At 58.4% G+C, this 57,671-nt stretch carries 50 protein-coding genes, 3 tRNA genes and 3 rRNA genes (1 of these 56 running past the window's edge); 39 read left to right on the top strand and 17 right to left on the bottom strand.

The genetic code is table 11. The annotated features are described in order from the left end of the window. The 5 genes from AB731_RS00280 to AB731_RS00260 form a co-directional block, all read left to right on the top strand. Positions 1-19: the 3' end of a COQ9 family protein gene (locus tag AB731_RS00280; RefSeq protein WP_047092905.1), read on the top strand. 656 nt of this gene lie to the left of the window's left edge; 19 of the gene's 675 nt are visible here — the last part of the coding sequence; its start codon lies beyond the left edge, outside the window; its stop codon occupies positions 17-19. A gap of 74 nt (positions 20-93) precedes the next feature. Next, positions 94-360 (top strand): FeoA family protein, encoded by a 267-nt coding sequence (locus AB731_RS00275; RefSeq protein ID WP_047092906.1) that lies wholly within the window; start codon positions 94-96, stop codon positions 358-360. Then, a complete protein-coding gene (feoB, locus tag AB731_RS00270; RefSeq protein WP_047092907.1) occupies positions 357-2,204 on the top strand; it encodes a ferrous iron transporter B in 1,848 nt (615 codons plus the stop codon). Before AB731_RS00275 ends, feoB begins: the two co-directional genes overlap by 4 nt. A gap of 116 nt (positions 2,205-2,320) precedes the next feature. Then, positions 2,321-2,866: a single-stranded DNA-binding protein gene (ssb, locus tag AB731_RS00265; RefSeq protein WP_047092908.1), complete on the top strand. Its 546-nt coding sequence runs from the start codon at positions 2,321-2,323 to the stop codon at positions 2,864-2,866. 444 nt (positions 2,867-3,310) lie between these two features. After that, a complete protein-coding gene (locus AB731_RS00260; protein ID WP_047092909.1) occupies positions 3,311-3,715 on the top strand; it encodes a response regulator in 405 nt (134 codons plus the stop codon). Here AB731_RS00260 and AB731_RS00255 read toward each other — a convergent pair. From AB731_RS00255 to AB731_RS00245, 3 genes are all read right to left on the bottom strand, one after another. Then, positions 3,712-4,773: a sensor histidine kinase gene (locus AB731_RS00255; RefSeq protein WP_052768920.1), complete on the bottom strand. Its 1,062-nt coding sequence runs from the start codon at positions 4,771-4,773 to the stop codon at positions 3,712-3,714. The genes AB731_RS00260 and AB731_RS00255 overlap by 4 nt on opposite strands. 163 nt (positions 4,774-4,936) lie before the next feature. After that, complete coding sequence (locus AB731_RS00250; RefSeq protein WP_047092910.1) at positions 4,937-5,467, bottom strand: YceD family protein; 531 nt, start codon at positions 5,465-5,467, stop codon at positions 4,937-4,939. Further along, positions 5,464-5,976, bottom strand: a complete 513-nt coding sequence (locus AB731_RS00245; protein WP_047092911.1) for a ubiquinol-cytochrome C chaperone family protein — start codon at positions 5,974-5,976, stop codon at positions 5,464-5,466. The genes AB731_RS00250 and AB731_RS00245 overlap by 4 nt, the downstream gene beginning before the upstream one ends. A 161-nt stretch (positions 5,977-6,137) precedes the next feature. On the opposite strand from AB731_RS00245, the gene AB731_RS00240 reads away from it, so the two are divergent. From AB731_RS00240 to AB731_RS00225, 4 genes are all read left to right on the top strand, one after another. Further along, on the top strand, positions 6,138-6,599 hold the full coding sequence (locus AB731_RS00240; RefSeq protein ID WP_047092912.1) for an outer membrane protein assembly factor BamE: 462 nt from the start codon (positions 6,138-6,140) through the stop codon (positions 6,597-6,599). Between the two features lie 100 nt (positions 6,600-6,699). Beyond that, positions 6,700-7,260, top strand: coding sequence for an ATP-dependent protease subunit HslV (hslV, locus tag AB731_RS00235; RefSeq protein ID WP_047092913.1), 561 nt, complete (start codon positions 6,700-6,702; stop codon positions 7,258-7,260). A 5-nt stretch (positions 7,261-7,265) separates the two neighbouring features. Beyond that, positions 7,266-8,576, top strand: a complete 1,311-nt coding sequence (hslU, locus tag AB731_RS00230) for an ATP-dependent protease ATPase subunit HslU (RefSeq protein WP_047092914.1) — start codon at positions 7,266-7,268, stop codon at positions 8,574-8,576. Between the two features lie 50 nt (positions 8,577-8,626). Continuing rightward, entirely contained in the window at positions 8,627-8,899 is a 273-nt protein-coding gene (locus AB731_RS00225) for a DUF1294 domain-containing protein (protein WP_047092915.1), read from the top strand. Positions 8,900-9,133: 234 nt separating this feature from the next. Here the strand turns inward: AB731_RS00225 and AB731_RS00220 are convergent, their stop codons facing one another. From AB731_RS00220 to AB731_RS00190, 7 genes are all read right to left on the bottom strand, one after another. Then, positions 9,134-9,988 (bottom strand): YHYH protein, encoded by an 855-nt coding sequence (locus tag AB731_RS00220; protein ID WP_064971802.1) that lies wholly within the window; start codon positions 9,986-9,988, stop codon positions 9,134-9,136. Positions 9,989-10,085: 97 nt separating this feature from the next. Then, positions 10,086-11,591 carry a SulP family inorganic anion transporter gene (locus tag AB731_RS00215; protein WP_047092916.1) on the bottom strand — a complete coding sequence of 502 codons (1,506 nt, stop codon included), beginning with the start codon at positions 11,589-11,591 and terminating at the stop codon, positions 10,086-10,088. Between the two features lie 102 nt (positions 11,592-11,693). Continuing rightward, complete coding sequence (locus tag AB731_RS00210; protein WP_047092917.1) at positions 11,694-13,457, bottom strand: ABCB family ABC transporter ATP-binding protein/permease; 1,764 nt, start codon at positions 13,455-13,457, stop codon at positions 11,694-11,696. 111 nt (positions 13,458-13,568) lie between these two features. Then, positions 13,569-14,600 carry a retroviral-like aspartic protease family protein gene (locus tag AB731_RS00205; RefSeq protein ID WP_052768921.1) on the bottom strand — a complete coding sequence of 344 codons (1,032 nt, stop codon included), beginning with the start codon at positions 14,598-14,600 and terminating at the stop codon, positions 13,569-13,571. 100 nt (positions 14,601-14,700) lie between these two features. Continuing rightward, positions 14,701-16,200 carry an oligosaccharide flippase family protein gene (locus AB731_RS00200; RefSeq protein WP_052768922.1) on the bottom strand — a complete coding sequence of 500 codons (1,500 nt, stop codon included), beginning with the start codon at positions 16,198-16,200 and terminating at the stop codon, positions 14,701-14,703. A 3-nt stretch (positions 16,201-16,203) separates the two neighbouring features. Further along, a complete protein-coding gene (locus AB731_RS00195) occupies positions 16,204-17,232 on the bottom strand; it encodes a glycosyltransferase family A protein (protein WP_047092918.1) in 1,029 nt (342 codons plus the stop codon). Positions 17,233-17,329: 97 nt separating this feature from the next. Then, complete coding sequence (locus tag AB731_RS00190) at positions 17,330-18,250, bottom strand: glycosyltransferase family 2 protein (protein WP_047092919.1); 921 nt, start codon at positions 18,248-18,250, stop codon at positions 17,330-17,332. A 696-nt stretch (positions 18,251-18,946) separates the two neighbouring features. On the opposite strand from AB731_RS00190, the gene AB731_RS00185 reads away from it, so the two are divergent. From AB731_RS00185 to AB731_RS00160, 6 genes are all read left to right on the top strand, one after another. After that, positions 18,947-20,433: ribosomal RNA gene (locus AB731_RS00185) — 16S ribosomal RNA — on the top strand. Positions 20,434-20,632: 199 nt separating this feature from the next. Beyond that, a tRNA-Ile gene (locus tag AB731_RS00180) sits at positions 20,633-20,709 on the top strand. 22 nt (positions 20,710-20,731) lie between these two features. Beyond that, a tRNA-Ala gene (locus AB731_RS00175) sits at positions 20,732-20,807 on the top strand. A 276-nt stretch (positions 20,808-21,083) separates the two neighbouring features. Then, a 23S ribosomal RNA gene (locus tag AB731_RS00170) occupies positions 21,084-23,873 on the top strand. Between the two features lie 155 nt (positions 23,874-24,028). After that, positions 24,029-24,143 (top strand): 5S ribosomal RNA (gene rrf, locus AB731_RS00165). The 16S, 23S and 5S rRNA genes sit together here with 3 tRNA genes alongside, the layout of an rRNA operon. A 118-nt stretch (positions 24,144-24,261) precedes the next feature. Then, a tRNA-Met gene (locus AB731_RS00160) sits at positions 24,262-24,338 on the top strand. Between the two features lie 125 nt (positions 24,339-24,463). On the opposite strand, the gene AB731_RS00155 is transcribed toward AB731_RS00160, so the two are convergent. Next, complete coding sequence (locus tag AB731_RS00155; protein ID WP_047092920.1) at positions 24,464-25,228, bottom strand: sulfite exporter TauE/SafE family protein; 765 nt, start codon at positions 25,226-25,228, stop codon at positions 24,464-24,466. A 291-nt stretch (positions 25,229-25,519) separates the two neighbouring features. Here AB731_RS00155 and AB731_RS00150 point away from each other — a divergent pair, with 291 nt between their 5' ends. After that, a complete protein-coding gene (locus AB731_RS00150) occupies positions 25,520-26,506 on the top strand; it encodes a ribose-phosphate diphosphokinase (protein ID WP_047092921.1) in 987 nt (328 codons plus the stop codon). Here AB731_RS00150 and AB731_RS00145 read toward each other — a convergent pair. Next, on the bottom strand, positions 26,467-27,630 hold the full coding sequence (locus tag AB731_RS00145) for a hypothetical protein (protein ID WP_052768923.1): 1,164 nt from the start codon (positions 27,628-27,630) through the stop codon (positions 26,467-26,469). The genes AB731_RS00150 and AB731_RS00145 overlap by 40 nt on opposite strands. Beyond that, positions 27,624-28,115 carry a PAS domain-containing protein gene (locus tag AB731_RS00140; RefSeq protein ID WP_047092922.1) on the bottom strand — a complete coding sequence of 164 codons (492 nt, stop codon included), beginning with the start codon at positions 28,113-28,115 and terminating at the stop codon, positions 27,624-27,626. The genes AB731_RS00145 and AB731_RS00140 overlap by 7 nt, the downstream gene beginning before the upstream one ends. A gap of 201 nt (positions 28,116-28,316) precedes the next feature. On the opposite strand from AB731_RS00140, the gene acsA reads away from it, so the two are divergent. The 9 genes from acsA (at position 28,317) to AB731_RS00095 (ending at position 36,838) form a co-directional block, all read left to right on the top strand. Further along, positions 28,317-30,080, top strand: a complete 1,764-nt coding sequence (gene acsA / locus AB731_RS00135) for an acetate--CoA ligase (RefSeq protein WP_047092923.1) — start codon at positions 28,317-28,319, stop codon at positions 30,078-30,080. Beyond that, positions 30,077-31,069, top strand: a complete 993-nt coding sequence (gene pdhA / locus AB731_RS00130; protein ID WP_047092924.1) for a pyruvate dehydrogenase (acetyl-transferring) E1 component subunit alpha — start codon at positions 30,077-30,079, stop codon at positions 31,067-31,069. Before acsA ends, pdhA begins: the two co-directional genes overlap by 4 nt. Continuing rightward, complete coding sequence (locus AB731_RS00125; RefSeq protein WP_047092925.1) at positions 31,066-32,046, top strand: alpha-ketoacid dehydrogenase subunit beta; 981 nt, start codon at positions 31,066-31,068, stop codon at positions 32,044-32,046. The genes pdhA and AB731_RS00125 overlap by 4 nt, the downstream gene beginning before the upstream one ends. Next, entirely contained in the window at positions 32,043-33,227 is a 1,185-nt protein-coding gene (locus tag AB731_RS00120) for a dihydrolipoamide acetyltransferase family protein (protein WP_047092926.1), read from the top strand. The genes AB731_RS00125 and AB731_RS00120 overlap by 4 nt, the downstream gene beginning before the upstream one ends. Then, positions 33,224-33,475, top strand: a complete 252-nt coding sequence (locus tag AB731_RS00115; protein WP_047092927.1) for an acyl carrier protein — start codon at positions 33,224-33,226, stop codon at positions 33,473-33,475. Before AB731_RS00120 ends, AB731_RS00115 begins: the two co-directional genes overlap by 4 nt. 27 nt (positions 33,476-33,502) lie before the next feature. After that, positions 33,503-34,171 carry a phosphoribosyltransferase gene (locus tag AB731_RS00110; RefSeq protein WP_047092928.1) on the top strand — a complete coding sequence of 223 codons (669 nt, stop codon included), beginning with the start codon at positions 33,503-33,505 and terminating at the stop codon, positions 34,169-34,171. A gap of 127 nt (positions 34,172-34,298) precedes the next feature. Further along, positions 34,299-34,874, top strand: a complete 576-nt coding sequence (locus AB731_RS00105; RefSeq protein ID WP_197076206.1) for an NAD(P)H-dependent oxidoreductase — start codon at positions 34,299-34,301, stop codon at positions 34,872-34,874. A gap of 9 nt (positions 34,875-34,883) precedes the next feature. Further along, entirely contained in the window at positions 34,884-35,885 is a 1,002-nt protein-coding gene (locus tag AB731_RS00100) for a zinc-dependent alcohol dehydrogenase family protein (RefSeq protein WP_407921631.1), read from the top strand. Between the two features lie 191 nt (positions 35,886-36,076). After that, positions 36,077-36,838, top strand: a complete 762-nt coding sequence (locus tag AB731_RS00095; RefSeq protein WP_047092931.1) for an SDR family oxidoreductase — start codon at positions 36,077-36,079, stop codon at positions 36,836-36,838. Here the strand turns inward: AB731_RS00095 and AB731_RS00090 are convergent, their stop codons facing one another. From AB731_RS00090 to AB731_RS00080, 3 genes are all read right to left on the bottom strand, one after another. Further along, on the bottom strand, positions 36,839-37,609 hold the full coding sequence (locus AB731_RS00090; RefSeq protein ID WP_064971803.1) for a DUF6629 family protein: 771 nt from the start codon (positions 37,607-37,609) through the stop codon (positions 36,839-36,841). 5 nt (positions 37,610-37,614) lie between these two features. Then, on the bottom strand, positions 37,615-37,782 hold the full coding sequence (locus tag AB731_RS00085) for a hypothetical protein (RefSeq protein ID WP_156167316.1): 168 nt from the start codon (positions 37,780-37,782) through the stop codon (positions 37,615-37,617). Positions 37,783-38,270: 488 nt separating this feature from the next. Further along, a complete protein-coding gene (locus AB731_RS00080) occupies positions 38,271-42,302 on the bottom strand; it encodes a chemotaxis protein CheB (RefSeq protein ID WP_047092933.1) in 4,032 nt (1,343 codons plus the stop codon). 193 nt (positions 42,303-42,495) lie between these two features. Between AB731_RS00080 and AB731_RS00075 the strand changes: the two genes are divergently transcribed. From AB731_RS00075 to ccoS, 10 genes are all read left to right on the top strand, one after another. After that, positions 42,496-43,716, top strand: coding sequence for a saccharopine dehydrogenase family protein (locus AB731_RS00075; RefSeq protein ID WP_047092934.1), 1,221 nt, complete (start codon positions 42,496-42,498; stop codon positions 43,714-43,716). Positions 43,717-43,838: 122 nt separating this feature from the next. After that, a complete protein-coding gene (locus tag AB731_RS13520) occupies positions 43,839-44,555 on the top strand; it encodes a helix-turn-helix domain-containing protein (protein WP_052768924.1) in 717 nt (238 codons plus the stop codon). A 113-nt stretch (positions 44,556-44,668) separates the two neighbouring features. Then, positions 44,669-46,324, top strand: a complete 1,656-nt coding sequence (gene ccoN, locus AB731_RS00065; RefSeq protein WP_047092935.1) for a cytochrome-c oxidase, cbb3-type subunit I — start codon at positions 44,669-44,671, stop codon at positions 46,322-46,324. Positions 46,325-46,335: 11 nt separating this feature from the next. Further along, positions 46,336-47,082, top strand: coding sequence for a cytochrome-c oxidase, cbb3-type subunit II (gene ccoO / locus AB731_RS00060; protein ID WP_047092936.1), 747 nt, complete (start codon positions 46,336-46,338; stop codon positions 47,080-47,082). Beyond that, positions 47,079-47,243: a CcoQ/FixQ family Cbb3-type cytochrome c oxidase assembly chaperone gene (locus tag AB731_RS00055; protein ID WP_047092937.1), complete on the top strand. Its 165-nt coding sequence runs from the start codon at positions 47,079-47,081 to the stop codon at positions 47,241-47,243. The genes ccoO and AB731_RS00055 overlap by 4 nt, the downstream gene beginning before the upstream one ends. Then, positions 47,233-48,159 (top strand): cytochrome-c oxidase, cbb3-type subunit III, encoded by a 927-nt coding sequence (gene ccoP / locus AB731_RS00050; protein WP_082126291.1) that lies wholly within the window; start codon positions 47,233-47,235, stop codon positions 48,157-48,159. The genes AB731_RS00055 and ccoP overlap by 11 nt, the downstream gene beginning before the upstream one ends. After that, positions 48,146-49,612: a cytochrome c oxidase accessory protein CcoG gene (gene ccoG / locus AB731_RS00045; protein WP_047092939.1), complete on the top strand. Its 1,467-nt coding sequence runs from the start codon at positions 48,146-48,148 to the stop codon at positions 49,610-49,612. Before ccoP ends, ccoG begins: the two co-directional genes overlap by 14 nt. Beyond that, positions 49,609-50,052 carry a FixH family protein gene (locus tag AB731_RS00040; protein WP_047092940.1) on the top strand — a complete coding sequence of 148 codons (444 nt, stop codon included), beginning with the start codon at positions 49,609-49,611 and terminating at the stop codon, positions 50,050-50,052. The genes ccoG and AB731_RS00040 overlap by 4 nt, the downstream gene beginning before the upstream one ends. After that, the gene (locus tag AB731_RS00035) at positions 50,052-52,178 is read left to right on the top strand and encodes a heavy metal translocating P-type ATPase (protein WP_047092941.1); all 2,127 of its coding nucleotides are present in this window, start codon (positions 50,052-50,054) and stop codon (positions 52,176-52,178) included. The genes AB731_RS00040 and AB731_RS00035 overlap by 1 nt, the downstream gene beginning before the upstream one ends. Then, positions 52,175-52,324: a cbb3-type cytochrome oxidase assembly protein CcoS gene (ccoS, locus tag AB731_RS00030; RefSeq protein WP_047092942.1), complete on the top strand. Its 150-nt coding sequence runs from the start codon at positions 52,175-52,177 to the stop codon at positions 52,322-52,324. Before AB731_RS00035 ends, ccoS begins: the two co-directional genes overlap by 4 nt. Before the next feature lie 45 nt (positions 52,325-52,369). On the opposite strand, the gene AB731_RS00025 is transcribed toward ccoS, so the two are convergent. Further along, a complete protein-coding gene (locus AB731_RS00025; RefSeq protein ID WP_047092943.1) occupies positions 52,370-54,055 on the bottom strand; it encodes a glycosyl hydrolase family 28-related protein in 1,686 nt (561 codons plus the stop codon). A gap of 194 nt (positions 54,056-54,249) precedes the next feature. Here AB731_RS00025 and AB731_RS00020 point away from each other — a divergent pair, with 194 nt between their 5' ends. The 4 genes from AB731_RS00020 (at position 54,250) to kduD (ending at position 57,671) form a co-directional block, all read left to right on the top strand. Continuing rightward, on the top strand, positions 54,250-55,020 hold the full coding sequence (locus tag AB731_RS00020; protein ID WP_047092944.1) for a 2-keto-4-pentenoate hydratase: 771 nt from the start codon (positions 54,250-54,252) through the stop codon (positions 55,018-55,020). A 45-nt stretch (positions 55,021-55,065) separates the two neighbouring features. Further along, positions 55,066-56,088 (top strand): LacI family DNA-binding transcriptional regulator, encoded by a 1,023-nt coding sequence (locus AB731_RS00015; protein WP_047092945.1) that lies wholly within the window; start codon positions 55,066-55,068, stop codon positions 56,086-56,088. Between the two features lie 142 nt (positions 56,089-56,230). Continuing rightward, positions 56,231-56,863, top strand: coding sequence for an RpiB/LacA/LacB family sugar-phosphate isomerase (locus AB731_RS00010; protein ID WP_047092946.1), 633 nt, complete (start codon positions 56,231-56,233; stop codon positions 56,861-56,863). A gap of 34 nt (positions 56,864-56,897) precedes the next feature. Continuing rightward, complete coding sequence (kduD, locus tag AB731_RS00005; RefSeq protein ID WP_047094627.1) at positions 56,898-57,671, top strand: 2-dehydro-3-deoxy-D-gluconate 5-dehydrogenase KduD; 774 nt, start codon at positions 56,898-56,900, stop codon at positions 57,669-57,671.

Raw genomic sequence — 57,671 nt, 5'->3', positions numbered from 1 at the left:
GCGTTACCCACAAGGCTGACGTCCGCGTAAATATCGCTTCCCACTATTGCGAAGCAGTTGCAAAAAGCAATCGCCTCTGGCACGGGCCGCTGTGTGGAACAGCATCCAGACCATTCACGCACGACTCTCGACAGTCTTGCCCCGTTGACACGGGCGGAGATTCTGTCCGTCGATTGGGACAGCCTGGCCCCCGACGAAGGCAAGCGGCTGCGTGCACTCGGGCTTGATGAAGGCGCGCGGGTGGCGATTGCCCATCGCGGTGTATTCTTCGGTAGGGACCCGATTGCCATTCTCATCGGCCGCACCACGATTGCCCTGCGGCGAACCCATGCGCGCGCGATGACGGTGCGCACGATATGACGCGCCTTCGTACCGCCGCGCTGGTCGGCAATCCGAATGCCGGGAAAAGCGCATTGTTCAACGCGCTGACCGGCGCGCGGCAGAAGATTGCCAATTATCCAGGCGTCACGGTAGAGCGCGTCAGCGGGCGCATGACATTGCCCAGCGGCGAACCCGTTGAACTGATCGATTTGCCCGGCTCCTATTCGCTGGATGCGGCCAGCCCGGATGAGGAAGTGACGCGGCAAGTCGTGCTGGGTGAATTCCCCGGTGAAGCGCAGCCCGAAACGCTGGTGGTCGTCGTCGATGCTGCCAATCTCGAACAGCATCTGGTGTTCGCGCAGGAAATGATCGCGCTTGGCCGGCCCACCGTGGTTGCGCTCAACATGGTCGATTTGGCCGAGCGCGACGGTTTGGCGATTGATCCGGATGCTCTGTCCGATGCTCTCGGCGTGCCCGTGGTGCCGACCGTGGCAGTGCGCAAGCGCGGGCTTGATGCTTTGGCCGATGCAATGGACGCAGCGCCGGGGCAGGACATTTCCACCCGCCACGATGTCGGCCATTTGACTTTGCCGGAGCGGCGGCTTGCGGCGCGTAACATGGTCAAGGGCGCGATCCTTTCCGAAAGCGGGGAGCGCCGCCTGCATACGCACCTCGACAAAATACTGCTGCATCCGTGGCTTGGGCCGATCACCTTGTTTGCACTGCTGTTCGTCATGTTTCAGGCAGTGTTTGCCTGGGCTGATCCGCTGATCGGCGCGATTGAAGGCGTGGCAGAGTTGGCCAGCGGATTTGTCACCGCCGCCATGCCGGAAAGCTTTCTGCGTGATCTGATCACCGAAGGGGTAATTGCAGGCGTCGGGTCGGTGGTGGTGTTCCTGCCGCAGATTATCATCCTGTTCGCCTTCATTCTGGTGATGGAGCAATCGGGTTATATGGCCCGCGCGGCATTCATCATGGACCGGCTGATGGCCTATGTTGGCCTGTCGGGCCGCAGCTTTATTCCGCTCCTTTCCAGCTTTGCCTGCGCCATTCCCGGGATCATGGCGACCCGCTCCATCGCTGATCCCAAGGACCGGCTGACCACCATCCTGATCGCTCCGTTGATGACCTGTTCGGCGCGTTTGCCGGTCTACACCGTCATCATCGGTGCGGTCATTCCGGCGACCAGTGTGGGGCCGGGTATCGGCCTGCAGGGCCTCGTGCTGTTCGGCCTGTATCTTGCCGGTATCGTTGGAGCGATGGCGGTTGCGCTGGTGCTTCGGCGGACAGCAACAAAGGGGGCGGCCAGCGGCTTCATCATGGAACTGCCCAAGTACCAGCTGCCGCCCTTGCGCGATCTGGCGATCGGCCTGTGGCAACGGGCGTGGGTATTCCTGCGCCGCGCCGGTACGATCATCTTTGCCGCCACCGTGATCCTGTGGCTGCTGCTGACCTTTCCAAAGGCCGATCCGGGTGAGAGCCAGCTCGATGCATCTGCCGCCGGACACATCGCGAGCTTCATGCAGCCGGCGTTTGAACCCATCGGATTCCAGCGCGAAATGACGCTGGCGCTGGTCCCGGCAATGGCAGCGCGTGAAGTGGCGGTTGCCTCTCTGGCGACAACCTATGCCGTGGAGGCCGAGGGCGAGGCAGAAACCGAGCAGGCCCTGCGCGGCCAGATCGCCGCCCGGTGGAGCCTGCCGACCGCGCTGGCCTTCCTTGCATGGTTCATCTTTGCGCCGCAGTGCCTGTCCACCATTGCCGTGGCGCGGCGGGAGACGAACGGGTGGAAGTGGCCTGCGGTCATGGTGATTTACCTGTTCGCGCTTGCGTATATCTTTGCCGGGCTAACCTATTGGAGCGCGGTGGCGCTGGGCTTGTAGCGAGAGGCTGACCGCCTGCAACCCGCTCCGCTGTGGACATTCCCCTGTCTCGGGGGTGGGCAAGCCGGTGGCCCTTCGATAAGCCATCTGCCGAACCAATAGAGGAAACGAATCGAATGGCCGGCAGCCTCAACAAAGTCATGCTTATCGGTAATCTGGGCGCTGACCCGGAAGTGCGCACTTTCCAGAACGGCGGCAAGGTCTGCAATCTGCGCGTCGCTACCAGCGAAAGCTGGAAGGACAAGAATACCGGAGAGCGTCAGGAAAAGACCGAATGGCATACCGTGGCCATTTTCAACGAAGGCCTGGCCGGAGTTGCCGAACGCTATTTGAAGAAGGGCAGCAAGGTCTATCTTGAAGGCCAGTTGCAAACGCGCAAATGGCAGGACCAGCAGGGCAATGACCGGTATTCGACCGAAGTTGTACTGCGCGGCCCGAATTCGGTGATGACCATGCTTGATGGCGCACCCGGTGGTGGCGGCGGCGGTGGTGGAGGCCAGCGCGGTGGTTACGGCGGAGGCAGCCAGTCTTCCAGTGGCCAGTCTTCCGGCGGCTGGGATCAGGGCGGCGGCAGCGGCGGCTCGGGCGGCAGCTCAGGCGGCGGCGCTCCATCCGGCGGCGGCTCCAACTACGATGATCTGGATGACGATATTCCGTTTTGATCGGGCAGCTTCGGCAACAATTCAAAGAACTACAAGAACCGCGCACCGTTTTCGGGCGCGGTTTTTGTTTGTGCCGAGGTCCGATGGGCGGGTGACAAAGGTTACACCCTGTCACCCTGCGATTTTAGGCGAAGGTCCGCAGATTTCTGCCGTTTTACACGTGCGCGGCGAAGGTGACACTTTGCTTTTGCGCAAAAAGCCTCGCGGAGGGGAACGCCGATGGGAAAGAACGCCGATGGGGGTGTATCATTTCGATCTTGTAGGACAGGACGCCCTTCGAAGGCAGGCATTGTTGCGGTTGCTGCAGCGCTTCCCGAACGCCCCCGACCGCTTCAAATTATGCCCAAGCTTCTGGATTTGAAAAGATCATCACACACAGCGGAACCGTTTCCGGCTCTCCTCATTTTGCAATGACTACCCAAACCGGAACTCGCGGAAAACACAATGCCCAGCACCATCCTGATTATCGAAGATGAAATCTTTATCGCGGCAGATATGGAGGACGTGATTCTTGAACTGGGCCATAAATCGGCCGGGATCGCGGATGATATGAAATCTGCGTTGGCGATCGCTTCGGAAGACGTCGATATCGCGCTGGTAGATGTCAATCTGTCTGACGGTGCAACCGGACCGATTATCGCCGAGAAGCTGGCTTCCGACTTTGGCATCGAAATAGTCTTCGTGACTGCCAACCCGAATCAGATCAATGTTGCGAGAACAGAAGCGGTCGGAGCTTTGGAGAAGCCGGTCGACGTATCTAGCTTGAAAGAGGTTCTGGATTACGTGATCGCGCTAAGACAAGGCGAGAAGCCGGAGCCGCCTCCGCGCTTGCGCCTGTTCGAGAACTAGTTTCCCGACACTCTCTTGCGGCTTACCTCCATGCGGAGCTCCATTCCGTCTTCCAGCCAAGTTCGTTCGTATGATCCGCTCAGCTGCTGCTTGATAGAAAGATCGATCAGCCGCGTACCGAAGCCTTCTTTCCGGATCGCACCATTATCTGGTGCTGATCCATGCTCCGTCCAGCAAAGCTCCAGATTGTCTCCGGCCTCGACAATGTTCAGGGCGATCGTACCGCCTTCCTGTGACAGCGATCCATATTTCATCGCATTCGTGGCAAGCTCATGAAAAACGAGCGCCAGCGGGGTAGCCGCTCCGCTCGTTACTTCTATTTCGGGTCCGTTTATCGTGATCCTGCCGGCTGAGTATGCCGGATAAGATTTCAAAATCATTTCCAAAAGCGATGTGAGCGTCACATCGCCGATTTCCGGCCGCGACTTTTCGCTATGGGGCCGTACGAATTCATGCGCTTTGCCCAGCGCTCTTATCCGGCCAAGGAGGTCTTTTGCTGATTCGGCAAATGCTTCGTTTGCCCGCGCCGTCAAACTGATCAGGCCAGTGACGATGGCGAAGATATTCTTGATCCGGTGGCTGAGCTCCTGGCTCAGGATTTCGTTCTGCAATGCGCTTTGCTTCTGCTCTTCCACATCGGTGCAGGTGCCGATCCAGCGCAGTATGGAGCCATCTTGGTCCACGATGGGCAGCGCCCTTCCGATCATCCAGCGATATTCTCCGGAATGATGACGTAGCCTGTATTCGACCTCGTAAGGGTCACCGGTGGCAAGGCTGCGGCGCCATTGTTCCCACGCGGCCGGCTGATCATCTTCGTGGAACATCCCTGCCCAGCCTTCGCCATCGGTCGACCCTTCCGGGGCTCCGGTAAATTCGTACCAGCGCGAGTTGTAGAAGTCGTGCAAGCCGTCCGGCAGGGTCGACCAGACCAATTGCGGCATCGTGTCAGCCAGCGCGTGGAAGGCAGGTCCTGCAGATTGCAACGCGTGTGGTTGCGCAAGATGGAGCACATCCGCGTTCTGATTCGCCGCAGAGCCAAGCCGGTATTTTGAAATCATATGTGCATCCAAACCATTTCATCAGGGCGGAATGTTTATTTCACCGGCAACGCTTGGATTTGAAAAAAGTCCCTGAATTTTAAAAGCAACATGGATAAAAGTCTGTGCGCCCACATGACCAGCCGTTGGAGCCAAAGGCTGGTTCTGCGTTAGCGACCCAGGATCACTCCATATCCTTTTTCAAACCGGCCAAGGCCTGTGCCAGGGCGCCTTTCGGGCCGCCGTCCGCCAGCCCGTGCCTCTCGCGCGCCGCATCAGCTTCGGGGCCGGTTGCGAAGGGGTCGATTGCCAGAGCAAGGCTTTGCGCGGCCGCTTCGCCAAGGTCGATGCCGGTGCCGTCATAACCGATTTCGTCCAGTTCATCGGCGTCCAGTTCAACCTCGGTTTCCGGCTGGCCGACTTCCAGGGTTTCTCCGGGCACGAAGCGCAGATCGATTGCCTCGTGAATGGCAGCGGGCAGGTCTTCACCGGATACCGCGCAGCTTTGCAGGATGTCGGCATCCAATGTGCCCTTTGCGCTGATTACTGCACCATCGGCTTCCAGCAGGAATTCCGCCTCCAGCCGGTCGACCGAAACGATATCGAAACGCTTGGCGAGCGCGCGGCGCTCTTCCGCGTTTGCGCTCAGTTTCACAGGTTCCGCAGTGATGCCGCGAATATCGAATGGGCGGGAAAATTCCGGCGTGTCGTTCATGGACGCAGCTGCCCTGCCAGCAGCGCCTCGTCCGGCATGGCGGCCAGATCATGGTGCAAGGTGCGTGTGCGCGCTGCGAGGGCGAGCGGCAGGTCCTCCGTAGTAAGGCGCATATTCCGCTGCAGCACCACCGCCAGCGCTTCATCATCGCCATTGGCAAGAGCTTCACGCAAGGTGCCGATCCTGCCGCCGAGTGCTTCCATAAGCAGGCCCATGGTCTTGCCGACTTTCAGATCACCGACACCCGAATCGCGCAATTGCCGGTCCATGTCGGCCACGAACAGTTCGGTCAGCAGGCCGGTTTTGGGGCCAAGCTGTTTGCTCGCCTCCATTCGCAGCAGCACCAGCGCCATCACCAGGGCGATCATATCGAAGCGGCCATCAACAGTGTCAGCCGCGTGGCCTTCCGAATACCATTCAGCCTCCCTGCTGGTGCCGACGGTGGCGTGCCACAGGGGCCGCATTATATCGCGGTCGTTATTGCCAAGCAGGCGCTTTAGAAATGACATCGCGGGATCTCTCGTTAAGGACAAGTTCAATGGATCACCTACAGCAGTGCGTTGCACCGGCGCGCAGGCTACCCTAAGGCTTGCCGCTGATATAGGGTAACCCCGCACCGAGACAATCGTGGCCTTAGTGCAGGGGTGGCCCCTGACAGGAAATTCGAAGGATGACATTTATGGGTTCGATCGTGCGGATGGCAGCGCTGGCGGGACTGGGTCTTGCGGCGGCGGGATGCTCCTCGATCACCAATCACCGGGGTTATATCTCCGATGAAACGCTGATCCAGGCTGTGCAGCCGGGGCTGGACAACCAGCAATCCGTGCGCGGCACTTTGGGTCAGCCCACCATGGTCAGCCAATTTGGCGAGCCGGTTTGGTACTACATTTCCAGCCGTACGGAACAGGCGCCTTTCAGCCAGCCGCGGATCGACACGCATAGCGTGCTCGCAGTCCGGTTCGATGCAGCAGGCAATGTTGTCTCGACAGAGCGCAGCGGGATGGATCAGGTTGCCCGCATCAGTCCGGAAAGCGACTCTACGCCAACACTGGGCCGGGAACGGGGCTTCTTGCAGGACCTGTTCGGCAATATCGGCACAGTCGGCAGCGGCGCTCCTGCTCAGGGCCGCTAAACACACCGCTCAAACACACCGCCTAAACATACAGCTTAAACGTGCTGGGCACTGCCGCCACTGGCTTGAAGCGGGCAGGCAGCACGCCCATATGGCTGGGATGAGCGAAGATAAGGCAAGCCACGGCCTCACCCAGTGGCACGGGACCACCATCATCGGCGTCAAGCGCGACGGTAAAACCGTTGTTGCGGGCGATGGCCAGGTCTCGATGGGCAACACCGTCATGAAACCCAATGCGCGAAAAGTTCGCCGCATCGGGGAAGAAGGCAAGGTTGTGGCAGGCTTTGCCGGCGCAACCGCCGATGCCTTCACCCTGTTCGAACGGCTTGAACGCAAGCTGGAACAATACAGCGGACAATTGCTGCGCGCTGCGGTGGAGCTGGCGAAGGATTGGCGCACGGACAAATATCTGCGCAACCTTGAAGCCCTGATGATCGTGGCGGATGAAGAAGTGCTGCTGGTGCTGACCGGGAACGGCGATGTGCTGGAACCCGAAGGCGGCATCGCGGCCATCGGCTCTGGCGGGAATTATGCGCTGGCTGCGGCCAAGGCGCTGGCCCATTATGAAGATGATGCCGAAGTGATCGCGACCAAGGCGATGGAAGTCGCGGCGGAAATCTGCGTCTTCACCAACGGCAATGTTACCCTGGAAACGGTGTAAGAGAGATCATGGACAATTTGACACCGAAGGCGATTGTCGCCGCGCTCGACGAGCATATCGTCGGCCAAAAAGACGCCAAGCGCGCCGTGGCGGTGGCCCTGCGCAACCGCTGGCGCCGCCAACGCCTGTCACCTGAATTGCGCGATGAGGTCACGCCCAAGAACATCCTGATGATCGGCCCGACCGGCTGCGGCAAAACTGAAATCAGCCGCCGCCTTGCGAAGCTGGCCGAAGCGCCGTTCGTGAAGGTGGAGGCGACCAAATTCACCGAAGTCGGCTATGTCGGGCGCGATGTGGAGCAGATCGCCCGCGATCTGGTCGAGGACGCAATCCGGCTGGAAAAAGACAGCCGCCGCGAGGCTGTGCGCGAAGCTGCCAGCGAAGCGGCGATGGACCGTCTGCTCGATGCGCTAGTGGGCACAAGTGCCAGCGAAGCCACCCGTCAGAGTTTTCGCCAGCGCATTACCGAAAATTCCATGAACGACACAGAGGTCGAAATTGAGGTCGCCGAAGCTGGCGGAATGCAGATGGACCTTGGTGGTATGGGCCCGGGCATGGGCGGCGCGACCATGATCAATCTGTCGGAAATGATGGGCAAGGCCTTTGGCGGCCCGCCCAAGAAAAAGCAGAAGCTGAAAGTGCCTGTGGCGTGGGACCGGCTGGTCGATGAAGAAGCTGAAAAGCGCATGGATCAGGACGATGTTGCACGCGTGGCGCTTGCCAATGCAGAGACCAACGGCATCGTGTTTCTTGACGAAATCGACAAGATCGCCGTCAGCGATGTGCGCGGCGGATCAGTCTCCCGCGAAGGCGTGCAGCGCGATCTGTTGCCGCTGATCGAAGGCACGACGGTGGCCACCAAATACGGCCCGATGAAAACGGACCATGTGCTGTTCATTGCATCGGGAGCGTTCCACGTCGCCAAGCCATCGGACATGCTGCCCGAATTGCAGGGCCGCCTGCCGATCCGCGTCGAACTGCGCAGCCTGACGGAAGAGGACTTCGTCCGCATCCTGTCCGAAACGCGGGCCAATCTGGTCAGTCAGTACAAGGCGCTGCTCGGCACCGAAGAATTGACCGTCGAGATGGACGATGATGCGGTGAAGGAAGTCGCCAAGATCGCCGCGCAGGTGAACGAAAGCGTCGAAAACATCGGCGCGCGGCGCCTGCAGACGGTGATGGAAAAGCTGTTCGAAGAACTCAGCTTCGAAGCCGAAGACCGCAAGGGGACAAGCGTAACCGTGGATGCGGCTTACGTTCGTGACCGGTTGGGCGCGCTGGCGGGTGACAGCGATCTTTCGAAATATATTCTGTAGCCTGATCGCCCCGCCAGTCAGGCGCTAGCAAAATTGGTTATGCCAAGGTCATGATTGATCATATCCTGGTCTTCGCGGTGCTGATCAACATTCTGGCTTTCGCAAGCCTCTGGTACGACAAAGCGCAAGCCGTCGCTGGCGGCCGGCGTATTCCCGAAGTGCATCTGCTTGGCATGGCCTTGTTCGGCGGCACGCCAGGTGCGTTTTTGGGCAGACACTTGTTTCGCCACAAGACCCGCAAGCAACCGTTTTCGATTATTCTGCAGGTCATTCTGGTGCTGCAAATCGGCGTGATCATCGGCCTGTTCCTTGTGCCGATGTAGCCTTTTGACGGGCGCCTTTGCACATTTCGCTGCGTTACGCGCCTTCGCGGTGCGGAACAAATACCTGATTTGCCGGTTATTTCCGCAGCCGAGCGCGAGGTGCGGTCGACATCTAAAGCAGGAAACAGCACATGCGTGGAATTATCGGAACAATCATCACGGTCGTCGTCATCGTCATAGTCCTGCGCGTGCTGGGCGTCCTTTAAGGATCATTTGCGGGGGAGCGGGCGGCGTTCATTCCCGCCTGCTCCCCTGACCACCTTCTCGCTCGCCGCGCCGCCGACCTTCGCCGCGCTGCCTGCGTTCGCTGCCGCGCGCGTCATGTTCGCCGCCTGCGAAATCGGCACTGATATTGCCCCACAGGCAGCGCCCGACAAAGGGATAGCTGTCGGTAACGAAATAGGCATATCGCCCGTCCAGCATACCGCCGTTGCATTCATCGAGAGTGCCTTCGCCGCCGACAAATTCGTAATCTTCATTATAGGTGCCGTCGTATGCTCCGCCGGGTCCGGGATCGGACGGGCGCGTACCGGTTTTCAGCCGGTAGCCTGACTGCGCAGCCTCGCCGATATAATGCATTTCGAACCCGTCCCCGGCATATCCGATCAGGGAGCTGCCGGAGGTCTGCGTCAGACTGTCTGCAATGCCGTGGTAATGATACAATCCGCCGCGGCCGACATGTGCGTTGTTGAAATCGAGACCCAGCCGTCCGGGCGCGCCGTTGATGTCGAGGCTCCAGTTGCGGTCGCCATCGCGGCTGTGCCCGCGGCGCCCGTTCGGGTCGTAAAATCCGGCGGTGGTCGGGCGGAACTGTACGCCGTTGACACCAATGCCCAATGCGCCGCGTACGGCAGTCGGCGCGGCGTTTCGCACGGGGTTCATGGGCACGCACATCTGCACATTTTGCGGCGTGATAGCGTTGGGGTTGCCGCGATTTGGGAAGGTGCCTGTCGCATGATCGGGCAGGCCGTCACCAGCGAAGCAGCGCTGTTCCTCGCTGGCGGTCATTTCAACCTGCTGGGCGGGGAGCACGGCTGACGCACCCGCAAGTGCGGATACGCCGAGGCCAGCTGCGATTACTGATTTCATGGCATTTCTCCGTATCATTTGTTGAACGAAGAATAGCGCCCTTTGAGCGATACAGAGGTCTTAAATTGTCCTGGTTTGTATCAAGCTCCCGGCCCGATCAAGGATGCGGCGCCAGCCCGATTTCCACGCCTGTCTTGTCCGTCAGCGCGAACTTGTCGACCAGATCAGCGCTTGCCTCGTTCAGGCCGACGACCTGCACGCTGCGGCCATTCATGCGCATGCGTTCCACCACCTTGTCGAGCACGCCGACGCCGGAAATGTCCCAGAAATGCGCGCGTGTCACGTCGATCACAACATGGTCTGCCGGGTCAGGGCGCTCGCTCTCGCGGCCAAAGGCCTTGGACAGGCGGTCCACACTGGCAAAGAAGATCTGACCGGTGATGGTGTAGGTCGCGACGTTGTCGTCCCGCATACGCGTTACGCCGAACATGGAACGGACCTTGCCGGTAAAGAAGATGCCGGACAGGAGCACACCTATGAGCACACCGAGCGCCAGATTGTGCGTCGCCACCACAACAACCACGGTCGCCAGCATCACGACGCTCGACTGCCACGGATGATATTTCAGATTGGGGATGGAGTTCCAGCTGAACGTGCCGATGCTGACCATGATCATAACGGCAACCAGCGCGGCCATCGGGATCTGGCCAACGATCGGGCCGAGCAGCCACAACAGCACCAGCAAGGTCACGCCAGCGGTAAAGGTGGACAAACGCCCGCGGCCGCCACTGGTCACGTTGATCACCGACTGGCCGATCATCGCGCAGCCGCCCATGCCGCCAAAGAACGCCGCGACGACATTGGCAATGCCCTGGCCGCCGCTTTCGCGCTGCTTGTTGGAATCGGTGTGCGTCATGTCGTCAACGATCTGCGCCGTCAGCAGGCTTTCCAGCAGGCCGACCGCCGCCATCGTTGCGGCATAGGGGGCGATAATCGCCAGCGTTTCCCATGTGAGCGGCACATTGGGCACCACGAAATAGGGCAGGCCTTCGGGCAATTCGCCCATATCGCTGACGGTGTTCACATCCCAGTTCAGCCCGATGGACAGCGCGCCGAGCACGATAATCGCGACCAGCGGGGACGGCACGGCTGTGGTGAGGCGCGGCAGCAGGTAAATGATCGCAAGCCCGCCTGCCACCATCGCATAGGTTACCCAGCTGACGCCTTCATTGGTCCAGTCGAGCTGCGGCACCTGCGCCATGAAGATCAGGATCGCCAGCGCGTTGACGAAGCCGGTGATGACACTGCGGCTGACGAATTGCATCAGCAGGTCGAGCCGCAAGGCAGCGGCGATCAGCTGGAAAATGCCCATGAGTATGGTCGCGGCGAACAGGTATTCTACCCCGTGATCGCGCACCAGCGGGATGACCACAACGGCCACCGCAGCGGTAGCGGCAGAGATCATGCCGGGGCGACCGCCGGTAAACGCAATCACCATGGCGATACATATAGAAGCGTACAGGCCCACGCGCGGGTCGACGCCGGCGATGATCGAAAAGCCGATGGCTTCGGGGATGAGGGCGAGGGCAACAACGATACCGGCGAGGATTTCCGCGCGCGGATTGGTGAGCCAGTCGCGCTTAATCGCGGCTGTGTCGATCATGGAACTGTCCGTTGGTCTGGGGCGCGCAAGGCTTCGCCGCGCACCGATCTGAAATTCGCATCAAGCCTTCGCATGTTGCACTGCACAAGGCAAGGGTAGCGGCTATTCGGCTGCCTCGCGCGGTTCTTCGTCTTCGTTCTGCTGCCTGTTCCACATCTCTGCATAGAGGCCGTCTCGTTTGAGGAGCTTGGCATGACTGCCCGTCTCCACGATCCGGCCTGCGTCCATCACATGGATGATGTCGGCATCCGAGATGGTGGACAGGCGGTGCGCGATGGCGATCGTGGTGCGGTCGGCGCTTACGCGCTTTAATGTAGCAAGAATGTCCTGTTCCGTCCGGCTGTCGAGCGCGCTTGTCGCTTCATCCAGAAGCAGGATCGGCGGGTCTTTCAGCAAGGTGCGGGCGATGGCAACACGCTGTTTTTCACCGCCGGAAAGTTTCAGGCCGCGCTCTCCCACTTCTGTATCGAAACCGTCGGGCAGGCTTTCGATGAAGGGCAGGATCGCGGCATCTGCTGCGGCTCGCCTGATTTCATTTTCCGATGGATCATCGCGGCCATAGGCGATGTTGTAACCGATGGTGTCGTTGAACAGTACAGTGTCCTGCGGGACAATTCCGATGGCGGCGCGCAGGCTGGACTGCGTGACCTTCGAAATATCCTGCCCGTCCACACAGATGCGGCCTTCCCACGGATCGTAAAAGCGGAACAGCAATCGCCCGATGGTCGATTTGCCTGCGCCCGATGATCCGACCAGCGCCACAGTGCTGCCTGCTGGAGCCTCGAAGCTGAGGCGGTGCAGGATCTGGCGATCCCGGTTGTAGCCAAAGCTGACATCTTCAAATGTCACAGTCGGGCGGCGGATCAACAGCGCAGGCGCGCCGGGTGCATCTTCGACCTCTGTCTGCGTATCGAGCAGGCGGAACATATCGGCCATGTCGATCAGCCCCTGACGGATCGAGCGGTATACCCAGCCCAGCATATCCAGCGGGCGGAAAAGTTGCAGCAGGTAGCTGTTCACCAGCACCAGATCGCCGGGCGAAAGGCGGCCCTGCGACCAGCCCCAGACCGTCCAGGCCATCGCGCCGCCCATCATCACATTCATGATGACCGCCTGCACGATATTCAGCAGGCCAAGCGAATTTTCGGTTTTGATCGTAGCTTCGGTATAGGCGTGGGCGGATTGGGTATAGCGCTTTTGCTCTCGCTCCTCCGCTCCGAAATATTTGACCGTTTCGTAATTCAGCAGGCTGTCCACCGCGCGCGCCATGGCTTGCCCGTCAAGGTCGTTCATTTCCTTGCGCAGTTTGACGCGCCAATCGGTGATCGCCTGCGTCACCCAGATAAAGCTGACGACGGTGACGGCAGTGGCGGCAACCAGTTCCCACCCGAAGACGGTCCAGAAAATAACCGACACGACCACCAGCTCAATCGCGGTCGGCGCGATGTTGAACAGCAGGAAATACAGCATGGAGCTGATGGATTTGGTGCCGCGTTCCACCACCCGGGTAATTTCGCCCGTGCGGCGGGCAAGGTGAAACCGCATGGACAGGCGATGGAGCCGCGCAAACACGTCCTGCGTCAGGCCAAGGACAGCATCCTGCCCCACGCGGTTGAAGGCGATGTTGCGCAATTGATCGAACAGTACGCCGCCAAAGCGCCCGCCGGCATAGGCAATCACCAGTGACAGCGCGAGCCAGACGGCCGGGTCACCATCCGCAGCCATCGTATCGACTGCGCGGGCATAGGCGAAAGGCAGGCTGAGAACGATGCCTTTGGACAGCAACACCAGAAATCCAGCAATCTGAATGCGGCGTTTCAGCTCCGGGCGGCCCTTGGGCCAAAGGTACGGCAGGAACCGGCGCATGGTTGCCCAGTCGGCGCTTTCGCCAGTCCCCGTCCTGTCCCCGAAATCTCTCACAGCGCCTCAATTGGGGATGCGCCTGTATTAAGCAAGGCTAGCGGAGCCAAGAAACCCCTACCGCAAGCGGGTCGCGCGCTCGTTGAAATTCCAGCTCTGGTCCCGTGATAGCTCCTCCGGCATATCGAACAGGATGCGGCGCGAGTGGAAATCAATCGCCACACGGCTGAACATGCGCAGTTCGTTCATGCCAAGGATCATCGCCGGTCGATCTGCCAGGCCAAGCTGTGCAAATGTCGGGGCTTCGGCAAACGCCACCGCAAAATTGGACAGCCGCACTTCGCCCAAGTCCATGGTGCGGACAATCCTTGTCTCGCCGGTAATCTGGATGCCGTTCACATCAGTCATGATTGTATCGGCCATTTCGTTGCGGCGGCGCATTCTGTCCCGCAGCGCGATATTGCCGATGGAGCTTTGTGCCCCTGTATCGATGATGACCGCAGTGCTGATGCCATCAATGCGGGCGCGGTGAACGATCAACTGGCCCAGCCGCTCCCGCGCGCGGACGACAATATCATATCCGCGCACGCCGCCAGCCGACAAACTGTCGGCAATGCGCAGCTCGTCATTGTCGAAATCCAGCAGGACGCGTTGATCCTGAAGGCTGTCGAGCCCGAGTATGCCGTCTGCAGAGCCAATATTGCTGCCCGCAACAATTGGCGCTGTGCGGATCGTCAAAGTCCGCCCGCCCAAGGCGAATTCGGGCACTATGGTTGTTTCAACAGAGCGGCTGCTGGCCATGCCGACCAGCAGCGCGCTGTCGCGCTCGTTCAGCTGCAATCGTTCTGCCAGTTCGCTGGAAAGCACTGTCGCCTGCGCGCCGGTGTCGACCATAAAGCGGAACGGACCCTGGCCCATGATCGTAACGGGCACTGTCATGCGGCGGTTGCGTTCGGCCTGCATCGCAATGATGTCGACCAGCGGATCATGCGCAACGGCGGAACCGGCGGGGCCAAGGGTTTCCTGGTCGCCCGTCTGTGCTGCGGGCGGCGTTGCAGTAACGGCGTCGCCAGGGCCGTGTTCCTCGCCAAGGCCAAGAACGCCGCTGCCGCCTAATGCAAGGGCGCCAATGAGGGCTAGCCAGTTCATATGTTCGTCTCTCCGGCCCGTGGACGCGTCCCATCAGCCACGAGCATGGGGACAATTGTATCACGCGCAGCGGCGAGTCCCAAATTGCCGGGAAAATCGACTAGAGCGGGGAAGGCATATGCCTGCACCAGCCGAGCCGATCCAGCGCTGAACAGGCATAGCCGTGGATTTCGATATAGGCGCGGTGGCGCGTCTGGCGCAGGCAAATGATCCACAGCGCGATGCCCGTGAGCGCGCCGGCCAGAACCTGGCCAAAACCCGCCTCTGCCGCTGGTGCCCAATACAGGTAACTGAGCCACATCGGCAGCACCGCTACGCCAGTCGCCAAAGCGGACAGCAGCCAGATGCGCCCCATCGCGCGCCAGTTGAAGCCGATGGTGCGGGCAAGGAAAGGCGCAAAAATCGCAATGAAGACGAGGCCATGCGCCACGCGGCTGGCCGCCGCCGCCTCAAGTGAAAACCACGCCCCGACCATCAACAACATGACTGATGCGATCATGTCCCATCCGCTTCGCCACAGCAGGCCCCGCTTGTTGTGCAGCAGTATCGGCAAATCGGTATGAAGGGGCAGGGCGATGAACAGGATTTGCGAAATCGCGATCCATTCCAGTGGCACCGCTGCACCCATCCACCGCTCTCCGTACAGCATGGAGATGATCGGCGTGGCGCAGGCGGCCAGCCCGGCCATAGCTGGCCATGTGATCGCGCAATAACTGGCCGTGACCCGCTCATAATGCGGGCCCAGCGCCTCTCCCTCGTCACGCAATTGCCGGAAGGCGGGGTAGAAAACCGTGCCAAGCGCGCCTGATACAAGCAGCCGCAATTGCGCGGCCAATCCGAAAGCGCGGGCGAACAGGCCCAATGCGGCTGTATCCAGCAGCCGCCCGATCAGCAGCTCGGGCAAGCGCGCACTCGCTTGATACAGCGCAGAAAGGATCGTCGCGAACCCGCCGAAATGCAGGATGGGCAGCGCGCCTTCCAGTCGCGGGGGGAAGGGCAGGATAAAGCCGACGCGCCATTGCGAAATCACCATGCGTGCCACTTGCTGTGCAAACGCGCCCCAGGCCAGTGCGAGCGCGCCATAGCCTTTCCAGGCCAGGACCAGCGCCACAACTGCATTGGCCAGCACAACACCGTTTTCGGTCATGGTGTTGGAAACAAAGTCCAGTTTGCGATGCGCCAGCGCCATCGGGACAATGGCCAGCGGGACAAAGAAATAACTCGCCGCGATCACCAGCATCAGTGGTAGCAAATCGGGCAATTCATAAAAGGCAGAGACCGGCCAGGCGAGCGCCACGCAGCCGATTGCCACACCCCAGCTGATTAACAGCGATACTGTGAAAGCTGTCCGGATACAGTCGTCGTCCAGATCCTTCTCGCCAGTGATGAAGCGCGTGATGCCGAATTCCTGCAGCACCGCCAGCAGCGCGATGAAGGAAAAGGCGATGGTGAACAGGCCCAGTTCTTCAGGGTCGATAAAGTACCGCGCAAGGATAACGCTTGCGGTGAACTGGATCGTAAAGGCGCAAACCTGACTGGCCATCGCCAGCAAAGCCGCACCGCGCACGGTCATCTTCGTGGTGTTGTTGCTGTGTCCCACGGCTCAGACTGTCGCTTTCGCGGCACCGCGCGCATTCGCTTCGCGGCGGCGGCGCAGCATCGGGGCGGCCAGAGCGGGCATGAATCGCCAGACGAACAAGGCAAGGTCCCAGCTTCTTCCCTGATCAGCTCCGCGTGTTGCACGCAGATCGGTAATGGCGCGCTTGTCGCCATCTATGACGCGGTCAATCGCCTGTTCGAACCGCAACTGCCGGGCATTCCTGGTGATCATGGCCTTTGCGACCTTTGTTTCCGATGCGTCGGAAGGCAGCGCTGCCAAGGCCTTTTCGAAGGTGCGGATATTGCCTTTCAGCATGTTGAGGGACGATGCCGACGCAGAATTTCCGCGCACCCGGTAATCACACAGCACCTTGTCTATATAAAGCGCGTATCCACCCTGCAGGACCAGGCGCACCCAGAAATCGAAATCCTCGGCATGGGTCATGGTCGTATCGAACCCGCCAGCTGCATCGAAATCCGCGCGGCGAAAGGTTGATCCGATATAGACGCTGAAACTGCGGTCGATGACATCTTCCAGAATGCCGCGCCGTCCGTCACCCTTGCCCTGCTTTCTGGCGAAGCAATTGCGTTCATGGGGCACCGCGCCGAAAATACGGGCGTTGCAGGTAACAAGCCGGGCATCAGGCTCGGCTTCAAGCGCGGCTGTCATCGTGGCAAGGTAATCGGGCCGCAGCATGTCGTCTCCATCAAGCAGAGTGACAAGGGGCGCGCTTGTATGTGCGATGGCGCGGTTACGCGCAGCGGACACACCGCCATTTTCGGTTTCGATGAAGGTAATGCGGGAATCGGCCAGGAATGGCGCGACAGCTCCGGCTACATCGTCAGGGGCGCCATCATCCACGACCACGCATTCCCAATCGTCCATCGTTTGCGCCTGAACCGATGCCAGCGCTTCCCCCACCAGATGCGCCACTCCGTAAGCAGGTACGATCACTGCCACGCGCGGCGCGGCGTGCCTGCTTCCCCCGGCCTTTTCTCCCACGGGCACAACGATGTGCTGGTCATGAATCATGCGATAGACCCGGAACGTAATTGTTCAATCCACGCCATACTTAGCCGCGCGCCCGTAAAGATTGCCTCAAGAGAGGCCAAAACAATATGACCCATGGTTAAGCTGCCCGCTGGCCGAGAAGGCCCCGCGCCCTGACGCCAAGGCTGGTGCGCAGCCAGCGCAGGATAGTGCGCCACTGGCCGGCGACCATGGCCGGGGAATCGATACATGCCGCGAACAGCAAGTGCGGCCGAAAAGTATAGGGATTGCGCGTTACCAGCCTGATGCGGGCCCGAGCGCGTTGGCGCGAACGTGGCAGACTGCTCACAACCCCCGCAAGCCGCTCATGTAACAAGGCGTGAATCCGGCGCGCGCGCGTATCGGTCAGGCTGCCGTCGTGGCGTCTGTATAGATAAGGCGCGCTCGCGAGCCGGCGGAAGGAGAAGCCATGATCTCTGGCGCGCAGCCAGAAATCATAATCTTCAACACCAAACAGGCCTTCATCATATCCGCCCAGCGCGGTATCGACCTCGCGGCGGTACAGGAAACAGCAGCCGATAGTATTGTCGATGACCAGATCATGATCAGGGCCGGTTGTGACGCGGGCACGTTCGTCGCCATTTTCGTCGATCACGCGGTAATCGGCATGGATGATATCGGCCTGCGGGTTGCCACTGGCTGCGTCCAGCAGCTGCGCGAGCATTTCGGGCAGCAACAGATTGTCATCCGAGGTCCAGGTCAGCCATTGCCCGCGGGCTTGCGCAAAACCTGTGTTCAAACTGGCTGGCAATTTGCAATTGGCAGGATTGGTGATGACCCGCATGCGCGGATCACGCGCGGCATACTCTGCCAATATGGATGGCGTGGCATCGGTAGAACAATCATCCACCGCGATCAGTTCAAAATCACCGAAGGTCTGCGCGAAGACAGAATCCAGCGCGGGCCGCAGGAAGCGCGCGCCATTATATACAGGCAGCACAATAGATATGGTGGGCAGGACCCCCGCCTGGGCCGAATCTACCGGCGACACGCCAGTCATGCTGTTCACTCCTGTTGGGGCCTCGTTTCACCTGGTCCGTAGCGGGAATGGGTAACGAAAAGACGAATCGTAAGCGGGGCCGGCTGTGTGGCTGACGGCGACTCATCATGGTTCAGTGGAGGATATGACGCAGAATCATCGAAATTTGGCGCGTTTCTGCCGTTGCGAAGGGGTGCCCTCTTGTATTCAAAAGGGGCGGGACCATCTTGGTTTGCAGGCGAGGGCAATGGGAAACCCCAGAATTCAGCCGTTTTTGCAGCTAATTTTCAGATTTTGAAATAAAATTGCGAAAAGGGTGTTGACCGAATCTGAGGTCCCCCATATATGCCCTCTCACCGACGAGGCGCTGACGGTTTCAACCGCCCTCGCATCGCTCGGTCGCCAACATAAGTGGATAGCCGGTCCCCCGGTGTAAATCGGGGAAGCCTTCGCTGTCCGCCTTTTAATGTTGGTTGGCTCTTTGACATTGTTGATTTTAGATGAAGGGACATGTGGGCGACGGCGCCAGGTCCGGGGGTTTTAAGGCTCCGGATACCTGTTAAATTAAGCCGAAACCACATCCTGATCGAACACCACGTTCGGTCTGTGATGATGCATGTCCTTCGTATCCATTACGTTTGACAGTGCAGGTATCGGCTCCTTGAAGCTTATGCCTTGCTGGTTTGCAGTTTACTGTGCCAGCTTGGTGTATGACACAAACTTGAGAGTTTGATCCTGGCTCAGAACGAACGCTGGCGGCATGCCTAACACATGCAAGTCGAACGAACCCTTCGGGGTTAGTGGCGCACGGGTGCGTAACGCGTGGGAACCTGCCCTTAGGTTTGGAATAACAGCGAGAAATTGCTGCTAATACCAGATAATGTCTCCGGACCAAAGATTTATCGCCAAAGGATGGGCCCGCGTTGGATTAGCTAGTTGGTGAGGTAAAGGCTCACCAAGGCGACGATCCATAGCTGGTCTTAGAGGATGATCAGCCACACTGGGACTGAGACACGGCCCAGACTCCTACGGGAGGCAGCAGTGGGGAATATTGGACAATGGGCGAAAGCCTGATCCAGCAATGCCGCGTGAGTGATGAAGGCCTTAGGGTTGTAAAGCTCTTTTACCAGGGATGATAATGACAGTACCTGGAGAATAAGCTCCGGCTAACTCCGTGCCAGCAGCCGCGGTAATACGGAGGGAGCTAGCGTTGTTCGGAAATACTGGGCGTAAAGCGAACGTAGGCGGTCTATTAAGTCAGGGGTGAAATCCCGGAGCTCAACTCCGGAACTGCCCTTGAAACTGCTAGACTAGAATCCTGGAGAGGTCAGTGGAATTCCGAGTGTAGAGGTGAAATTCGTAGATATTCGGAAGAACACCAGTGGCGAAGGCGACTGACTGGACAGGTATTGACGCTGAGGTTCGAAAGCGTGGGGAGCAAACAGGATTAGATACCCTGGTAGTCCACGCCGTAAACGATGATAACTAGCTGTTCGGGTTCACAGAACTTGAGTGGCGCAGCTAACGCATTAAGTTATCCGCCTGGGGAGTACGGTCGCAAGATTAAAACTCAAAGGAATTGACGGGGGCCTGCACAAGCGGTGGAGCATGTGGTTTAATTCGAAGCAACGCGCAGAACCTTACCAGCCTTTGACATCCTTCGACGGTTTCGAGAGATCGATTCCTTCCTTCGGGACGAAGTGACAGGTGCTGCATGGCTGTCGTCAGCTCGTGTCGTGAGATGTTGGGTTAAGTCCCGCAACGAGCGCAACCCTCATCCTTAGTTGCCATCATTCAGTTGGGCACTTTAAGGAAACTGCCGGTGATAAGCCGGAGGAAGGTGGGGATGACGTCAAGTCCTCATGGCCCTTACAGGCTGGGCTACACACGTGCTACAATGGCATCTACAGTGAGCAGCGATCCCGCGAGGGTTAGCTAATCTCCAAAAGATGTCTCAGTTCGGATTGTTCTCTGCAACTCGAGAGCATGAAGGCGGAATCGCTAGTAATCGCGGATCAGCATGCCGCGGTGAATACGTTCCCAGGCCTTGTACACACCGCCCGTCACGCCATGGGAGTTGGTTTCACCCGAAGGTGGTGCGCTAACCGGTTTACCGGAGGCAGCCAACCACGGTGGGATCAGCGACTGGGGTGAAGTCGTAACAAGGTAGCCGTAGGGGAACCTGCGGCTGGATCACCTCCTTTCTAAGGATTTTGGCGGAAAGCGCCGGGACTTGTTCTCGGAATGCTTCCTCCTCTTCCAAAGAACATTGCCGTCGTCCTCATGTCCCTTCATCACTGGAGAAACACCCAAGCGAGAGCTTGCGTGTTTACGCCTGAGCTGGCTCACGCCCCTCGCGGCCGCCTTCCTTTTTAGGAATGTTGTGCCAGCGAATGGTGGTGTGGGCCTGTAGCTCAGTTGGTTAGAGCGCACCCCTGATAAGGGTGAGGTCGGTGGTTCGAATCCACCCAGGCCCACCACTAACTGGTTAATACATGGTGCGGGGCCTTAGCTCAGCTGGGAGAGCACCTGCTTTGCAAGCAGGGGGTCATCGGTTCGATCCCGATAGGCTCCACCAGCCTTTAACCAGGCAAACTTCTCCAGAGATGAAGAGAAAACTGATCCGGCATTGGCCGGTAGGCGGTTTCGACCGCTGTCTTTGACATTGTGAATGGGTTTTTAAATCGATGCCGTGGCGGTATCGTCGCAAAGGTTCTGACCTTCGGGTTAGAGATCTGCGTGGGCGATATCATCACAAATCAATCAATTTTGATTATCTGGCTGAGATAATTCCTCCATACTATCATTAGACGATCAAGCGTTATGCAGGCTTGACGTTGATGGTGTGGATTCTCAAGCGTGAGGTAAGAGCATTTGGTGGATGCCTTGGCATGTACAGGCGATGAAGGACGTGGCACGCTGCGATAAGCGTCGGGGAGTTGTGAGCAAACTTTGATCCGGCGATTTCCGAATGGGGAAACCCACCTTCACCATTTCTTCTCTAGATCCTTCGGGGTTTGGTGGAGAGGTGGATTAGGTATCACCGAGCTGAATATATAGGCTTGGTGAAGCAAACCCGGGGAACTGAAACATCTCAGTACCCGGAGGAAAAGACATCAACCGAGATTCCGTTAGTAGTGGCGAGCGAACGCGGACCAGGCCAGTGCCTTCATTTCAACTAGCAAAACACTTTGGAAAGAGTGGCCATAGTGGGTGACAGCCCCGTATGCGAAAGTGATAATGAAGGACTTGAGTAGGGCGGGACACGTGAAATCCTGTCTGAACATGGGGGGACCACCCTCCAAGCCTAAATACTCGTACATGACCGATAGCGAACTAGTACCGTGAGGGAAAGGTGAAAAGCACCCCGATTAGGGGAGTGAAATAGTACCTGAAACCGAATGCTTACAATCAGTTGGAGCCCCTTTGGGGGGTGACAGCGTACCTCTTGCATAATGGGTCAGTGACTTAATCTACCATGCAAGCTTAAGCCGTTAGGTGTAGGCGCAGCGAAAGCGAGTCTGAATAGGGCGACTGAGTATGATGGATTAGACCCGAACCCCGGCGATCTAGGCATGACCAGGCTGAAGGTGCGGTAAAACGCATTGGAGGGCCGAACCGTTTAATGTTGAAAAATTATCGGATGAGTTGTGTTTAGGGGTGAAAGGCCAATCAAGCCGGGAAATAGCTGGTTCTCCGCGAAATCTATTGAGGTAGAGCGTCAGATGTATGCCATTGGGGGTAGAGCACTGGATGGGCTAGGGCCGCGCGAGCGGTACCAAACCTAACCAAACTCCGAATACCAATGAGTCTTGTCTGGCAGACAGACGGCGGGTGCTAAGGTCCGTCGTCAAAAGGGAAACAGCCCTAACCTACAGCTAAGGTCCCCAAGTCATATCTAAGTGGGAAAGCATGTGGGAATCCCAAAACAACCAGGAGGTTGGCTTAGAAGCAGCCATCCTTTAAAGAAAGCGTAACAGCTCACTGGTCTAAATAAGGGTTCCTGCGGCGAAGATGTAACGGGGCTAAAGATATGCACCGAAGCTTAGGGTTCATAGTTTACTATGAGCGGTAGCGGAGCGTTCCGTAAGTTGATGAAGCCGAAGGGTAACCGACGGTGGAGATATCGGAAGTGCGAATGCTGACATGAGTAGCGATAAAGAGGGTGAGATGCCCTCTCGCCGAAAGACCAAGGGTTCCTGCTCAACGCTAATCGGAGCAGGGTAAGCCGGCCCCTAAGACGAGCCCGAAGGGGGTAGTCGATGGGAACCACGTTAATATTCGTGGGCCTGAAGATGTGTGACGGATGGCGGAAGTAGTGTGGCCTTATTGGATTGGTCATGCTGCCAAGTTGTCCCGGGAAATAGCCTCTTCATATAGACCGTACCCGAAACCGACACAGGTGGTCAGGTAGAGTATACCAAGGCGCTTGAGTGAAGTATCCTGAAGGAACTCGGCAAATTGCCTCCGTACCTTCGGAAGAAGGAGGCCCCATCTTAACGCAAGTTTTGGTGGGGGGCACAGGCCAGGGGGTAGCGACTGTTTATCAAAAACACAGGACTCTGCTAAGTCGGCTTCAAGACGACGTATAGGGTCTGACGCCTGCCCGGTGCTGGAAGGTTAAGAGGAGGAGTGCAAGCTCCGAATTGAAGCCCCAGTAAACGGCGGCCGTAACTATAACGGTCCTAAGGTAGCGAAATTCCTTGTCGGGTAAGTTCCGACCTGCACGAATGGCGTAACGACTTCCCCACTGTCTCCAGGATATGCTCAGCGAAATTGAAGTTCCCGTGAAGATGCGGGATACCCGCGGTTAGACGGAAAGACCCCGTGCACCTTTACTGCAGTTTCAGAGTGGCATTAGGAAAGAGCTGTGTAGCATAGGTGGGAGGCTTTGAAGCTTGGGCGCCAGTCCAAGTGGAGCCATAGGTGAAATACCACCCTGCTGTTTTCTGATGTCTAACCTCGTACCGTTATCCGGTACAGGGACCCTCTGTGACGGGTAGTTTGACTGGGGCGGTCGCCTCCTAAAGAGTAACGGAGGCGCGCGATGGTAGGCTCAGGCCGGTTGGAAACCGGCTGCGAGAGTGCAATGGCATAAGCCTGCCTGACTGCGAGACTGACGAGTCGAGCAGAGACGAAAGTCGGTCATAGTGATCCGGTGGTCCCTCGTGGAAGGGCCATCGCTCAACGGATAAAAGGTACGCCGGGGATAACAGGCTGATACTGCCCAAGAGCTCATATCGACGGCAGTGTTTGGCACCTCGATGTCGGCTCATCACATCCTGGGGCTGGAGCAGGTCCCAAGGGTTTGGCTGTTCGCCAATTAAAGTGGTACGTGAGCTGGGTTCAGAACGTCGCGAGACAGTTTGGTCCCTATCTGCCGTGGGCGTCGATTGTTGAGAGGAGTTGCCCCTAGTACGAGAGGACCGGGGTGAACATACCTCTGGTGTACCAGTCATTCCGCCAGGAGTGCAGCTGGGTAGCTATGTATGGAAGGGATAACCGCTGAAAGCATCTAAGCGGGAAGCCTCCCTCAAGATAAACAATCATCGAACCGTGATAGACCATCACGTTGATAGGCTGGGTGTGGAAGTGCAGTAATGCATGGAGCTAACCAGTCCTAATAGTTCTGTTCGCGCTTGTTGGATCCCACCATCAACGTCAGGCCTGAGTGTAAGCTCAAGATCTGGTGTTGAGGAGGAATTCTCCAGTCGGATAACGCCTAAGAACACAAATGCCAATTTGGCACCCTGATTGGTGCATCGATTTAAAAACCTTGCTTGCCCGCCTGCTTCATTGCTTGGTGGTCATAGCGTCTGTGACCCACCCGATCCCATCTCGAACTCGGCCGTGAAACCAGGTAGCGCCGATGGTACTAACGCTTAAGCGTTGGAAGAGTAGGACGCCGCCAGGCATTGTAGCAGGCGGGCAGTGCAAGGTTAAAAAACCCATTCACAAGTCAGAGGGCTTACCCATTCAGGGTCGGCCCTTTTGGCGTCTTTGGCTTCGGCCAGAACGCCCAAAACCGGTGACGCGGGGTGGAGCAGTCCGGTAGCTCGTCAGGCTCATAACCTGAAGGTCGTTGGTTCAAATCCAACCCCCGCAACCATCGCCTCATTGAAAACCCAGAACATTCAACCTCGCTGTAACCAGCGGGGTTTTTCGTGTGTCTGCTGAAATGGATTTTGAAAATTCGAAAGCCGTGTTCGGCCAAATGCAAGCGTCTGGGGTTTTTTAAGCGCTGGGAAAGAGCCAGTACAGCATCGTTAGTGTCAGTATCGAACCGACAAGGACCATAATTACAGGCGCAGGCAGCAGCCTTGTAACAAGCGCACCGAAAGGGGCAGCTGCGACGCCTCCTATAAGCAAACCAAGGGTAGGACCTGCCAGGTGTGCCAACCCGAAATGGCTGATGAACGCACTGGAAGTTGCAATTGCGACAAAGAACTCCGCGCTGTTTACAGATCCGATGACTTTGCGCGGCTCCGCGCCCTGAAGCATCAGACCGGAGCTGACAACTGGACCCCATCCTCCACCGCCAACCGCATCAAGGAGGCCGCCAGCAAATGCCAGCGGCTCGGCTGTCCTCGGCACCCGGCGTTTGGTGTTGCCCCGAATTCCCTTGAGAACGAGTATGATTCCAAGAAGGCCAAGGTATGCAAAAACATACGGTTTGATCGCGTCGCCATCAATCCAGACGAGCCCATAGGCACCCATTGCTCCGCCGATCACCCCGGGCAAGATCAATTTTACCAGCAATCGTTTTTCAATATTTCCATTTAGGGCATGGCTCACGCCGGATGCCGCTGACGTGAAGCATTTGATGATGTGAACGCGGTACGATGCCTGGGCCGGGGATACGTCCAGAACTCCGATCAACAAGCTGGTTGCGACTGCCCCGAAAGCCATACCGATCGCGCCGTCTACGAGCTGCGCAGCGAATCCTATGGCGATGAACGGCAGTATCTCGGCCAAACCGTTATGGAACATATCGATCATGGCGATCCCCCAAGGCGCGAGGGGTTTATGCAATTCGTCTGTATCCGGCGACATACGTGATTATCACGAACATCTTGCCTGTTCATGATGCGCCCGCTCTAAAGTATTTTCCAGGGCACTTGGTCCCGGCAATCCGGACATTAAGGGCTATCCCGCATATGGCGGGCAATTGACGGCGCTTAGGCTCCGACATGTAAAGTGACCGGGGCTCATGAGGATGAAGGGCCAGTCTGCGAATGAGGCCCGGAGATTTTGCAAGGCGTCCTTGTCAGCTACCCGGGAAAACTTGCGATGCAGTACGACCCTGTGCTTTTTGCTCTCAATCGAAGCAGACCGTTTGGCGAGCGCGTAGCTTTCGGGCTTGGATGCCGGTTATCGGCGCTTGAAGAACGCGAATTCGAAAGCGGAGAACATAAGATCCGCCCTCTCGAAGAAGTTGGTGGCCGCAATGTATACGTCGTGCACGCATTAAATGGCGAACGCGGAGCGTCAGCGAATGACAAGCTGGTAAGGTTGTTGTTCTTCATCGGCGCATTGAAGGATGCCGGGGCCGAAAAAGTGACCGCCGTGTGTCCTTATCTCGCCTACAGCCGCAAAGACCGTCGCACAAAATCACGTGATCCGGTCAGCACAAGATATATCGCGGCGTTGTTCGAAGCTTTGGGCACAGACCGTCTGATCACGCTTGAAGCGCATAATATCGCGGCCTTCGAAAACGCATTCAGATCCTGTCGGCCTGAAAACCTTCCCGTCGCTCGGCTTCTCGCGGATCACATCGCCGGTTCGCTTGGTGATGTGGAGGTCGCGGTCGTGTCTCCCGATACAGGCGGTGACAAACGGGCCGAGCTGTTCCGGCGTGAGCTGGCGCGTCAGCTTGGTCGCCCGGTAGGTAAAGCGATTTTGGACAAGTTCCGCAGTGAAGGCGTGGTCTCTGGTTCGTTATTTGCGGGTAATGTAGCGGGGTGCACGGCAATCATTGTCGATGACATGATCGCCAGTGGCGGAACCATGATGCGCGCGGTCGAAGCGTGCCGGAATGCGGGGGCAAGACATGTAATCGCCGCAGCAGCCCATGGCCTGTTCGACAGTCGATCTGCATTATTTATGGCAGGCAGGCCTGACAGGATAATCGTTACCGACACAATCCAATTGCCTGCCGATTTGCCCGGGGTGGCCCGTGACATGATTGAACTGGTGGAAGCCGCGCCGCTGGTCGCTGAAGTCATAAACCGGTTGCATCACGGCGAACCGGTGAGCGAACTGTTACCCTTCGCGTGATCGGGCACTGCACCAAACCTTGTACCAGGTCCCGCATCCATCCCTGACAACGCTTCCCCCGCGAGCCGCAGGTAAGCCCGGGTCTGGCGCGGCCAGCGTGCCGGCGTTCGCGGCGCTTCGTCGCGCAAATGCTCTATCGAAAGGCGGGCGCGCAGGCATGCACGGTAACACCAGTAAAATCGTAGCAGTTCTTGTGCAGGCTGCTCATCCAGCAGGCGGGCCATTTCACTTTGCAGCAGCTGCGCGATCCACGGCGCGCCCAGTATTGCGCATTCCACCCCCAGGAAAGTTATCTCGTCGAACGGATCGCACCACCGCAGTTTCTCATCAAACTCCAGCCGGTCAATCAGCAGTATCGGCGGACCGAGGTAAATATGTTCAGGTTTGAGATCGCCATGTCCATCAAGAAGTCGCCCATTTTCAACGCGCTCGGCAAGCAGATCGCCGTGTTTCGCCAGAAAGCGCAGCAGTGCCTCCAGTGGAGGATCGACCAGGCCTGATGGCAAGGCAAAAAGCGGATCGGTCAAGGCGGATTCGATCTGCTTTACGCCATCTTCCCACCGGCGCAGCACAGCTTCGGGCGCGACATCTATTGCTGGCTGGCTTTGATAAAACCCTGCCAATACCTTGCAGAGAATTTCAATATCGGCCGGTTCCACTTCATTGCGTGCGATCTTGCAATCAAGGGCCTGCGCACAATCCAGCCGGCGCATGCAGACGAGCCAGTCGACCGTCTCGCCAGTTCCGTCCAGCGTGAGCCTTCCTCCAGCATCGCGCACAATCGGCAAAATCTGTAAGTATACGCCCGGCGCGAGCTGCTGGTTGATTGCGAACTCCTGCTCGCAACTGGTCCTGCGTGCATCGAGTGTGGTGAAGTCGACGAAATCCAGTTTGATCGGCCGTTTCAATTTATACACCCGGTCTTCCGTCATGAAGAGAAGCGACATGTGCGATTCAATAATTTGGACGTTCTCTGGATGATCCGGATAGCTATCGGGCTGTGACAAGAACCTGACGACTTCGGCGTGATCGAAGCCGCCTTCCTGACCCACCAGATTGGCGCGATCAAGAATGCCATGCAGCACCGCGCCTTTCCCATCGCGACCTTGAAAATTGCCTAGCAACGCGTGGGCCGCCTTTGCTCGCGGCGAAATGTGCAGATGAGCGCTGACGCACCATTGCGGGTTGTTACCGGCGCGGCCAGCGCCTCGTAACTCTTGCCGCGATCAAGGAACCGAACGTCGACTGCTTCGCCGCGCTTTGTCGCCAAATGAAACAAGTGGCGCAATCGCGCAGCAAGGCGTGGCTCTGCAATCCTGGACAGCCTTCCGTCCTCGCAACCCAGAATTGCCCTGACATGCGAACCGGCAGTGCGGAGCATGAAATCATCCGCGCCGTTCGGCAGTGCCTCGGCGATGAAACTGTGGTCGCGCAGTTCCCGGCTAAGACTGGCGAGGACATCATGTTCGTCTGGAGCCAGCAGATTGCCCCGCTGCTTTCGCCAATGTTGCAGGCTGTGACTGACGATTTCGTCCTCAGGTATCGGCGCAAAATCGATTGTCCTGAACAGGCGGCGCAGGTTTGCTGGTGTTCGTGCGAGTTCGGTCATTTCTGGGCCAACTCCTTTCAAACAACCCGTGTTGTCCAATCGGTAGATAAACCTGCCGCAGATGGTGCACACTAAGGGAATACCGCAGGTGTCCCGGTTCGCCTGCCGCGCGGTGCAATCCGGTGATTCCCCTAATTACACTGGCGCAATCAACGCCCATCACTGTCCGAGGCATGGTGCCGTTGGTAGGGGGGACATTGCTTGGCGCGTGAGATAATCCGGAAAAACAATGCTGACCGCGCCGCCGCCAATATGGCCGATTACGAGCGGGCCTTGATCGAGTGGGATTGGGAAACGTTTCGTGGATGGCTCGATTATTGTCCCGGCGGCGGCCTCAATATTGCTTATGAAGCTATCGACCGGCACGTGGCCAATGGGCGCGGCGACAGGGAAGCGTTGCGCTGGCTGGGGAAGAATGGCGAAAGGCGGTGTTATTCGTACGCCGATCTGAAGCGCGAAACGGACCGTTTCGCAAGGTTGCTGGAAGATCTCGGGCTGGGCAAAGGTGTCCGCGTTTTTTCGCTGCTTGGCCGGGTGCCCGAACTCTACATTGCTGCGCTTGGCACATTGAAAGCGGGCGGAGTGTTTTGCCCTCTCTATTCCGCGTTCGGTCCAGAACCGGTCCGTGCGCGCATGGCGATCGGCAAAGCCGAGGTGCTGATCGCATCGCCGCGCGAATATGCGAAGAAGGTGGCCGCGCTGAGACCGGAATTGCCTGGCCTTCGGCATATCTTGCTGACCGAATCCCCCGGTAATACCTATCCCGGCGCCACAGATTTGACCGACGCGCTTGAGCGGACCCATGCTGAATTTCACGCGGCCGCCACTGCGCCGGAAGATATGGCCTTGCTCCATTTTACCAGCGGCACGACCGGCACGCCCAAGGGCGCCGTACATGTTCATGAGGCAGTGGTGGCACATCACGCTACCGGGCGCATCGCGCTCGATCTGCATGATGGCGACATATATTGGTGCACTGCCGATCCGGGCTGGGTCACCGGCACATCATACGGCATCATAGCACCGCTTACGGCCGGGGTGACGATGCTGGTCGAGGAAGCAGAGTTCGATGCCGATCGGTGGTACACCGTGCTGGCGCGTGAACAGGTGAACGTCTGGTACACTGCGCCAACCGCCATTCGTTTGCTGATGAAAGCCGGAGCGGATTTGCCCCGCGCCCACGATCTCTCCCGTCTCCGGTTCATGGCGAGTGTGGGTGAACCGCTCAATCCCGAGGCAGTCATCTGGAGCCAGACTGTCTTTGGCAAACCATTTCATGACAATTGGTGGCAGACCGAAACCGGTGGCATCATGATCGCAAATTACGCCGCAATGGACGTCAAACCCGGATCTATGGGCAAGCCGCTGCCCGGAGTAGAAGTGGCCATACTCGAAGTCGATGGTGACGGTACGAAGGTGGTCCAGGAAGACATGGCGACTGGCCACCTTGCCCTGCGCCCCGGCTGGCCGTCCATGTTCCGTTCGTATCTGGGCGAGGAAAAGCGTTATGCCGCTACCTTCCGTGATGGCTGGTACCTCTCCGGCGATCTCGCGATGCGTGATGAAGACGGCTATTTCTGGTTCGTCGGGCGGGCTGACGATATCATCAAGTCGGCAGGCCATCTTATCGGGCCGTTCGAGGTCGAAAGTGCGCTGATCGAACATCCGGCAGTTGCCGAGGCCGCGGTAATCGGAATTCCAGACGAACGCGCCGGTGAAATTGTCAAAGCCTTCGTTACGCTGAATCGCGGGCAGGTAGCTTCGGACGCGCTGTCAAAGGAACTGCTCGGCCACGCACGCAAACGGCTCGGCGCCGCCATCGCCCCGCGGCAGATCGAGATATGTGCAGATTTGCCGCGAACCCGATCGGGCAAGATCATGCGGCGGTTATTGAAAGCCCGCGAATTGGGGCTGCCCGAGGGTGATCTTTCGACGCTGGAGTCCCGGGCAGGTTCGGCCACATGAGCAAAGCTTCGACCAAGGTGCAACTTGACCACACACATTGCCGGCATTTGCTGCTGCAGATGACCCGCATCCGCCGGTTCGAGGAGAAATGCGCGGAGCTGTACACGCAGGAAAAAATTCGCGGCTTCCTGCATCTTTATATCGGCGAAGAGGCGGTCGCCGTCGGCGTGATGGAGGCGTTGGCACCCCAAGATGCCGTCGTAGCCACCTATCGTGAGCATGGCCACGCGCTCGTTCGCGGCGTCTCTGCGGGCGCTATCATGGCGGAAATGTACGGCAAGCAGGAAGGGTGCAGCGGCGGCCGCGGTGGGTCGATGCATCTGTTTGACGCAGCAACCCGGTTTTATGGCGGCAATGCAATAGTGGGGGGCGGGCTGCCCTTGGCTGCCGGCCTCGCACTGGCCGACAAGCTGGCGGGACGGTCAAATGTCAGCGTCTGCTTCTTCGGCGAAGGTGCAGTGGCAGAAGGCGAGTTTCACGAGACGCTGAACTTGGCTGCGCTGTGGCAATTGCCGGTGTTGTTTGTTTGTGAAAACAACCTTTATGCAATGGGCACCGCGCTCGACATTTCAGAATCGGAAACCGACATCAGCGCCAAGGCGGCCTGTTACCGGATGCAGTCTGACGCGGTGGACGGCATGAATGTGGTCAATGTGGAGGCAGCTGCGAGACGGGCGGTCGCGGCGATCCGGGAAACCGGTCGACCTTACTTCCTGGAGTGCCGGACCTACCGCTTCCGCGCCCATTCGATGTTCGATCCGCAGCTTTACCGCGCCAAGGCGGAAGTCGAGGAATGGAAAGGGCGCGGCCCGATCACACGTTTCAAGACATGGGCGCTGGAAGCTGGCGAACTGAATGACCCGGATATCGAGGCGATCGAGCAAGAGGTTGCCCACGAAATCGCGGAGGCTGTAGCATTTGCAGAGGCGGGCACCTGGGAACCGGTCGGACATCTGTTTCATAATGTGGGTGCGGAGCGGCGGGCATGACGCAGATCAGCTATCGCGATGCAATTCGCGGGGCAATCCGCGATGCGATGCAGGCTGATCCAAGGGTATTCCTGATGGGCGAGGATGTCGGCCATTACGGCGGCTGCTATGCTGTATCGAAAGGCTTGCTAGAGGAATTCGGACCGGACCGCATCCGCGATACACCGCTGTCCGAAAGCGCATTTACAGGTGCGGGGATTGGCGCTGCGATGGGAGGGATGCGGCCAATCGTCGAAATTATGACCTGCAATTTTTCATTGCTTGCCCTCGACCAGATCATGAATAACGCCGCCACCATCCGGCATATGTCGGGCGGACAATTCAATGTACCAATTGTCATTAGAATGGCGACTGGCGGCGGCAGGCAGCTTGGGGCGCAGCATTCGCACAGTCTGGAAGGATGGTACGCGCATATACCCGGCATTCGGGTTCTTGCTCCGGCCACGGTAGAGGATGCTGCCGGGATGTTGGCCCCTGCACTTGCTGATCCCGATCCGGTACTGATTTTTGAAAACGCGCTTCTTTATAATGAAGCAGCGGCCATGAACGGATCGGTCGATATCGATATCGATCATGCGGCGCTGCGGCGGGAAGGCAGCGATATCAGCCTGATAACCTACGGTGGGTCGCTTGGTAAGACGCTTGCGGCTGCGGAGGAGTTGTATGTGTCGGGCATCTCGTCCGATGTGCTCGATTTGCGGGTACTGCGTCCGCTGGATGAAGATGCGATCCTTGCCACGGTCGCCAAAACGCGCCGCGCCGTGATCGTCGATGAAGGCTGGCGGACGGGCAGCATCTCAGCCGAAATCATGGCCCGGCTTGTGGAACGCGGCTTCTGGAACCTCGATGCGCCAATTGCGCGCGTGTGCAGCGAGGAAGTGCCGATCCCCTATGCCAGGCATCTGGAGGAAGCAGCACTGCCAAGCATTTCCGCGATCGTAGCAGCGGCGCGCAGTGTCATGGGCCGCTCTGCATGAGCACTTTCACCATGCCTTCTCTCGGAGCTGATATGGAGGCCGGGACTCTGGTCGAATGGCTGAAACATCCGGGAGATTCCGTAAGCCACGGCGATATCATCGCTGTCGTCGAGACTGATAAAGGCGCAATCGAAGTTGAGGTATTTGAAGACGGGCAGCTTGATGTGCTGCTTGTTGAAGAGGGCTGCAAGGTTCCGGTTGGCACGCCGTTGGCGGAAATTTCCGCGGACGGTGAAGGTATGGCTGAGACACTTCCAAGCGCTTCGCCTTCCTCGATCGCGCCAAGACATGCGCCAGCGCCGGTAGCCAGCGAAGTCAGACACGCTGCCGCTCCGGCCGTGACGGGACTGTGGGCATCGCCTGCCGCGCGGCAATTGGCAAGACAGCACGGGATTGATCTGGCGAAGATTGCCGGCACTGGCCAGGATGGCGCAATCGTGCGTGATGATGTGGAGGCGGTGGCCCGGTCTTCGGGCGCTTCGGCACGGCCCCCGAAATCTGCAAAAGCAGCTCCAGATTTGGCCCCGATGCGCCGCGCCATCGCCGCAGCAATGGCCAAGTCGAAGCGCGAGATTCCGCATTACTATCTCTCGCACCGGTTCTCGGTATTACCTGCGACGGAATGGCTCAACGCCCATAATTCGCAGCGCCCACCGCCTGAGCGACTGCTATTCAGCGTGCTCTTGCTCAAATCCGTGGCTCTGGCGCTGACAGAATTTCCCGAATTCAACGGTTTCTATCGCAGCGATGCCTTCGAACCGGTCGAGGAGATTCATGTCGGCAGCGCCATTTCGATCAGGGGGGGCGGTTTGGCTGCCCCTGCCATCCACAACACCGGCAATCTGACGCTGGCCAAGCTGATGGATGAGCTGCGCGATCTGGTGGCGAGAACCCGGCGCGGCGAATTCCGGTCTTCGGAAATCAGTGATCCAACGGTGACTGTTTCCAGTCTTGGCGAGCGCGGCGTGGACGTCTTGTGGCCGGTTATTTACCCGCCGCAGGTCGCAATTTTCGGGTTTGGAACGGTGCGGCAGCAACCGTGGGCGAAGGATGGCGGCTTGATCGTGCACCCGGTGATGACTGCATCACTTGCAGCTGACCACCGGGCCAATGACGGCCATCGCGGCGCCTTGCTGCTGCGCCGTGTCGCCGATCTGCTGAACAAGCCGGAGGCTTTATGACCAAGGATGAGATCCGTACCGCGATTATCCAGGAAATCGGCGAGATCGCGCCCGAAGTCGATGCCTCTGGCGTCGATGACGGCGAAGATCTGCGCGATGCGCTGGATTTGGATTCCATGGACATCTTCAACCTGATAGCGGCTCTCCACCAGCGGTTCGATATCGATATTCCCGACCGCGCAGCAACGCAGTTCCTGACGATCGGCAGCGCTACGGCCTGGCTGGCAGATCATGTTCAGGAAAGTTAGCCTGCGCAGGCCACGGTGGATCAGCCGATGACGTTCCGCCCGTTTGCCAATCGCCGCGAGGCAGGCCGCATGCTTGCGCAAGAGATCCTCAAGCTGAACCTGATGAATGCGGTCGTGCTTGCCCTTCCACGCGGAGGCGTGCCGCTCGGCTACGAAGTGGCGAAGGCGCTGGGTGCCCCGCTTGACGTTCTTTTTGTGCGCAAAATAGGCGCGCCAGGTCATGAAGAATACGGCATAGGCGCACTGGTCGACGGCGTTTCGCCGCAAGTCTTCATTGATCGCGATATTGCGCGCATGGTTGGTGCGGATGAAGAATACATTGCACGTGAAGTGGAACGGCAATTGGCCGAGATCGAGCGCCGGCGCAGGCTCTATCGCCCCGGACCGCCGGTGGAACTGCGGGGCCGCACCGCGGTGGTTGTCGATGACGGGATCGCCACAGGCGGAACGGCCCGCGCTGCGCTGCAGGCGCTTGCAAAGTCCGGGGTGAAAGCGATCGTCCTGGCAGTTGCCGTGGCTCCGGCATCCACCTTGAGAGAGCTTTCGCCGCTGTGCGACCGTCTTGTGTGCCTCCTCTCGCCAGAGCCCTTCAATGCAGTTGGTGCACATTATACCGACTTTGCCCAGACTGGTGATGACGAAGTCGTGCGGTTGCTGAATGCAGCCAATTCCGCGCCCGGTTCGCCAGAAAGTTAAATCCATAAAAAGAAAGGATTTTGCGGCTGGATGCCGGAAGGAAACGGAACGCCCGGCGCCGTGATCAGTGGCAGTCTAGGGATATCTACGCATTTAGAGGGCATGGTTTATCGGTGATCATATACTGGTGAGTAAGATCATGATCCTGAATGGCCATCCGCACGATGATCCCGACCATTTTGTCCATGCACTTGCCAGCGCGTATGCGTCGGGAGCAGGCGAGTTGCATGACATAAGACGGTTTGACGTTGCGAAGCTCGACTTTCCCATCCTGCGCGATCCCTCGGACTGGAAAACCGGCGATTTGCCCGAGGGGTTGACCGCGGCGCAGGATGCTCTGGTCTGGGCGGATCATCTGGTCATTCTATATCCGCTTTGGCTTGGTGAAATGCCCGCTTTGCTCACCGGTTTCTTCGAACAGATCGCGCGGCCCGGTATTGCCGTCGAGCCCGGTGAAAAAGGGCTGTACCGCAAGCTTCTGAAGGGCAAATCGGCACGTCTGATTGTGACAATGGGCATGCCCAGGGCAGTCTACAAAATCTATTTCAGAGGCCACAGCGTGAAAACGCTGGAGCGTAATATTCTGAAATTCGCTGGCATCAAGCCGGTGCGGGTGACGTTAATCGGGAATGTCGAACGCAGTAATGCCAGTCGCATGAGATGGCTTGACCGGATCGGACGACTAGGCCGCCGCGGTAGATAGCGCGAAGCGGTGTCCAATGCTCGTTCGTCCATGCTGGCAATGCAATTGCACCGACCCGGTGATCCGCTGCAACTGGTCGAACGCCCCATTCCCGTACCAGCACCGGGCAAAATCGTGATCGAGGTTTCAGCCTGCGGCGTGTGCCGAACGGATCTTCATGTGGTGGACGGGGATATATGCGGAAACCTGCCGATCATACCGGGGCATGAAATCGTCGGCCGGATAATTTCCCAGGCTGATGATGTGCGCTCATTCAATGTGGGGCAACGAGTCGGCGTGCCTTGGCTCGGCCATACCTGCGGGCACTGTCTGTATTGTAGCCTCGGAGAGGAAAACCTTTGTGATGATCCGCAATTTACAGGCTTCACCCGCGACGGCGGCTTTGCCAGCCATACGGTCGCAAACGCGAACTATTGCTTTGCCATCCCGGACAGTTTCGGTGATGCCGAAGCGGCGCCGTTACTTTGCGCAGGATTGATCGGATACCGATCACTGCGGATGGCGGGCGATGCGCAGCGCATCGGCTTTTACGGATTTGGAGCTGCTGCGCATATCCTCACCCAGATTGCGGTCTGGCAGGGGCGCGAGGTGTACGCCTTTGTGAAACCTGGCGACCGGCGAAGTGAAGATTTCGCCCGTTCCCTGGGCTGCAGCTGGGCAGGTGGGTCGGACCAGACACCGCCTCTCCCTCTTGATGCAGCGATCATCTTCGCTCCTGTCGGGGCGCTAGTTCCGGCTGCGCTGCGCGCCGTGCGCAAGGGGGCAAGGGTAATATGCGCCGGGATCCATATGAGCGATATCCCGTCCTTCCCCTACCGTGATCTATGGCACGAACGGTGTGTCCGCTCGGTTGCCAATCTGACACGATCAGATGGCGAGAAATTTTTTGCGCTTCTGGCCAAAGTGCCGGTCGAGACAGTGGTTACGACCTTTCCTCTCCAGTCCGCAAATGAAGCGCTTGGCAAGCTGCGCGCTGGCGAAATCGAGGGTGCGGCAGTCCTTGTTCCCTAACCGCGATACCGGCATTTTCGAACGATCTGACCACTTAAGTCATTGGCGGAACGACCGAAATGGCGAAGGCGAAAACACCTGACAGCGCCGCATCAGGCATCCGCATATTTGCGTAATGATCGCGGCTTCTCGCACACGCTAGTCTGTTGTGCCGCCGCCAATGTGCGGCTTGGATCACAGGACGTAACATCATGCAGGAAAACGATCTACGCGTAGCGTTAATTACAGGCGCCAGTTCAGGCATCGGGCGCGAAACGGCCACATTGTTCGCCCGGTCCGGATACTCTGTTGCGCTGGCCGACTGTGATGAAGCAGGTGGGCAGCAGACTTTGGCCGAAACGGACGCACTTGGCGCTGACGGCGCGTTTTTCCGCTGCGACATTTCTGATGAAGGTGAAGTGACCGGAATGATCAAACAGGTCATCGCCAGGTTCGGCCGGATCGATGCAGCTTTCAACAACGCCGGAATAGAAGGCCTGATGGCGGATACACACGAGGTTACTATTGCAAACTGGGACCGCGTCATGGGCGTCAATTTGCGTGGGTTGTGGCTCTGCATGCGTGAAGAAATTTCACACATGCTTAATCAGGATGGCGGCGGCGCAATCGTCAATTGTTCCTCTGTCGCAGGCCTGATCGGGATTCCCGGCATACCGGCCTACGTCGCTTCAAAACACGGTGTAGTCGGGCTGACCAAAGCCGCCGCGCTGGAATATGCGACCAGGCAAATCCGCATTAATGCCGTTTGCCCAGGCGCGATCGAAACTCCCATGCTTGAACGATACATGCAGGGCAGCGAAGATGGCCGCGCCCAGATGGTGGCGGCCGAACCAATGGCCCGGATTGGAATGCCCCGCGAGGTGGCCGAGGCAGTCCTTTGGCTATGCGGTCCCGGTTCCAGCTTTACAACCGGACAGGCCCTGGCGGTTGACGGTGGCTGGACCGCGAAATGACTATTGGTCTTCTAGCCGCGCTGTCCCGGTTTTTTCGGGATGACCTGCATACGGCTCCTCGATGCCTCTGCCGGGCATTTGCAACCATGAAAGCTGGTCCGGAGCATGCTCCTTTGAAAAAGAGCCGATTTTCAGGAAATCGAATTTCGAATGTTTGAATTGCCAGTAAATGATGATGCTCAGGCCTGCAGCAAAGAAGCACCATACTGACGTGAAGGCATACGCCTTGAACGCCTGTGCGATCAACAACGCCGCTACGTTGAATGCACCGAACCACCGGATGACGCGATGGGTAGAAAGCAACAGGGCACCGCAGGTCACAGCAATATAAAGCAGGGTCATACCCACATCGCTGGTCACTTGATTCCGGTAGGCAATCGAATGGTGTTCAACGTAGCATTGGCTTGGATAGGCGATCACGCCGTAAACCATCCAGATGCAGACCAGCGCGCCCATGGCGACAAGAGCTGCGATAGCTCTTTGCCGAAGGCCTTGCGGCTCCATCAACAAGACAGCAACCGGCAGCAGTAAAGGCAGCACTCCTTGCCCGTATAACATGAACAGAAACGCGGTATGGTCCAAAGCCACTGAGCCGACTTCACCTTCCAGACCGAGCCAGACAAACCCTTCGGTGAACTGGTGCAGTGCAAACAGTATCGGCAGCGCTGCAAACAGCAGCGAGCGCGGTTCGCGCACATGGCGAAGTGTCGCCAGCCCGATTGTGCCGATAACACCGCTGGCAATGAAGCTCGAAGTTGCTGAAAAGCACATAGGCCTCAGTTGACCTGGCTGACGCTGGATCCGGGTTCGAACAAGATACTGCCCATCAACGCTGCCGCTGCCATCTGATAGACGTAACTCTTTTCAGGCGATTGCCGGCTGGCCTCAGACCAGGATCGGCCATCTCTTGCGCCAAAAAGGTCTTCCCATATTTTCTGTGCCATTTGCTTCAGCTCGGCATCAGTCGGCTTTCGTGCCTGACTCAGACACGTGATCAGGCAGGCTGGAATCGTAGGAGGCGGCTGGTTGGTCATTCACCACACATCCGGAATATGGACCTTGCTGTCGCTACGTAATTTCCACGCACCAACCTGTTTCTGCGGCCCTTCGCATGTGCGCACCGAACCGGGTCGGCGCCAGACAAAATCGATGCGTCCCGCGACGCAGAAAACTGGCAGGAATTCCGATTTCGGGAATCTACTTATATCGCGTCAGCGGTCCGAATGCGATTGAGGTCGTGCGACCCGAGGAGCTGATGGCCGACAATACCCATCTCTCCTACAAACTTTGCCCGCCGGCTAAACCCGGCGGGCTTTTTCTTTATGTCACCCGGTTGGCAGTGAGGACGCGTCAGGGACGGTCTCGGCACAAATGCGCCGCGTTCCGTTTCGGCCACAGGCGCCCGTGCAACCGCATTCAGTTTGCGGCCCGTTTATTTCGAAGACAACAGGTCAAAGATCTTGTCGCGCAGCTCATTCCCGCTGGTCGGTTTGAAGATCAGCGCAATCCCGTCCTTTTTCAGCGCTGCAGCATTCAGCGCAGTATCACCAGAAATCAGGATTGCGGGCGTTTTCCTGCCCAGATGTTTCCTTGTGTCGTTGATGACATTCACACCGTTTTTCTTGCTGCCAAGGTGATAGTCCGTAACGATCACATCGGGCTCCTTTGGCGCCATGTCATCAAGCGCACTTGCAGCTTCCTTGGGTGATGAAGCTGTATGGACTTCGAGACCTTTCTGAAGAGACAGCATGAAACCGGTAGATTTCAGGACTGCCGGATCATCATCAACCAGAAGAATGATTCCCTCTCCGTCCAGCGTGGGTTTGGGGCGATCCTTATCAGTTTGTACGTCCGTCAACAGAACGTCACTTAGGGGAAGTCTGAAGGAAAACGTGCTGCCCTTACCGACCTTCGATTCAACTTCTATTCGAAATCCCAGGCTTTCCGCGATGCGTTGGGAAATGGCGAGGCCAAGCCCGAGCCCGGCGTTCGCTTGCTGCGGGTCGCGGCCAATTTGGTAGAATTCATCGAATATCTTGTTCAACTGGGCGCCGGGAATGCCAACACCGCTGTCGCTTACCCTGATGTCGATGTCGCTGCCGACCAGCGATGTCGTGATCGTTATACTGCCTTTCTTGGTGTAGCTGATTGCATTGCTGATGAGGTTCTGCAGCACTTGGCGAAGCAGGTGCGGATCTGAACGTACGACCCGGGCCTGTACTTCCACTTCCAGCTTCAGGCCTTTCATCTCCGCATGGGGCCTGCATTCCGCGCAAACGTCCTCTATGGTTGCGAGAAGATCGACATCGCCAATTTCCGGTTTGACCGCTCCGGCATCAAGTTTCGATATGTCCAGCAGGGAATTGAGCAGTTCTCTCATGTTCTCCAGAGAAGCACTCTGTCTGGAGATCAGATCGGCAAGCTCTGGATCATCGGTCTTGAGCTGTAATGCTTCGGTCAGCATGGCGAGCGATTGCAAGGGTTGGCGCAGATCGTGACTGGCAGTGGCAAGGAAGCGGGATTTTGCATTCAAGGCCGCTTCCGTCTGCTCCTTTGCTTCCCTGACCGCTGTCATTGCCTCCTGGTGGGCGCGATTGTCGCGGAAGGCTGCGCAGACCATGGTGTCTCCGCCTGTTTCTACCGGGCTAAGCGCAATCTCCACCGGGATCTCGTTGCCGGTCTTGGTCAGGGCACAAAGTTCCATTCCTGTGTCCATCGGCCTGACCCGGCCGTCTTTCAGGAATGCTTCGCGATAGAGGCGATGTTGCTTGCGAAAGCGCGCAGGGATCAAATCTTCGATCCGCAGCTTCGTGAATTCTTCGCGATCATAGCCGAAGAACACCAGCGCTTTGGCATTCGCCTGGGCGATCGTACTGTCATTTGCCACAAGCAGCAGTGGATCAGGCGTATTTTCGAACAAATCGCGGAAGCGGGCTTCACTTTCGCGAAGATGCCTTTCGTTCTCCAGACGCTCGCTAATGTCGACAAAGGTCACGACTACGCCGCTCGATCGCTGCTCATCCGCGCGGTATGGGGTAATCCGCATGAGGTAACACGTGCCATCCTCGGCCAGAACTTCCCGTTCCAGCGGGCTGAAGGTCTGAAATACGGCATCGACTTCCTGAAGAAATTTGCCATTCTCGAATTTCTGCCGGATGTCGCCAATCGGCCGGCCCATATCGGTTTCGATCAGATTGAACAGACGCTTCGCCGCGGGGGTAAACCGGCCAATCCTGTGCCGTTCATCCAGCAACAGCGTGGCAATTCCCGTACTTGACACAAAATTGGCCAAATCATCGTTCAGCAGTGCAAGCTGCTCAACCTTGTCCTTGAGCTGGTTGTTTACCGTCGACAGCTCTTCATTCATCGCCTGAAGCTCTTCCTTGGAAGTTTCCAGCTCCTCATTGGCGGATTGCAATTCCTCGTTCACCGACATCATCTCTTCATTGGATGCCTGGAGCTCTTCGTTGGTTGATTCCAGTTCTTCCAGATTGATCTGAAGGTCTTCCTGCGCATCGCGCAGTTTGCTTTCCAGTTCACCGATTGTCGATTGCTCGGTTGCTGGCTCATTGATGTCGGCGTGCGCCGCAGTGTCCGGGGGAGTGACATCTTCAAAGGTTACGATCAGCAGTTTGTCGGACCGGTCGGTAGCAGCGAGCGGGCGGATCGAAATCTTCGTGTCCCTGCGCGAAGTCCCGCGCTTGATCGAAACACGGTCGATTACCACCGGTTCCGGCGATTCCAGCGCTTTCGTGATCCCGCTGCGCAGGCTTTTGCGCAGTTCGGCATGGGCCAGCGAGAGCAGGTCCTGCGTCGGCAATCCGGACGGTTGTTCGAGATAGCGTGCCGTTGGCCCCATGAAATACAGCACCTGGTGCTTGGCATTTGTCAGCACCGCCGCCGGAGCATAGCTGCGGAGCAATTGCTGCTGCATCAATTCGCGCAAACGAACGGTTTCCTTGGTGCGCGGAGGAGGTTCCAGACCGTTCGCCGCCGTGCGCGAAAGCGCCCCGTTGATCGGGAAGTTTGCCACTTGGTTAGGGGCATTCTTCAGCTTGCGGAAAAGCCGTGAACTCTTGTCGATCGGTTCGAACGCTTGGCCAAGCTGGCCCATGCTTTCGGACCGGCCGAGAAACAGATATCCATTTTCATTCAGCGCAAAATGGAAATACCCGATGATGCGATCCTGTAGCTTGCCGCCCAGGTAGATCAGCAGATTCCGGCAACTGATCAGGTCGAGCCGCGAAAAGGGGGGATCGGAAATGACGTTTTGCTGCGCGAAGGTAACTGTTTCGCGCAGTTCCTTGGTGATCTGGTAATCCTTGCCGTGCTGAATGAAAAACCGTTGCAGCCGGTCAGGCGAAAGATCGCTCACCAGGCTGGCAGAATAGGTACCCTGCCGCCCGACTGCGAGTGCCGGTTCGTCCAAATCGGTTGCGAAAATCTGGATCGGGCAGCTCTTGTTTGCCTTGTCCAGTTCCTCAATCAGCAGCATTGCAATTGAGTACGCCTCCTCTCCGCTGGCGCACCCGGGCACCCACACGCGGATTTCCTCATTGGCGGATTTGCGGTCCACCAGTTCCACGATCGCTTTTTCGCGCAAGGCGTCGAATGCTTCGGGATTACGGAAGAATGATGTCACGCTGATAAGCAGGTCCTGAGACAGCTTCCTCGCTTCGTCCGGCTGTTTCCGCAGATATGCCAGATATTCGGATACATCGGTGATATTGCGCAGGCCCATTCGCCGTGCGATCCGCCGAGCCAGTGTGCCGGTCTTGTAGCCGCGGAAATCGATCCCCAGCTGCTCCTGCAGCACGGTAATGATCGAATTGAGCTTGCCCTTGTCTCCGATGATATCTGTTGCGTCGTCTGCGCCTGCCAATGCCCGGATATAATCATGGCTGAGGTAATCGCGGATTTGCGGAACCATGTCTGCGATCGAACACGTCACATCGACCTGTCCCGTCGCGATCGCTGACCGGGGCATCCCATCAAACTGCGCAGTTTCCGGAGATTGCGCGAAAACAGCACCTCCTGCCGCTTTAATCTCACGCAGGCCCCTGCTTCCGTCGCTGCCGGTGCCCGACAGCACAATGCCGATCGATTGCTGGTCTTGCTGCGCCGCCAGAGAGCGGAAAAATGCATCAATCGGCATCCGCACACCGTGCTGCGGCACTGCTTCGCTCAGCTCGAAAATTGCGCCATTTATCGTGCTGTAGAAATTTGGCGGGATGACATAGACGTGATCGGCTGCGACCTGCATTCCGTTTGCGATCTGGGTGACCGGCATGTCCGTGTGGCGCGACAAAATCTCCGCAATCATGCTGGAATGCTTGGGGTCGAGATGCTGGATCACGACGAACGCCGCACCCAGATTTGACGGCATTGCGTCAAACAGTTCTTCAAGCGCGGCAAGCCCGCCAGCCGAAGCGCCAATTGCAATGATCGGGACGGACCCTGTCATGAATTACAGTTTCCCCAAATATGGATCATTTTGATGATCGTAAGATTACCGGCACACAAATCAACCCGAGTATACGCCGCGATAGCCCGCCTGAAAAAGTGAAATCGCACGCTGGGCGCCGACTTTGTGTTTAAGCGGGTGTGCGGCTGGGGTGCCGCCTGTATAGCTACTCTTTTGCATTGCTGAGGCGGGTATGATGGACAAGAATCTCGATATTATCGTTTATGGAGCCACCAGCTTCGTTGGACAGATCATCACGCGGTACATGCATGAGCAATTCAATGACGGGACCGTCAAATGGGCAATTGCCGGGCGTTCCCGGAGCAAGCTTCAACAGGTTAGCGATGCAGCTGGCCTGTCAGGCGTCGAGATCATCGTGGCCGACGCAAACGATGAAGAGGCACTGAAAAACATGTGCGCGAAGGGCAAGGTGGTCATGTCGACTGTCGGGCCGTACGCGCTTTACGGTGATTTGCTTGTGCAGGTATGCGCGGAATCGGGGACCCATTACTGCGATCTTACGGGCGAACCCCAGTGGATCCGCAAGATGCAGGAGCGCCACGAGGCTACCGCCAGGCAAAGCGGTGCGCGGATTGTCCATTGTTGCGGTTTCGATTCCATTCCGTCCGATCTGGGCGTCCATTTTCTTCAGCGTCATGCCCTGGAAAAATTCGGCCAGACCTGCGACCGGATCGATATGCGCGTTGCAAAGATGAAAGGCGGAGCATCGGGAGGTACAATCGCGAGCATGACCAATATGGTCAAAGAAGCATCGGGCGATGCCGATCTGAGACGCGAGCTGAAGAACCCCTACAGCCTGTGTCCACCGGACCATCAGTTCTCCGTGCGTCAGCGCAGTGTGAAGATGGAATATGATGATCGGTACGGCAGCTGGATCGCGCCCTTCATCATGGCTGCTATCAACACGCGGGTTGTCCACCGCTCCAACGCGCTCAGCGGCAACAGCTATGGTACCGGGTTCATGTATGAAGAAGCGATGGCAACCGGCAAGGGCGCACGCGGCAAACGCATGGCCCGGGCCACGACCTGGGGCATGAATGCGCTGATGATGGGCTTGGCTGTCCCGCCAATCCGCTGGCTTCTCGAAACGAAAATCCTGCCGAAGCCCGGCGAAGGGCCGAGCGAGAAGGAACAGCTGGAAGGCAAATTCGAGCTCGTCTTCCTTGGCACAACGCCAAAGGGAGACACAATTGCGTGCAGGGTCACAGGTGACCGTGACCCGGGCTATGGATCGACTGCCAAAATGCTGTCCCAGGCCGCCGCATGCCTTGCGCAGGACATTCCGGAGGACGTCGCTGGCGGGTTCTGGACTCCGGCAACCCTCATGGGAGACGGTCTTGTCGAACGGTTGCAAAATCATGCCGGACTGACGTTCGAGCTTGAGGCTGAATAATCGTTTGATTGCCTGCTGAACCGGGCATCACGATCAGCCTGAGCGGCCTTCGATCCGCTGCAGGGTATACTCGTTGATCTGGATCAATGACTGCCGCGCTCTGCCGCTGCAGATGATGGATCATGTCCAATCGTCTCAAGTCTGCGCCAGCTGTGTCGCGCACACAAATCCTCGCGGAATTCGTGCGCGATTATTTGCCCGGCGCACGTGCGGATGTGGCCGCAGGGGAGCTTGGCCACATCGCCTTGCCGATGAGGGTGGCGGGCGGGCGTACGATCACAACCGATCGCACCAGCAATGCATTTGTTTATCTTGCCAGCGGGGCGACCAAGCTGATTGCCAAGGCTTCCAACGGGCGGGAACAGATTGTCGCATTTCATTTTGCTGGCGAGCTGGTCTCGGTTCCCGGCAAATCGTGCCACTCCTATAATCTGGCGGCGCTGGTCGATTGTGACGCGCTGACCATGCCGGCCGACGAACTGCTAGCCATTGCCCGCGGCGATCCGGACTTTCTCGAAACGCTCCTGCAAAACACGATCGGTGCCTTGCACCGCTGCCGGGACAAGGCGGTCGGGCTGGGGCGCAAGAATGCGCAGGAGCGACTGGCCGATTTCCTCGTCGGGATGGCCATGCGGATCGGACAGGACCAGGAGGGCGCATGCCTGATCAATCTGCCCATGTCGCGGCGCGATGTCGGGGACAGCTTGGGCCTGACGATTGAAACCATCAGCCGCCAGTTCGGCGAATTGCGGGAGCTTGGGCTGGTGAAGACCGCGGGCCGTTCGCAAGTCTTCCTGCCCGACATTGCGGGCCTCAGAAATCTGGCGGGATACATCTGAAGAAACAGCTGGTGCGGCGCGCGCAGCATTATTTCGCAAATTTGACATGGATCAATGTGGGCCACGGTGCCCCGACCTACTGCGAGCACAGGTTGGCAGGGAAATGAGAACTTATGGAAGCTGTACTAGGACGGGTTGGACTTTGGTTTTTAATCTTTTTTCTCGCCATCGCGGCGATTGCAGGCGCCAAAGATAGCGCCTTTGCCGCGCACGCCACAATCATCGCAATGCTCGCCTTCATCCTGCTGGTGGTGACTGCCGGACGGTTCGATCCGCTGGCAAAGGTGCAGGGTATTTTCCGGATTCCCACAGACACCACGCGGTATGACGATGATCCGGTGCGCTGGGGCGTTATCGCGACGATGTTCTGGGGCATGGTCGGAATGCTGGCAGGCGTGTTCATAGCCATCCAGCTGGCCTTTCCGGTCCTGAACGTTGAGCCCTATCTGAACTTTGGCCGAGTGCGCCCACTGCATACATCGGCTGTCATTTTTGCGTTCGGCGGCAACGCCTTGATCGCCACCAGTTTTTACGTGGTGCAGCGGACATGCCGCGCGCGGCTCGCCCTGCCGAATGTCGCGCGGTTTGTGTTCTGGGGCTATCAACTGTTCATCGTTCTGGCCGCCAGCGGCTACCTTATGGGGACCACCCAATCGCGCGAATATGCAGAACCGGAATGGTACGTCGATCTGTGGCTGACGATTGTCTGGGTGGCCTATGGCGCAGTGTTCATTGCGACGATACTGAAACGTAAGGAGCCGCATATCTATGTGGCGAACTGGTTCTACCTCGCTTTCATCATTACCGTGGCGATGCTGCATATCGTCAACAATCTGGCGATACCGGTCAGCTTCCTTGGATCGAAAAGCTACTCCGCTTTTGCCGGTGTGCAGGATGCGCTGACGCAGTGGTGGTACGGCCACAATGCCGTCGGCTTCTTCCTGACGGCGGGCTTTCTGGCGATGATGTATTACTTCGTGCCGAAGCAGGCAGAACGGCCGGTATATTCCTACCGCCTGTCCATCATCCACTTCTGGTCGCTGATCTTCCTGTATATCTGGGCCGGGCCGCATCACCTGCATTATACGGCACTGCCCGACTGGGCGCAGACGCTTGGCATGGTGTTTTCGATCATGCTGTGGATGCCCAGCTGGGGCGGCATGATCAACGGTCTCATGACGCTGAACGGCGCATGGGACAAGGTCCGCACCGATCCGATCATTCGCATGATGGTGATGGCGCTGGCGTTCTACGGGATGAGCACATTCGAAGGGCCGGTGCTGAGCATCAAGGCGGTCAACAGCCTGTCACATTACACTGACTGGACCATTGGCCATGTGCATTCCGGTGCGCTGGGCTGGAACGGACTGATCACCTTTGCCTGCGTCTATTACCTCGTGCCGCGTCTGTGGCGGCGGGAGCGGATGTATTCGCTCCGGATGATAAACTGGCACTTCTGGCTCGCCACCATCGGCATCGTTTTTTATGCAGCCAGCATGTGGGTGGCGGGCATTACCCAAGGCCTGATGTGGCGCGAATACGGCGCTGACGGTTATCTGGTGAACAGCTTTGTCGATACCGTCGCGGCGCTGCATCCAATGTATCTGATGCGCGCGTTCGGCGGCGGTCTGTACCTGCTGGGCGGGGCCATCATGACCTACAACGTCTGGATGACGATCGCGGGCCGCCTGCGTGAAGAAGCTCCGATGACGCAAACTCCGCATGACCCCGAGGCTGATCGCCCGGCTGTCCCCGCACTTGCGCAATAGGACCAGTGACGATGAACCTGACAACACAGCACAAGAAGATCGAACGCAACGTGACCCTGCTTTCGGTGGGAGCATTCGTGGCGGTGGCCATTGGCGGGATTGTGGAAATCGCGCCGCTTTTCTGGATTGAAAACACTATCGAGCAAGTTGACGGAATGCGGCCCTACACTCCGCTGGAACAGGCGGGCCGGGACATCTACGTGCGCGAGGGATGCTATTCCTGCCATAGCCAGATGATCCGCCCGTTTCGCGACGAAGTGGAGCGGTACGGCCATTACAGCCTTGCTGCCGAAAGCATGTATGACCATCCCTTCCAATGGGGTTCCAAGCGCACCGGACCTGATCTGGCGCGCGTCGGTGGCCGCTATTCCGATGAATGGCATGTCCAGCATCTGATCAATCCGCAAAGCGTGGTCCCGGAAAGCGTCATGCCGTCCTACAGCTTCCTGAGCGACACTCAGCTTGCGGCGGTTGATCCGGCGGCAGACCTGACCGCGCTGCGCCGGGTCGGTGTGCCCTATACCGATGCTGACATAGAAAACGCAGCGGCAGACCTTTTCGCGCAGGCTGACCCGAACGCCAGTCCTGGCAATTTGGCGGAGCGTTATCCCAAGGCCCAGATCCGCGATTTCGACGGCGATCCGGCGCGCGTGACGGAGATGGATGCACTCGTCGCCTATCTTCAGATGCTGGGCACGCTGGTGGATGTGAACAGCGTCACCGCGCAGGAAGAACTGGCGCAGGAGACCGGGCGATGAGCGTTTACGAAACCATGCGACATTTTGCCGACAGTTGGGGCCTCTTGGCGATGTTCATCATCTTCGTCGTGCTGTGCGCCTGGCCTTTCCGCCCCGGTGCGCGGAAGCGCAACCACGATGCTGCCACGCTGATTTTCAAGGACGACAATGATGGAGAATAAGCGCGTCGATGAACCGACCGGCACCGAAACTGTCGGGCATGAATGGGACGGGATCGAGGAACTTGATACGCCCATGCCGCGCTGGTGGTTGTGGACCTTCGGATTATGCGGGATCTTCGCCATCGTTTACGTGGTGCTGTATCCGGCATTACCGATGATCGAACGTGCAACCGCTGGCACATTGGGCTGGTCCAGCCGCGGACAGCTGGCGCAGGAAATGGACGCTGCCGATCAGGCGCGCACCACTTTCAATGAACAGCTGGCGCGGGTGCCCATCGAACGCCTGCCAGACGATAGCGCGCTGATGCAGCAGGCAGTAGCGGGCGGGCGCGCAGCGTTCCTTGTGAATTGCGTCCAGTGCCACGGCTCCGGCGCGGCGGGCAGCATGGCCAGCAGCAATCTTGCGAAAGGCTACCCGAATCTCAACGATGACGACTGGCTGTGGGGCGGTGATCTGAAAGCCATTGAATACACGCTGATCCACGGCATACGTCAGCAGGGCCATAATGAAACCCGCTTCAGCATGATGCCGGCATTCGAAGGGGTGCTGCAAGATGCAGAGGTTGACCGATTGGTCGATCACATCCTGTCGCTGACCGATCAGGCGCAGCCGTCCGCTGAAGGTGCCAGCCTGTTTGCGACGAATTGCGCATTTTGCCACGGAGCAGATGGTGGCGGTGACCGGACAATGGGCGCGCCCAATCTGGCGGATGCGATTTGGTTGTATGGGGGAACCCGTGCGGAGATAGAACGCCAGATACTCAGGCCCCGCAATGGCATGATGCCGCGTTGGGGAGAGCGGCTTGATCCGGTGACGATCAAGATGCTGGCGGCCTATGTCCACTCGCTTGGCGGCGGCGAAGACTTCGTGGAGGTCGCCGCAGACCCGGCGATTGAAGTCGATGAATCGTCCTGACCCTATTCGTCCGAACCCGGATGCCGAGGACGCACTTTTTGAAAAACGCACGCAGGTTCACCCGCAGCGTATCGACGGCAATTTCAGGCGGCTGAAATGGGCTGTTATGATCGTCACGCTGGCGATTTATTACATCACTCCGTGGCTGCGCTGGGACCGGGGGCCGTATGCGCCCGATCAGGCGGTGCTGGTCGATCTGGCGAACCGCCGGTTCTATATGTTCGGCATCGAAATCTGGCCGCATGAATTCTACTTCGTGGCGGGCCTGCTTATCATGGCTGGTATCGGCCTTTTTCTCGTAACCAGCGCTGTGGGCCGTGCGTGGTGCGGCTATGCCTGCCCGCAGACGGTCTGGACCGATCTGTTCCAGCATGTGGACCGCTTTGTGGACGGGGACCGCAACGCCCGCATGCGGCTTGACCGCGCACCATGGGGTGCTGGCAAAATCGCCCGGCGAGGCTCCAAATGGATGATCTATCTGGTCATCAGTTTCTGGACCGGCGGGGCATGGATCATGTATTTCGCCGATGCCCCCACGCTGACCGTGGATTTCTGGTCCGGCACGGCCGCGCCTGTCGCTTATATCACCGTTGCCATTCTGACGCTGACGACATTCGTTCTGGGCGGCTTCTTGCGCGAACAGGTGTGCATCTACATGTGCCCGTGGCCGCGCATCCAGTCTGCGATGCTCGATGAAAAATCACTACTGGTCACTTACAAGGACTGGCGCGGAGAGAAGCGCGGCAGTTTGAAAAAGGCGGCCAAGGCTCCGGAAGAATTCGGCGATTGCATCGATTGCAACCAATGTGTCGCGGTGTGCCCGACCGGCATCGATATCCGCGAAGGCCCGCAGATAGGCTGCATTACCTGCGCCTTGTGTATCGACGCCTGCAACCGCGTGATGGACGAAGTCGGGCGGCCTCGCGGGCTTATCGATTATGCCACGCTGGAGGATTGCGAGCGCGAAGCTGCCGGGGCAGCTCCCAAGCCTGTGTGGAAGACGCTGCTGCGCCCGCGCACGCTGGTTTATACCGGTATCTGGAGCGCAATCGGGCTAGCGATGCTGTTTGCACTCGGCACGCGGACACACACAGATCTGTCGGTAGCAGCTGATCGCAATCCGCCTTTCATGCTGATGAGTGACGGCTCTGTCCGCAATGCCTTCACCTTGAAAATCCGCAATATGGAAAGCCGCCCGCGCGATTTTACTCTAGCGCTGGACGGGCTTGATGATGCGCTGATGTGGACCGGCACGGTGCCCCGCGATCAGGCTGCACGCTCTCTCACAGTATCAGTCGATGCCGATCAGACGCGCGCTATCCGAGCCTATGTCGCCGCCGCACCAGGCACGCCTGCACAGGGTTTTGCCTTCCTGATCACATCGCAGGGCGAACAGGCAGAGACAGACCGCAGCGACGCGCGTTTCGTAACGCCAGAGGAGGCAGCGCAATGATGCAGCCATTCACCGGACGCCACATGGCGATTATCATGGTCTGCGGCTTTGGCGTCATCATCGCCGTCAATCTGTTCATGGCAACACTGGCGGTGGGAGGCTTCAGCGGGGTCGTGGTTAAAAATAGCTATGTCGCCAGCCAGCAATTCAACGGTTGGCTTGATGAAGCGCAGGCGCAAGAGGCGCTAGGCTGGATTGTTACCACTGGCCGGACGGCAGACGGATCGATTTCGGTTGCGACTGCCGAAGTCCCCGAAGGTGCCGTGCTGACGGGAAGAGCGCGGCGTCCGCTTGGTGATTCGGATATCACGGATATCGTCTTTACCGGCAATGTGGAAACTGGCTTTCGTTCCACGCTTCCGCTGCCGCCCGGACGCTGGCTTGTGCGGGTTGAAGTCGCTGCGGGCGAGGATCGATGGCGCAGTGAAAGCGAGCTGTAATGACTGAGCACTCACGTATCGAATTGGCCGATGCAGACCATCTGAGCGACCACCGCTTTACCGTTCCGGGAATGCGCTGCGCCGGGTGCATTTCCAAGATCGAACGCGAATTGCCCAAATTTGCCGGTATCGAAGCTGCGCGAGTGAATTTCTCGGCCAAGCGGGTTGCGGTCAGGCACGATCCTGCGCTTGGCGAAGATGCCATTTTGCGGGCTTTCGAAAAGCTGGGATTTGAAGCGCAACCAGCGGCGGATAATCCGCTGGGGCAGGACGATGCGGAATCGAAAAAGCTGGTGCGGGCCGTGGCGGTTGCAGGCTTTGGCATGATGAACATCATGCTGCTTTCGGTCAGCGTCTGGTCGGGTGCAACCGGCGTAACGCGGGAAATGTTCCATTGGCTGTCGGCCCTGATTGCGCTGCCCGTGATCGCCTATTCGGGCCGCCCGTTCTTCGCGTCTGCGCTGATGGCGCTGCGGTATGGCCGGACCAACATGGACGTGCCGATTTCCATCGGCGTCTTGCTGGCAACAGCGCTCAGCATATTTGAAACGGCAACGGGCGGGGAGCACGCCTATTTCGACGGCGCGGTCATGCTGTTGTTCTTCCTGCTGACGGGCCGCGCACTCGATGCTGCCATGCGGAACAAGGCGCGCTCTGGGATTTCGGCGCTCTTGTCTCATCTGGGACGCGGAGCCTCCGTCGTGAACCCGGATGGCACGACGCGCTGGATACGGGCGGAGGATCTGGAGCCGGACATGGTTATGGTGGTCGCTGCCGGGGAAGCGCTGGCCGCAGATGGCCGGATAATCAGCGGCACGACGACCATAGACAATTCCATGCTGACCGGAGAAAGCCGCCCGCAGCCTGCGGGTCCTGGCATGATTGTTTATGCAGGGGCGTCCAATCTGTCCGATCCCATCACAGTGGAATTGACGGCCACGCGGGATGATATGGCCATTGCCGAAATTGCGCGGCTGATGGACGAAGCAGGGCAATCGCGCTCGCGCTATGTCCGCATCGCAGACCGTGCCGCGCGGCTGTATGCGCCTGCGGTGCATTCGCTTGCATTGCTGGCATTTGCTGGCTGGATGATTGCCGGGGCCGGCTGGTACCAGTCGCTGACGATTGCCATTGCGGTCCTGATCATCACCTGCCCTTGCGCCCTGGGGCTGGCAGTTCCGGCGGCGCAAGTCGTGGCGTCCAATGCATTGCTGAAATGCGGATTACTGGTAAAAGACGGCAGCGCGCTGGAACGTCTGGCACAGGCCGATATCGTGTTGTTCGACAAGACCGGCACGCTCACACTGGGGCAGCCTAGGCCGATCAATCTTGATGAATTGGGGGCGGATGATCGCGGGATTGCCCTCGCGCTTGCGCAGGCAAGCCGCCACCCGCTCAGCAAAGGGCTCGCCGCCGCATTGCAGTCCGAAGGAGCCGCGCCCGCACATTTGGACCAGATCGCAGAAACTGCCGGGATCGGAGTTTCCGGCGAGTGGCGCGGGCTTCCGGTGGCCCTGCGCCGTGCCCCGTCAGGCAGCGACAATCCTGCCAGTGAACTGCTGGTGGGTGAGCGCCGTGTGCGCCTGGAATTTGCCGACCAGCTGCGCCCCGATGTCACAGAGACGCTGGCAAAGCTGGAAGAATTGGGCCTGTCCGGGCAAATCGTTTCGGGCGACCGTGAAGAAGTGGCCGCTTCGCTTGGACGCGACCTCGGTGTTCCGGCCATCGGTGCGATGCTACCGGGTGCAAAGCTTGAAAGGCTGGAGGCACTCAAGACACAAGGCCATTTTCCGCTGATGGTCGGGGACGGGCTGAATGATGGTCCCGCCTTGGCGGCGGCCCATGTTTCTATAGCACCGGGAAGTGCCAGTGATGTCAGCCAGCAAGCGGCAGACGCCGTGTTTGTAGGGGAAAGCCTGTTGCCGGTCGCCAAAGCTATTCGCACTGCGCGCCAGACTATGCGTATCGTGCGGCAGAACTTTGCCTTCGCCATCGGCTACAACGTGCTGGCAGTCCCGCTCGCGCTGGCCGGACTGGTTACGCCGCTTGTCGCAGCGATCGCCATGTCAGGCAGTTCAATCATAGTGGTGGCCAATTCGCTGCGTCTCGCGCGGTCGGCACGATGACCGGTCTGACCGTTCTCATACCGATAGCCCTGGGTATGGGCGGTATGGGATTGCTGGCCTTTTTCTGGACCATGAAATCGGGCCAGTATGACGACATGGACGGCGCGGCAAACCGCATCCTGATCGACGAGGAAGAAGACCGTTAAGCGGGCCGTTAAGCCGGTTGCAGCGGGCTCCGGCCGAACCTTTCCCTACCGCCTCCGGCTGAGCTGATAATCATACAGCGAAGGCACATTGATCTGCCGCGCATTCAGATCTTCGGTGTAGGGCGCAGGCGAATAATCAAGGTGGAGCGGGCGATTGCCATACAGGCCGATGACGCGCGCGTCGGGCCCGCCGGTGGGCTCCAGAATGCGCAAGGTCTGGCCTGGTGCAACGCCGCCCAGCGCGATAACCTGCAGGTTCCAGAAGGTGTTGAAACGGCCATGGCCCGGTGACCAGTAACCGGCCCCGCCAGCCCGGAACAGATCAAACGAAGGCACGCCCGCTTCTGTGACGCTGTCTGGACGCACATGTACGGTGATCTGGTCATACAGGTTCTGGTGATTGGCTCCGGCATGCTGATCGAGTGTGGGCTGTTCCCATCCGGTGGATCGCAGATAGACCGAACGGGTTGCCTGCGTGTTGAAGCTGAAGGTGTGAACCGTAGGGTTGGACACTTCGTTGCCCGTCACCAGCACATTGTGCACATTGCCGACATGGACAGAATAGTGCGCCGTATGGTCGCCGCCCGTCCGCACATTGGCGATGGTCACGTTTGCCAGATCGTCAGTCATCACGCCCGCATCGGCGTTTTCGATGCGCAGATTGCTCACCCAACCATTGTGTACACCGGTGAAATAGATCGCGTTGAAGCCGGATTCGTTATGGTGTCCAAAATCGGGGTTTTCAGGAAAGATAAAAGCGAGATCCTGGATGCCGACGTCGTTCAGATGATCCCATCGCGCGAAAGCGGCAGGCAATTCGTCAGAGATATCATGAAGCAGCGGATCGGCGATGGTCACACGGGTGCCGTCAATGGCCTCGATCCGGGTAGCTTGGCGGATCAGCGGGCGATCTGGCAACATCCAGTGCCGGTCACCGATAGGAAACCCGCTGCGATCTTCGCCGTAAAGCTCTGCAATCAATGGCCCGTTCTCGCCAGCGCGGTTGTGCCAGTGGATTTGCAGCACATCGCCCACAGACAATGCGGCGGCATCGGGAACTGTCAGTTGGTTCGTCGCCATCTGGCCGGACGCGATATCAGCCACTTCCACGATCGGGCGGTCATAACTTTGCAGATAAGTGGCATGGCGTCCGCCGGGGAAACGTGTCCAGACGAAGCCTGCGCTCCAGCTGTATTCGGAAAAGAGCACATCCAGATTGAGATGTGGCAGTCGTTCACGCTTGTTATATTCGACGAGGTATTCGCGCAGTTCATCCAGCGCGCCGCCATCATCGATCTGGTTGAGCGGGCGGGGCATGTACAGCTCTGTACCGTCTTCGCCGCTCCCCATTCCGGCCAGCACGATGCCGCTGCGCTCGATCCACAATATCTCTGTCAACTGGTAACGTCCTGCACCCAACTGGATGCGCACGGGGCCTTCCATGGCATGGGCTTCGGCCAATGCTGCCTGCAAGGCGGCGCTGTCGTCTCGCCCGTCGTCAGGCACGGCGCCGTAGTCGGCAACGTCGATGGCGCGCGTCACGTGCGGGATGGGGGCGAGGCCGTATTCGTATCCGGCGTAGGAAAAGTCGGGCAGGTACGGGGCGGATGCGTCTCCGGACAAAATATCCGGCATATCGGTCGCGACTTCTTGCGCCATTGCCTGCGCAGACGCAAAGGCAAGACTCGCGCTGCCGAAAAAGCTCATGAAAACCAATGACTTACGGTGCATTTCGATCTCTCTCCGACTTTCCTTTTCTCTGCTATTGACGGCATGTGCCACCGGTGTCAATTATCACACAGAGCGGTGCGACGGCTGCCGGGAGGGGAAGATGAGCAGCGCTGCATAGCGGTGGATTGTCTCCATCATCTCGCAACTTCGCAATATGAAGCTGAATTGACGGTTCGCAGAAAGGCGCAAACTGCATGTCTGATACTATTCCAACGGCCCTTCGCGAAATCTCGCAGCAATTGACTTCGGCAAGGGCGCAGGCGCGCGCGCTGCCAGGATTTCCGGACGGTCAGCCCGATACTCTGGAAGATGCCTACCGTGTGCAGGATATTTCTATCGCGGCGTGGGATGACGATGTCGTCGGTTGGAAAGTTGGCGGAGTACCGGCTTCCTATCAGGACCGCTTCAGCGACAAACGGCTGGTCGGTCCGGTATTTAGAAAACTGCTTCGGTACGAGGTCGCGGGCGAGCGCGTGCCGATGCCCGCATTCGCCGGTGGATTTGCCGCGATCGAACCCGAATTCATTTTCGAGCTGGGCGCTACGCCTGCGGAAGACCGCATGTATATTGGCGTGGAAATCGCCAGCAGTCCGGTGCCTTCGCTCAATGACTATGGCCCCACGGCTATCATTTGCGATTTCGGCAATCAGAACGGACTGCTCATCGGCCCCGAAGTGCCGGATTGGCAAAATCGCAGCGCGGATCTGCGCGTGACCGCAGAGATTGACGGCACTGTGGTGGGCGACAAGACGCTGACGGACTTTCCCAGGGATGCGCTGGCGGCGGTGGATTTCCTGCGGGAAGTTTCTGCCCGGCGCGGGTACAGCCTCCCGGCCGGGACGCTGGTGTCATCCGGTGCGATCACGGGTGTTCACGATGCCGAAGTTGGCGCACGCTCGCGGTTGGACTTTGGCGAATTGGGTGTGCTGGAGCTTGAACTGGTCCCGGCCACAGCGCAAATCTGAGGATAAAGCCTTGGCCCGGCGCCCATCTGACCATATGGCAGTGGGATGAAGGCAACGGGGAAACCGACGATCAACGATGTGGCGCGCGCAGCGGGCGTTTCCAAGAAGACGGTCAGCCGCGTCATCAACAAGTCGCCCCAGCTTAGCGAAAAGACGCGCAAGCAGGTTGAAAAGACGATCGCAGATCTGGGTTTTGTGCCCAATTTACAGGCTCGTGCCTTTGCCCTGCGGCGCAATTTCATAATCGCTGTCATTCATGACAACCCCAACGCACAGCTACTGGTGAACGTGCAGCAAGGCGTGCTGGAAGGTATTGCCGACACGGAATTCGGCTTGATGGTGCAGCCGGTGGACCGGACTTCACCAACGATTGCCGAAGACATTCGCGAATTTCTCGAACGGCAGCGGCCGTTTGGCGTTGTTTTGCTGCCACCGATTTCGGAACGTGATGATCTGGCAGAGTTGTGCCGCGAGGCCGGCTGCAGGTTCGTGCGCATGGGTTCGGTGAAGCTGGACGAAGCGGAGCATACCGTCACTTCCAACGACCGCGAGGCAGTGCGGGAGGCCGTGACCTATCTGATCGACAAGGGCCATAGCCGTATTGCCCTTATCGAAGGGCCGCCAGGCTTTACCTCGCCACGTGAACGCCGGGGCGGTTTCGAAGAAGCGATGGCGCAGGCCGGCATTGCGGTGGATGATGAATTGGTCAAGCCCGGCACCTATACGTTCGAATCCGGGGTCAATGCCGGCGAGGAACTGGTGCGCATGACCAAACCGCCGACCGCAATTTTCGCCTGTAATGATGAAATGGCGATCGGCGCAATGATCGCAGCGCGCCGCAACGGCCTGCTGATCCCCGAGGACATTTCCATCGTCGGCTTCGATGACACACCGCTATCCAGCCATGTGTGGCCCAATCTGACCACCGTGCATTGGCCAATCGTCGATATGGCGCGGGCCGCCGCAAAGAAGATTATCGGCCCGCCCGAACAAGCGGCAAGTGCGGAGTGGCTATTGCCCTCGACGCTGATGGAGCGCGGCTCTGTCGTGCCGCCAAAGGCAAAGTAACGTGAGCGGCCGTGAGGCTTCACAACATGCTTGCATCTGCAAATGACACCGGTTACCGATCGACTATGAACCTGACGGGCCGATTTCGGACCTCTGAAGCCGCGTCAAAAGCCAGCCCCAAAGCCAGTTAAAGAGAGAACCCATGAAGATTGCACTGATCAACGAGAACAGCCAGGCCGCGAAAAACGGCATCATCCACGATGCGCTGACTTCGGTTGTAGAACCGCTGGGCCATGAAGTTCACAATTACGGCATGTACTCGGCCGATGATGCAGCGCAGCTGACATATCCGATGGTCGGTATTCTTACCGGCATCCTGATCAATTCCGGCGCTGCCGATTTCGTGATTTCCGGTTGCGGCACCGGCAGCGGCTCCATGCTGGCGGCCAACGCGATGCCGGGCGTGTTCTGCGGATTGATTATCGACCCGACCGACGCGTTCCTGTTTGCACAGATCAACGATGGCAATGCTGTCGCCATGCCATACGCCAAGGGCTTCGGCTGGGCTGCGGAACTGAACCTGCAGGATTGCTACCGCAAGCTGTTCGAAGGCGAGAGCGGTGTTGGCTATCCCAAGGAACGCGCGGCGATCATGGCGAAGAACCGCACCGTTCTGGCAGATCTCAAGAAGGCAAGCTGCCACGATATGCTGTCTGTCCTGAAGAACGTCGATCAGGATTTGCTGAAGTCCGCGATTGCGGGCGAGAAGTTCGCAGACCTTTTCTACGCCAACTCGCAGGATGAAGAGATCAGCAGTTACCTGCGTGGCCTGTAAGGCGCGAGGCATTCCAATCACAAGAGGATAGTTCATGTCGGCCAGTGTTTTCGATCTTTCGGGCAAGGTAGCGCTTGTGACCGGTGCCAACACCGGCATCGGGCAGGGTATCGCCGTGGCGCTGGCCAAAGCCGGTGCAGATATTGTGCTGACGGCACGGCGTGATCCGGCAGAAACGCGGCAAATGGTAGAGGCAGAGGGCGTGCGCGCGCATGTCATCATGGCCGATCTTTCCTCTATCGAACCGTGCCAGCGCATTGTGGACGAGGCGGTAGAGACCTTTGGCAAGGTCGATATCCTTGTGAACAATGCCGGCATCATCCGCCGCGAAGATGCGCTCGATTTCTCGGAAGAGGATTGGGATGCGGTGATGGATGTGAACTTGAAAGTGCTGTTCTTCCTCAGCCAGGCTGTGGCCCGCCACATGGTGGGCTGGGCGAGCCAGGACGGGCCGCGCGGGAAAATCATCAACATCGCCTCCATGCTGACCTTCCAGGGCGGCATTCGGGTGCCCAGCTACACCGCCAGCAAAAGCGGCGTGGGCGGTCTGACAAAGCTGATGGCGAATGAGTGGGCGACCAAGGGCATCAATGCGAACGCGATTGCTCCGGGCTATATCGCGACCAACAATACAACCGCCTTGCAGGCAGACGAAAACCGCAACCGCCAGATCCTGGAGCGTATTCCGGAAGGGCGCTGGGGCGATCCGGCAGATATTGGCGGCGCAGCAGTGTTCCTTGCCAGTAGCGCAGCAGATTATGTGCAGGGCCATATCCTTGCCGTCGATGGCGGATGGCTGGCGCGGTAA

Source organism: Aurantiacibacter marinus (assembly GCF_001021555.1).
GTDB classification, from domain to species: Bacteria; Pseudomonadota; Alphaproteobacteria; order Sphingomonadales; family Sphingomonadaceae; genus Alteraurantiacibacter; species Alteraurantiacibacter marinus.
This window is presented reverse-complemented; position numbering and strand designations above follow the sequence as displayed.

Bases quoted from the DNA above. Each gene is read 5' to 3' on its own strand.
- feoB (WP_047092907.1), top strand. From the start codon at position 357: ATGACGCGCCTTCGTACCGCCGCGCTGGTCGGCAATCCGAATGCCGGG.
- ssb (WP_047092908.1), top strand. From the start codon at position 2,321: ATGGCCGGCAGCCTCAACAAAGTCATGCTTATCGGTAATCTGGGCGCT.
- AB731_RS00260 (WP_047092909.1), top strand. From the start codon at position 3,311: ATGCCCAGCACCATCCTGATTATCGAAGATGAAATCTTTATCGCGGCA.
- AB731_RS00255 (WP_052768920.1), bottom strand. From the start codon at position 4,773: ATGATTTCAAAATACCGGCTTGGCTCTGCGGCGAATCAGAACGCGGAT.
- AB731_RS00250 (WP_047092910.1), bottom strand. From the start codon at position 5,467: ATGAACGACACGCCGGAATTTTCCCGCCCATTCGATATTCGCGGCATC.
- AB731_RS00245 (WP_047092911.1), bottom strand. From the start codon at position 5,976: ATGTCATTTCTAAAGCGCCTGCTTGGCAATAACGACCGCGATATAATG.
- AB731_RS00240 (WP_047092912.1), top strand. From the start codon at position 6,138: ATGACATTTATGGGTTCGATCGTGCGGATGGCAGCGCTGGCGGGACTG.
- hslV (WP_047092913.1), top strand. From the start codon at position 6,700: ATGAGCGAAGATAAGGCAAGCCACGGCCTCACCCAGTGGCACGGGACC.
- AB731_RS00225 (WP_047092915.1), top strand. From the start codon at position 8,627: ATGATTGATCATATCCTGGTCTTCGCGGTGCTGATCAACATTCTGGCT.
- AB731_RS00220 (WP_064971802.1), bottom strand. From the start codon at position 9,988: ATGAAATCAGTAATCGCAGCTGGCCTCGGCGTATCCGCACTTGCGGGT.
- AB731_RS00215 (WP_047092916.1), bottom strand. From the start codon at position 11,591: ATGATCGACACAGCCGCGATTAAGCGCGACTGGCTCACCAATCCGCGC.
- AB731_RS00210 (WP_047092917.1), bottom strand. From the start codon at position 13,457: ATGCGCCGGTTCCTGCCGTACCTTTGGCCCAAGGGCCGCCCGGAGCTG.
- AB731_RS00205 (WP_052768921.1), bottom strand. From the start codon at position 14,600: ATGAACTGGCTAGCCCTCATTGGCGCCCTTGCATTAGGCGGCAGCGGC.
- AB731_RS00195 (WP_047092918.1), bottom strand. From the start codon at position 17,232: ATGATTCATGACCAGCACATCGTTGTGCCCGTGGGAGAAAAGGCCGGG.
- AB731_RS00190 (WP_047092919.1), bottom strand. From the start codon at position 18,250: ATGACTGGCGTGTCGCCGGTAGATTCGGCCCAGGCGGGGGTCCTGCCC.
- AB731_RS00155 (WP_047092920.1), bottom strand. From the start codon at position 25,228: ATGATCGATATGTTCCATAACGGTTTGGCCGAGATACTGCCGTTCATC.
- AB731_RS00150 (WP_047092921.1), top strand. From the start codon at position 25,520: ATGCAGTACGACCCTGTGCTTTTTGCTCTCAATCGAAGCAGACCGTTT.
- AB731_RS00140 (WP_047092922.1), bottom strand. From the start codon at position 28,115: ATGACCGAACTCGCACGAACACCAGCAAACCTGCGCCGCCTGTTCAGG.
- pdhA (WP_047092924.1), top strand. From the start codon at position 30,077: ATGAGCAAAGCTTCGACCAAGGTGCAACTTGACCACACACATTGCCGG.
- AB731_RS00125 (WP_047092925.1), top strand. From the start codon at position 31,066: ATGACGCAGATCAGCTATCGCGATGCAATTCGCGGGGCAATCCGCGAT.
- AB731_RS00120 (WP_047092926.1), top strand. From the start codon at position 32,043: ATGAGCACTTTCACCATGCCTTCTCTCGGAGCTGATATGGAGGCCGGG.
- AB731_RS00115 (WP_047092927.1), top strand. From the start codon at position 33,224: ATGACCAAGGATGAGATCCGTACCGCGATTATCCAGGAAATCGGCGAG.
- AB731_RS00110 (WP_047092928.1), top strand. From the start codon at position 33,503: ATGACGTTCCGCCCGTTTGCCAATCGCCGCGAGGCAGGCCGCATGCTT.
- AB731_RS00095 (WP_047092931.1), top strand. From the start codon at position 36,077: ATGCAGGAAAACGATCTACGCGTAGCGTTAATTACAGGCGCCAGTTCA.
- AB731_RS00090 (WP_064971803.1), bottom strand. From the start codon at position 37,609: ATGTGCTTTTCAGCAACTTCGAGCTTCATTGCCAGCGGTGTTATCGGC.
- AB731_RS00085 (WP_156167316.1), bottom strand. From the start codon at position 37,782: ATGGCACAGAAAATATGGGAAGACCTTTTTGGCGCAAGAGATGGCCGA.
- AB731_RS00080 (WP_047092933.1), bottom strand. From the start codon at position 42,302: ATGACAGGGTCCGTCCCGATCATTGCAATTGGCGCTTCGGCTGGCGGG.
- AB731_RS00075 (WP_047092934.1), top strand. From the start codon at position 42,496: ATGATGGACAAGAATCTCGATATTATCGTTTATGGAGCCACCAGCTTC.
- AB731_RS13520 (WP_052768924.1), top strand. From the start codon at position 43,839: ATGTCCAATCGTCTCAAGTCTGCGCCAGCTGTGTCGCGCACACAAATC.
- ccoN (WP_047092935.1), top strand. From the start codon at position 44,669: ATGGAAGCTGTACTAGGACGGGTTGGACTTTGGTTTTTAATCTTTTTT.
- ccoO (WP_047092936.1), top strand. From the start codon at position 46,336: ATGAACCTGACAACACAGCACAAGAAGATCGAACGCAACGTGACCCTG.
- AB731_RS00055 (WP_047092937.1), top strand. From the start codon at position 47,079: ATGAGCGTTTACGAAACCATGCGACATTTTGCCGACAGTTGGGGCCTC.
- ccoP (WP_082126291.1), top strand. From the start codon at position 47,233: ATGGAGAATAAGCGCGTCGATGAACCGACCGGCACCGAAACTGTCGGG.
- ccoG (WP_047092939.1), top strand. From the start codon at position 48,146: ATGAATCGTCCTGACCCTATTCGTCCGAACCCGGATGCCGAGGACGCA.
- AB731_RS00040 (WP_047092940.1), top strand. From the start codon at position 49,609: ATGATGCAGCCATTCACCGGACGCCACATGGCGATTATCATGGTCTGC.
- AB731_RS00035 (WP_047092941.1), top strand. From the start codon at position 50,052: ATGACTGAGCACTCACGTATCGAATTGGCCGATGCAGACCATCTGAGC.
- ccoS (WP_047092942.1), top strand. From the start codon at position 52,175: ATGACCGGTCTGACCGTTCTCATACCGATAGCCCTGGGTATGGGCGGT.
- AB731_RS00025 (WP_047092943.1), bottom strand. From the start codon at position 54,055: ATGCACCGTAAGTCATTGGTTTTCATGAGCTTTTTCGGCAGCGCGAGT.
- AB731_RS00020 (WP_047092944.1), top strand. From the start codon at position 54,250: ATGTCTGATACTATTCCAACGGCCCTTCGCGAAATCTCGCAGCAATTG.
- AB731_RS00015 (WP_047092945.1), top strand. From the start codon at position 55,066: ATGAAGGCAACGGGGAAACCGACGATCAACGATGTGGCGCGCGCAGCG.
- AB731_RS00010 (WP_047092946.1), top strand. From the start codon at position 56,231: ATGAAGATTGCACTGATCAACGAGAACAGCCAGGCCGCGAAAAACGGC.
- kduD (WP_047094627.1), top strand. From the start codon at position 56,898: ATGTCGGCCAGTGTTTTCGATCTTTCGGGCAAGGTAGCGCTTGTGACC.